Origin of the sequence: Stenotrophomonas sp. As-7, assembly GCF_030291015.1 — a bacterium.
Taxonomy (GTDB): Bacteria; Pseudomonadota; Gammaproteobacteria; order Xanthomonadales; family Xanthomonadaceae; genus Stenotrophomonas; species Stenotrophomonas lactitubi.
On record NZ_CP127405.1, the window covers coordinates 420,001 to 476,852 of the forward strand.

The window sequence follows — 56,852 nt, forward strand, 5'->3', positions numbered from 1 at the left end:
CCTCCAAGGCTAAATACTACTGACCGACCGATAGTGAACCAGTACCGTGAGGGAAAGGCGAAAAGAACCCCGGAGAGGGGAGTGAAATAGATCCTGAAACCGTGTGCGTACAAGCAGTAGGAGCCTCGCAAGGGGTGACTGCGTACCTTTTGTATAATGGGTCAGCGACTTACTGTTCGTGGCAAGCTTAACCGTATAGGGGAGGCGAAGGGAAACCGAGTCTGATAAGGGCGCATAGTCGCGGGCAGTAGACCCGAAACCGGGTGATCTAGTCATGGCCAGGGTGAAGGTGCCGTAACAGGTACTGGAGGCCCGAACCCACGTCTGTTGCAAAAGACGGGGATGAGCTGTGATTAGGAGTGAAAAGCTAATCGAACCCGGAGATAGCTGGTTCTCCTCGAAAGCTATTTAGGTAGCGCCTCATATGTATCCTCTCGGGGGTAGAGCACTGTTATGGCTAGGGGGTCATCGCGACTTACCAAACCATTGCAAACTCCGAATACCGAGACGGACTGTATGGGAGACACACGGCGGGTGCTAACGTCCGTCGTGAAAAGGGAAACAACCCAGACCCACAGCTAAGGTCCCAAATTTTGTGCTAAGTGGAAAACCATGTGGAAAGGCACAGACAGCCAGGAGGTTGGCTTAGAAGCAGCCACCCTTTAAAGAAAGCGTAATAGCTCACTGGTCGAGTCGGTCTGCGGGGAAGATTTAACGGGGCTAAGCACAGAACCGAAGCTTGGGGTGTGCATATTTATATGTACGCGGTAGAGGAGCGTTCCGTAAGCCGTTGAAGGTGGATTGAGAAGTCTGCTGGAGGTATCGGAAGTGCGAATGCTGACATGAGTAACGATAATGCGGGTGAAAAACCCGCACGCCGAAAGCCCAAGGTTTCCTTGCGCAACGTTAATCGGCGCAGGGTGAGTCGGCCCCTAAGGCGAGGACGAAAGTCGTAGTCGATGGGAAGCAGGTTAATATTCCTGCACCTCGCGTAAGTGCGATGGAGGGACGGAGAAGGTTAGGCATACCGGGCGTTGGTTGTCCCGGGGAAAGGCGGTAGGTTTGGATCTTTGGCAAATCCGGGATCCTTCAAGACCGAGCACCGAGACGAGCCTTTATGGCGAAGTTGCTGATACCACGCTTCCAGGAAAAGCTCCTAAGCTTCAGCTTACGCAGACCGTACCGTAAACCGACACAGGTGGGTAGGATGAGAATTCTCAGGCGCTTGAGAGAACTCGGGTGAAGGAACTAGGCAACATGGCACCGTAACTTCGGGAGAAGGTGCACCCTTTTTGGTGGCTCGTGCGAGCTATAGCTGAAGAGGGTCGCAGTAACCAGGCCGCTGCGACTGTTTATCAAAAACACAGCACTCTGCAAACACGAAAGTGGACGTATAGGGTGTGACGCCTGCCCGGTGCTGGAAGGTTAATTGATGGGGTCAGCCGCAAGGCGAAGCTCTTGATCGAAGCCCCAGTAAACGGCGGCCGTAACTATAACGGTCCTAAGGTAGCGAAATTCCTTGTCGGGTAAGTTCCGACCTGCACGAATGGCGTAACGACAGCGGCGCTGTCTCCACCCGAGACTCAGTGAAATTGAAATCGCTGTGAAGATGCAGCGTTCCCGTGGCAAGACGGAAAGACCCCGTGAACCTTTACTATAGCTTTACACTGAACGTTGAGTTCGTCTGTGTAGGATAGGTGGGAGGCTATGAAACCATGGCGCTAGCTGTGGCGGAGCCATCCTTGAAATACCACCCTGTCGTGCTTGACGTTCTAACCTGGGTCCATTATCTGGATCGGGGACCGTGTATGGTGGGTAGTTTGACTGGGGCGGTCTCCTCCTAAAGAGTAACGGAGGAGCTCGAAGGTACGCTCAGCGCGGTCGGACATCGCGCACTGTGTGCAAAGGCATAAGCGTGCTTGACTGCAAGATCGACGGATCAAGCAGGTAGGAAACTAGGACTTAGTGATCCGGTGGTTCTGTATGGAAGGGCCATCGCTCAACGGATAAAAGGTACTCCGGGGATAACAGGCTGATACCGCCCAAGAGTTCATATCGACGGCGGTGTTTGGCACCTCGATGTCGGCTCATCACATCCTGGGGCTGTAGTCGGTCCCAAGGGTATGGCTGTTCGCCATTTAAAGTGGTACGCGAGCTGGGTTCAGAACGTCGTGAGACAGTTCGGTCCCTATCTGCCATGGGCGTTGGAGATTTGAGAGGGGCTGCTCCTAGTACGAGAGGACCGGAGTGGACGAACCTCTGGTGTTCCGGTTGTCACGCCAGTGGCATTGCCGGGTAGCTATGTTCGGAAGCGATAACCGCTGAAAGCATCTAAGCGGGAAGCGCGCCTCAAGATGAGATCTCCCGGGGCACAAGCCCCCTGAAGGAACCATGTAGACTACGTGGTTGATAGGTCAGGTGTGTAAGTACAGCAATGTATTGAGCTAACTGATACTAATGATCCGAGAGGCTTGACCATATAACCTCAAGTTGCCTTGGCCGACATGACATGTCGATAGATCCAAGTGCACGCTACGTCACAAGACCAAACGAGAGGCAGGCGCTCAGGCGCGTCTCTTTGCAACGCTGGCATCACCATGCCCGCCCCCTGCAAAGACACGGCGTCCAAGCGACACTCCAACCGCCTCCCTGGTGAAATTAGCGCTATGGAACCACCCGATCCCATCCCGAACTCGGAAGTGAAACGTAGCTGCGCCGATGGTAGTGTGGCCTAAGCCATGCGAGAGTAGGTCATCGCCAGGGTTTATACCCCGAAAACCCCGCTGCTCATGCAGCGGGGTTTTCCTTTATTAAGTGAAGGCTCTGCTTTTTCGAGTTCCTTCCGCCCCAAGGGCAAGTACGCGAGCTGGCGCTGCAAGCGCTGCTGCAACCGTCTCCCTGGTGAAATTAGCGCTATGGAACCACCCGATCCCATCCCGAACTCGGAAGTGAAACGTAGCTGCGCCGATGGTAGTGTGGCCTAAGCCATGCGAGAGTAGGTCATCGCCAGGGTTTACATCCAAAACCCCGCTGCTCACGCAGCGGGGTTTTTCTTTGTGCGCGAGAAACCAAGGGTGGTGCCGGCCGCTGGCCGGCAGATGCGTGGATGCGCCCGCCTCGTACGGCGCTGCCAACCAAGGTTGGCAACTACCAACGGCGGGGCTGGATGCGCCCTCCACACACGCACAAAAGCAGCGGGGTTTTTCTTCAGGCGCAGGAAATACCCGGTAGTGCCGGTCGCTAGCCGGCAGATGCTCGGATGCGCACGCCGCCTACGGTGCTGCCAACCAAGGTTGGCAACTACCAACGGCGGGCTGGATGTGCCCTCCACACACGCACAAAAAAAGCGGCGCCCTTGCGGGCACCGCTTCGATTGCTTCACTGCCCGGCCGGATGTTACTTCGTCGTGGCCGGTGCCTTGGCCTTCATCATCGTGTCGCGTGCAGCCTTGAACGGATTGCCTTCGTACCAGTTCGGCCAACGATCGCCGCCGGCCAGTTCCTTGCCGACGCCGTACATCAGCTGCAGGTCCTCGACCGTGCCATCCAGCTTCCAGGTCGCCGCGTCATACTCGTCCTTCGGGCCGTGGTAGCGGTTGGAACCGTAGTCGGCGGCCGCCTTGCGGCCCGCCTCGACGCCACCGTCGCGAAGGTCCTCACCGCCGTCGGCATACAGCGCCGGCACACCCGCCTTGGCGAAGTTGAAGTGATCCGAACGGAAGTAGAAGCCGCTCTGCACCGAGGTCTCGCCGTGCAGGGTGCGATCCTGGGCCGCAGCCAGCGGCTTGAGGATGTCTTCCAGCTCGGAACTGCCGAAGCCGGTCACCGTCACGTCCTTGGCACGACCGGCCACCGACATCGCATCGATGTTGATGACACCGGCGATCTTGTCCAGCGGGAAGGTCGGGTGGGCGACGTAGTACTTCGAACCCAGCAGGCCGGATTCTTCCAGGGTCACCGCCAGGAACACAACCGAGCGTTCCGGCTTCGGCTCCTGGTGGGCCATGGCTTCGGCCACCTCAAGGATGCCGGCCACGCCGGTCGCGTTGTCGACGGCACCGTTGTAGATGTTGTCGCCCTGTTCGCCCTCGTGCTTGCCGAGGTGGTCCCAGTGCGCCATGTACAGCACGGCCTCATCGGCGCGCTTGCTGCCAGGCAGCACACCCACCACGTTGCGCGACTGCTTCTGCGCGACCTTGCTCTTCAGGTCCACCGACGCGGTTGCCTTCAGCGGGACCGGCTTGAAGCCGCGCTTGCTCGCGTCCTTGTAAGCCTGGTCCAGATCCAGCCCGGCGCCGGCGAACAGCGCCCTGGCGGCGTCGGCGCTCAACCAGCCCTGCACCGGCAGGCGCGGTTCGGCGTCGTCCTTGGCCGGCAGGTCGTACTGCGGGCCAGCCCATGAGTTTTTCACCACGTCCCAGCCGTAGGAAGCGCCCGCGGTGTCATGCACGATCAGTGCGGCGGCGGCACCCTTGCGCGCGGCTTCCTCAAACTTGTAGGTCCAGCGGCCGTAGTAGGTCATGCGCTTGCCGTCGAACAGCTTTTCATCATCGACATGGAAGCCCGGGTCGTTGACGAACATCACCACCGTCTTGCCCTTCCAGTCCTGGCCGGCGTAATCGTTCCACTTCTGCTCCGGTGCATCCACGCCGTAGCCGACGAAGACGAGGTCACTGGCATCGACCTTCACTTCTGTCTGGCCGGTACGGGTGCCCACCACCATGTCGGTGCCGAACTTCAGTTCGGTGGTTTTGCCGCCCTGGTTGAGCGTGAGCACGGTCGATTCATCAGCCGTGGTCTCGGTCATCGGCACGTCCTGGAACCAGCTGTCGCCGTTGCCGGGCTGCAGGCCGATGCGCTGCATCTGGTCGCGGATGTAGTTGACCGTCAGTTCTTCACCCTTGCTGCCGGGCGAGCGGCCTTCGAACTCGTCTGAGGCCAGGGTCTTCACCATCTCGGCAAAGTCGGCGGCGTTGATCGCGGCTGAGAACGTGTGCGGGGCCGGCTTGGCGGTGCTGTCGGCGCTGGGCGCCGGCGCCGGGGTATCTTCGCCTTTGCAGGCGCTGAGCGCGGCCGCAGCGGCCAGGCACAGGAGGAGTTTGCGGGGCATCATCGGTTCCTGGAAACACAAGGGACGGCCGCGCAGCAGGCGCGACCGGTATCGGCAGTATCGCCCAAGCCGCAGGCTCAGTCGGCCGGGGCGGTATCGGTATCGAAGGGGATCGGGTCGGCGCCGGTGACCGCGCCGATGCGTGCACTGCGGTGGACATACAGCACCACTTCGCGCTCGAACAGCAGGCTGCCGCTGACCACCGCATTGGGGCCGATGATGACCCGCGGCTTGCGACTGGCCGTCAGCGAGACACTGAAGTTCGGCTTGCGCACATGCACGCCGCCGCCGACCTGCGAGCCGATGCCGATGGTGATGTCGCCGTTGACGGTCTCCACGTCCTTGCGCACGCGGCTGCCGACCAGGCCGATGCCACCGTTGACGGTTTCCACGCCGCCCTCGATCTGGCTGCCCTGATCGCTGAAGATGCTGCCGTTGACCGTGCTGACATCGCCATGGGCCGTCACTTCGCGGCCCATGCGGATCCCGCCGTTGACGGTCTCGATGCTGCCGGTGCGGGCCCGATCGGCGACCTTGACGCCGCCGTTGACGGTGTCGATGCTGCCGGTTTCCACGCCTTCGCCGACACGGATGCCACCATTGACGGTGTCCAGCTTGCCGTAGCGCTGGCCCGGATCGGCGCTGATGCTGCCGTTGACCTTGCTGACGTCCGCCTGGGCCCAGGCCGGGCCACTGGCCAGCGCAATGCCCAACAGCAGCGGAATGGAGAGAGCTTTCATGGGAACCTCGTTGTTGTGCGGCTGGCAGGCCGCGTGCGGAGATGTCACCATTCCCTGCACGTCTCCGCATCTGCCTGAAGTCACTGGAAAGCCCTTGCGCAACAACGTCTTCCCCTCACGCCGGCATCACATCGCCACCCTGCGCGGTGGACGTTGCCTGTTGCTGGGAATGGCGCTTGCCCTGGCGCTGCCATTGCCGGGCGCAGCGCAGACCGCTTCGACCCGCGAGGCCGAGCGCAAACTGCAGAAGCTGCGCAGCGAGCTGAAGGGCGTGGCGCAGGAGCGCCGGCAGATCGAGGGCCAGCGCGGACAGGCGTCGCAGCAGCTGCGCGAGGCCGATGAAAAAGTCGCGCGCAGTGGTCGCACCTTGGCCCAGACCGAGGCGGCGCTGCGTGAGCAGACCCAGGCGCTGGCCCAGGCCGAACAGCGGCGCAATGCATTGCAGTCCAATCTGGCCAAACAGAATCGCGAACTGGCGGGCCTGTTGCGCGCCGCCTACCAGTTGGGCAACCACGCGCCGTTGAAGCTGCTGCTTTCGCAGGACACGGTGGCCGACGCCAACCGTGCGTTGGCCTATCACCGCTACCTGCAGCGCGAACGTGCGCAGCGCATCACCACACTGACGGCCGACTTGAAGGAGCTGGAGACACTGCAGACGCAGATCGCCCAGCGTCAACAGCAGCTGCAGGGCGTTCATCGCGACCAGAAGCAGCAGGTCGCCACGCTCGCGTCGGACCGTCGCGAACGCGCGCAGACCGTGGCTTCGCTGGAAGAACGCTTCAAGGACAAGCGCGAGAAGGAACAGGCACTGGGCCAGGATGCCAAGGCGCTGGAAACCCTGTTGGCCAACCTGCGTGCTGCCGCGGCCCGTGCCGAGGCCGAGCGCCGTGCCGCCGCCCGCAAGGCTGCCGCCGAAAAAGCCGCCGCCGAGCGCGCGGCCCGACAGGCGGCCGCAGCTGGCCGCCCGCCGCCGCCACCGACCAAGGTTCCCCCGGCGGTTGCCTCGGCGCCAGCGCCGAAGGTCGGGGGCCTGGGTTGGCCACTGTCGGGCAATCTGCTGGCCCGCTATGGCGGCAAGCTGCCGGACGGCCGCACCAGCAGCGGCGTGTTGATCGGCGCACCTGCCGGAAGCACCGTCACCGCTGTGGCCGACGGCACCGTGGTGTTCTCCGATTGGATGACCGGCTACGGCATGATCCTGATCGTCGACCATGGCAACGGCTACATGAGCCTGTACGCCCACAACGACACCCTGCTGAAGGATGCCGGCGCGCGGGTCAGCCGTGGCGACGCGGTGGCCAAGGTCGGCAACTCCGGTGGCCAGGGCGTGACGGCGCTGTACTTCGAGCTGCGCCGTGGTGGGCAACCGGTCAATCCGGACAGCTGGCTGCAGCGGCGCTGAATTCCGGCTGGCCGCACGAGGCCGGATTCAACGGGAATTTAGCCACGCTTCGCGCATAATCGGTGCATGTGCCTTGGGCACGATGCCATCGTCGACAGGAGTGATCCATGCGCGCAGCCCGTACCGCCACCCTCTTGCTGGCTCTGTTGCCGGCCCTGTCCTGGGCCCAGCAGACCGCCCCCATCCCGTTGAAGGAAACTCCCGGGAAGGCGGCGAGCAGCGAGGAGGCGGTGACCTCGAAGGTGCCGCTGGACGATATCCGCCGCTTCGTCGCCGTCTACAACGCGGTCCGCGCCGCCTATGTCGATCCGGTCGATGACAACAAGCTGATGCAGTCGGCCGTGCGCGGCCTGCTGCTCGACCTCGATCCGCACAGCACCTACTTCAACAAGGAAGATGCGGAGGCGTTCGACGAGCAGGCCAACGGCGCCTACGAAGGCATCGGCGTGGAGCTGCAGCAGCAGCCGGACAACGCCAGCATGAAGGTGATCTCGCCGATCGACGACACCCCGGCGGCCAAGGCCGGCATCCTCGCCGGTGACCTGATCATCGCCATCGATGGCAAGCCGATCAGCGCGATCGATGCCAGCGAACCGCTGCGTGGTCCGGCCGGCAGCAAGGTGGTGCTGACCATCGTCCGCGACGGCAAGCCCAAGCCGTTCGACGTCAGCCTGACCCGGCAGACCATCCGCGTGACCAGCGTGCGCAGCCGCCTGCTGGAGCCGGGCTATGGCTACATCCGCCTGAGCACGTTCCAGGCTGACACCGGCTCTGATTTCCAGAAGCACCTGCAGCAGCTGCAGAAGCAGTCCGGCGGCAACCTCAAGGGGCTGGTGCTGGATCTGCGCAGCAATCCGGGTGGTCTGCTGACCGCTGCCGTGCAGGTGGCCGATGACCTGCTCGACAAGGGCAACATCGTCAGCACCCGCGGCCGCATCAGCATCAGCGATGCACGCTTCGACGCCACTCCGGGCGACCTGCTGAAGGGGGCGCCGGTGGTGGTGCTGGTGGATGCCGGTTCGGCCAGTGCATCGGAAGTGCTGGCCGGTGCGTTGCGCGACAACAAGCGTGCACGCGTGATCGGCAGCCGCACCTTCGGCAAGGGCTCGGTGCAGACCGTGCTGCCGCTGGACAACGGCGATTCGGTGAAGCTGACCACGGCACGCTATTACACGCCCAGCGGCAAATCGATCCAGGCCACCGGCATCGTGCCGGAAGTGGAACTGAAGGCCGCACCACGTCCGGAAGACGAGGCATTGCCGGCCAGCCTGAGTGATTACAGTGAAGCGACCCTGCCGGGCCACCTGCGTGGTGACGAGGAAGGCACCGAGGGCTACCACGCAGGCGCCGTGCTGCCGGGCGATGGCCCGATCAACGATGCGCTGGCCGAGCTGAAGAACCCGGGTTCGGTGGCGGCGCGCTTGAAGGCAGAAGCCGCGAAGGCTGAAGCGGACAAGGCAGCGAAGGCCGCCGCCAAGCCGTCGCCGAAGGCGGAGCCCAAGGCGGAAGCAAAGCCCGAAGCGAAGCCCGAAGCGAAGCCCGAAGCGAAGCCCGAAGCGAAGCCCGAAGCGAAGCCTGCAGAGATCCCGGCCAAGCCTTGATTCTGTAGCGTCGAGCCATGCTCGACTGATGTCCGAACACCGCCCGGGCATGCCCCGGGCGTTTCGCAGAACGCGGCAAGCGGACGCTAGAACCCGTGCCGCTTGCGCAGGCGCCGTGCGATCGCCGCACGCACGTACATGCCGTACACCACGCCGAACACGAAGCCGCCGATGTGCGCCCACCAGGCGACCATGCCGAAGGTCGGGCCGATGTAGGCGAACACCACCTGCAGCGCCGCCCATACGCCGATCAGCAGATAGGCCGGCGCGCGCACGAACTCCAGGAACAGCCCCAGCGGAATCACCACGCCCAGGCGCGCACCGGGGAACAGCGCCAGATAGGCGCCGATCAATGCCGACACCGCACCACTGGCGCCGATGATGATCTGGTCCGGGCTGCCCATGGTGTAGATGGCGACCAGGTTCGAGATCGCACCGCCCACCAGGAACAGCAGCAGCAGCCGCCACGGGCCCAGCACCCGCTCGGCCGGCAGGCCGAAGATCAGCAGGAATACCAGGTTGCCCAGCAGGTGCGACCAGTCGGCGTGCAGGAACAGGGCGGTGAACAGGCGCAGCACGCTGCCGTCCTGCAGGGTCGCCCACCAGTCCAGCGGGTGGGTCAGGCCGGTGGACAGGGCGCCCCAGTCCAGCCACAGGCTTCCGCGGGCATCGTCCGGGCGCGAGATCGACCACAGGAATGCCAACCACAGTGCCGCAAACAGCACGGGTGTAGCCCAACGCAGGGTCGCCTTCTTGCGCGAGGGGAGGGAGACAAACATGGCACTAGCCTAGCGTGCGGGCACTTTTGGCGGGGAGGGAGCCTGTTCAGCTTTTGCGACGAAGAAAGCCCCGGCGCTGTTATTGTTTCATTAACGGCTCTGGGTAATACTCGCATACGGCGTCGTATGTCGGGAGGGGAATCCGGCGCGCTTCGAAGGGCCATCCGGCCTGACGGGCGCAGGCGCACTCAGAGCACCATCACCGCTTACCGGAGAGAGAACTACGATGCAAACTGCTTCCACCATTGCCCGCCTGACCCTGCTGGCCGTCGGCGTTGCCGGTGCGCTGGCCGCCGCCGATGCCAACGCCGCCGCCTTCCAGCTGAAGGAAAACAGCGCCAAGGGCCTGGGCCGCGCCTTCGCTGGTTCCACCTCGACCGAAGGCGACGCCTCGGTCATCGCCACCAACCCGGCCTCCATGCGCCTGCTCGACGGCACCGTGGTGCAGGGCGATGTCAGCGCCATCAGCTTCGGCGCCAAGTTCCGCGGCGAAGGCCGCTACGGTAACGGCGCGCCGATTTCCGGCGGCAACGGCGGCGACGCCGGCATGATCGCTCCGGTTCCGGCAGCTTACTTCCACGTCCCGTTCGGCGAAAACAACAACATGCATTTCGGCGTGTCGCTGACCGTGCCGTTCGGCTTCAAGACCGAATACGACCGTGACTGGGTCGGCCGCTACAACGGCGTCAAGACCGAGCTGCAGGCCGTCGACCTGGGTGCTGCGTTCTCCTATGACGTCAACCCGTACCTGTCGTTCGGTGCGTCGGTGTTCGCCGAGCGCCTGAATGTCGACCTGACCAGCGCCGTCGATACCGGCACCGCCATCAATGCAACTGCCCAGCGCACCGCTGCTGCGCGCGTGCTGGCTGCCGGTGGCACCCAGGCCCAGGCCGCTGCCGCTTCGCAGGCCGCTGCCCGCCAGGCCGCACAGCTCGGCTTCTCGCCGGGTACCGCCGATGGCTACCTGCGCATCAAGGGCGATGAGGTGTCGATCGGCTACACCCTCGGCATGACCGTCACCCCGGTGGAAGGCACCAACATCGCCTTCAGCTACCGCTCGGAAGTCGAGCACAAGATCAACGACGGCAAGGCCGACTTCACCATCCCGCAGAATGCTGCCGCCTTCCTGGCCACCGCTGCCCCGGGCACCTTCATCGACAGCAACGGCCGTGCCACCATCACCCTGCCGGCCAGCGCCACCGTCGGCTTCACCCATCGCGTGAACGACCAGTGGCAGATCATGGCCGAAGTCACGCGCACTGCGTGGAGCAAGTTCGACCAGGTCGTCGTCGATTACGACTCCAACCAGCCGGACAGCGTGCTGCCGTTCCACTACCGCGACACCACCTTCGCATCGATCGGTACCGATTTCCGCGTCAACGACAAGCTGACCCTGCGTGGCGGCCTGGCGTACGACCAGACCCCGACCACCGACGCCCACCGCGACGTGCGCGTGCCGGACACCACCCGCAAGTGGCTGTCGCTGGGTATGACCTACGCCGCTTCGGACAAGATGGAGTACAGCGTGGGCTACACCCACCTGTTCACCAAGGATCCGAACGTCAACTCGACCTCGGCCACCGCCAACACCGTGACCGGCAAGTACAAGGTCACCGGCGACGTGCTGGCTGCGTCGATGCAGTACAAGTTCTGATTCCGGCGATTGCCTGAAGCAGTACGAAGGAGGCCCCGCGCAAGCGGGGCCTTTTTTTGCGCGGATGACGCATCCGGCTCGTGCCTGTTTCGGGAGTGCCTGCTACCTTGCCGGCTTTACGCAGTACAGGCGAATGCGAAATGGTCGATCGTCGCTACCAGAAGCGGATGATCCGATACTGGGCTCGGGAAGAGGCCAAGGCGAACGCAATTCTGGATCGCGTGCTGGAGTCGGAATGGTTCGACTACTGGCACACGCATCTTGACTGGATGGGGCGCGGCAATCGCCATGTCAGTGACCGAATCGCCGTTGCCGCAGGGCTACTCCGGCTGCTCGAGCGGGCTGTGACGAGCGGGCGGGAGGATGTGCAGTCTTGGGTGACGCTGGCGCCAGATACCGGTCAGAGTGCGCTGTTCCTGCATTCGCCGAATCCTCGGGGAACACCGTGGCCGTACCCGTTCGATGGGGTGACCTGGGACATCGCTCCGCCTGACTGGCTTGCGCCGTTGCTCTCTACCGGCCTGCAGCCAGGGCGCTGGGGAAGCGGAGAGAGCCAGCGGTTGCTGGTGCGCGTGCGCGCTTGATTTCCATCCACGCATGGCGTGGATCCACCGGGCCGACGACGCAGGGCGCGGATCTACGCGACAATGCCGCGATGAACCTGTCCGACCCGAACTTCCAGCTGGAGCTGGCCGCCAACGTCGCCGTTGCCGGCTCGATCCTGCTGGCCGGTCGCAACAACGTGCATACGTGGTGGCTGGGCATCGTTGGCTGCGCGCTGTTCGCCGCGGTGTTCGAGCGCTCGCACCTGTACGCGGACATGGTGCTGCAGTTCTTCTTCGTGGTCATCAGCGTGTTCGGCTGGTGGCAGTGGCTGCGCGGTGACCATGGTGCGCCGCTGCCCATCACCCGCTTGCCAGCACGCGCGTGGAGCTGGCTGCTGCCGTTGGCGGTACTGGCGACCTTCGGTTACGGCTGGATGCTGACCCGCCTGACCAATGCCTATGCGCCGTACATCGATTCGGCGGTGCTGGTGCTGAGCGTGATCGCGCAGATCCTGATGATGCGGCGCAAGCTGGAATCATGGTGGGTATGGCTGCTGGTCAACACCGTCGCGGTGCCGCTGTACTACAGCCGTGGATTGCACCTGACCTCGATCCTGTACATCGGCTTCTGGATCAACGCACTGGTGGCGCTGCGTCACTGGCGGCACCTGATGCGGGATGAGGCCAGGGCGGCCGATGTTGTTGCCTGAGTACGCTGCGCGGGGCCTGGTGGTCGGCAAGTTCTGCCCGCTGCACCTTGGCCACGAGCGCCTGATCGAATTCGCCTCTACCCGCTGCGCGCAGCTGCTGGTGATCGGCTGGTCGCAACCGGGCTTTGCCGGCTACAGCGCAGAGCGCCGCGAACGCTGGCTGCGCCTGCGCTTTCCGCAGGCCACCATCGTGGTACTCGATGATGCGCGTCTGGCGGCGATGTGCGAGCAGCAAGGGGTACCGGTACGCGAGCTGCCGCAGGACAGCGACGACGAGCAGGTGCAGCGCGCGTTTACCGCATGGCTGTGCATGACGCTGTTCGGTGGACCGGTGCAGGCGGTGTTTACCGGTGAGGACTATGGCGACGGCTTCGCGCAGGCGCTGGCTGCGCACTTCGGCGCACCGGTACGCCATGAGCGCCTGGAACGCACCCTGGATATCGGGCAGGCCTGCGGGACCCAGTTGCGCGCCGATCCGCATGTGCACCGGCATAGCCTGTCAGCTGATGTGTATGCGGCCTACGTGCAGCGCGTGGCCTTCATTGGTGGCGAGTCCAGCGGAAAGACCACACTCGCGCAGGTGCTGGCCGAACGCCTGGGCACGGCATGGGTGCCGGAGTTCGGGCGTACGTTGTGGGAACAGCAGGGCGGTGAGCTGCGGGCGCAGGATCTGCTGCGCATCGCTGCGACCCAGCCGCAGCACGAGGACCAGGCCGCGCCGCACGCGCATCGTTGGTTGTTCTGCGATACCACGCCGTTGGTGACGCTGGGCTACAGCGGCTGGATGTTCGGCACAGCGCCAGAACCGCTGCAGCGGGCCGCAGCGCGTGCGTACGACCTGCTGTTCCTGTGCGCGCCGGATATCCCGTTCGAGCAGGATGGGACGCGGGTAGGGGAGGATTTCCGTCTACGACAGCACGCGTGGTACCTGCAGCAGTTGCAGGCGGGTGGGGTCGAGTACGTGTTGCTGGAAGGTGATCTGGAGACGCGGATTGCGCGCGTCCGAGTGGAGCTGGCAAAGCGTGCGGACAACCGGTTCAGCGTGGCGGCGTGATCGTCGCCGGGCATGGCCCGGCGCTACCGGCAATGTACAAAAAAACCCCGCTTTCGCGGGGTTTTTCGTTTACCGCATGACGCCTGGAATCAGTCGCCCAGGGTCAGCAGCGAGGCGTTGCCGCCGGCGGCGGTGGTGTTCACCGTCACCGTCTTCTCGGTGGCAAAGCGCAGCAGGTAGTGCGGGCCGCCGGCCTTCGGGCCGGTGCCGGACAGGCCCTGGCCGCCGAACGGCTGCACGCCGACCACCGCACCGATCTGGTTGCGGTTGACGTAGACGTTGCCGACGTGGACGCCGTTGCTGATGCGGTCGACGGTCTCGTCGATGCGCGAATGCACGCCCAGGGTGAGGCCGTAGCCGGTGGCGTTGATCTGATCGATCACGGCATCGAGCTGGTCGCCCTTCCAGCGGATCACGTGCAGCACCGGCCCGAAGATTTCCTTCTGCAGCTGGCCCAGGTCCTTCAGCTCATACGCGCGCGGTGCGAAGAAGGTGCCGTTGGCGGCTTCGGCGGACAGTTCGGCCGCCGCGATCAGGCGTGCTTCGCGGTCCATGCGCACGGCGTGGTCCTGCAGGATCTGCAGTGCGTCGGCATCGATCACCGGGCCGACGTCGGTGGACAGCAGGCCCGGATTGCCGACCTTCAGTTCCTTCATCGCGCCGGCCAGCATGGTCATGACCTTGTCGGCGATGTCGTCCTGCACGAACAGCACGCGTGCGGCCGAGCAGCGCTGGCCCGCAGAGGTGAAGGCCGAACCGATTGCGTCCTTGACCAGCTGTTCCGGCAGCGCCGAGGAGTCGGCGATGAAGGCGTTCTGTCCACCGGTCTCGGCGATCAGCACGCCGATGGCGGCGTCACGTGCAGCCATCGCGCGGTTGATCGCGCGGGCGGTGTCGGTGGAGCCGGTGAAGGCCACGCCGGCCACGCGCGGGTCGGCGGTCAGCGCAGCACCGACGGTGGCGCCGTCGCCCGGCAGGTACTGCACCACGTCGGCCGGCACGCCGGCATCGTGCAGCAGCTTCACCGCGTAATAGCCGATCAGGTTGGTCTGCTCGGCCGGCTTGGCGATCACGCTGTTGCCGGCGGCCAGTGCCGCAGCCACCTGGCCCAGGAAGATCGCCAGCGGGAAGTTCCACGGGCTGATGCAGACGAAGACGCCGCGGCCATGCAGCTGCAGTTCGTTGGATTCACCGGTCGGGCTCGGCAGCTTCTCGGCGTGGCTGAACTGCTCGCGCGCCTGCTTGGCGTAGTAGCGCAGGAAGTCCACCGCCTCGCGCACTTCGGCGATGCCGTCGGGCAGGCTCTTGCCGGCTTCCTTCACGCACAGCGCCATGAATTCGGGCATGCGCGCTTCCAGCTGGTCGGCGGCGTGCTCGAGGAGGGCGGCGCGGCTGGCGGCCGGGGTGCGGTTCCAGCCCGGCTGCGCGGCCACGGCATTGGCCAGCGCCTTCTGCACGGTGGCGGCATCGGCGGCCTGCCACTGGCCGACCACTTCACGGGTGTCGGCCGGGTTGGTCACCGGCAGCGATGCGCCGGTCGGGTTCGCGCCCGGCACCAGCGGTGCGGCCTGCCAGGGCTTCACTGCAGCGTTGAGCTGCTCGGCCAGGGCGCGCAGTTCGTTGTCGTTGGCGAGATTGGCGCCCATGGAGTTCTTCCTGTCGTGGTTCTGGCTGCGCAGCAGGTCAACCGGCAGCGGGATCTTGGGATGCGGAATCGATTCGAACGAGGACACCATCTCGACCGGATCACGGACCAGGTCGGCGATCGGCACGCGCTCGTCGGTGATGCGGTTGACGAAGCTGGAGTTGGCGCCGTTTTCCAGCAGGCGGCGTACCAGGTACGGCAGCAGGTCTTCATGCGAGCCAACCGGGGCGTACACGCGGCAGGGCAGGCCAAGGCGGTCGGCCGGCACTACTTCGGCGTACAGGTCGTCGCCCATGCCGTGCAGCTTCTGGTGCTCGTAGACGCCGCCGTTGGCGATGCTGCGCACTGCGGCGATGGTGTGCGCATTGTGCGTGGCGAACATCGGGTAGATCGCGTCGGCATGGGTGAACAGGCGCTTGGCACACGCCAGGTAGGACACGTCGGTGTTCTGCTTGCGGGTGAACACCGGGTAGCCGGCATAGCCTTCGATCTGCGCGCGCTTGATCTCGGCGTCCCAGTAGGCGCCCTTGACCAGGCGTACCTGCAGGCGACGGCCGGCGCGGCGCGCCATGTCGGCCAGGTGGTCGATCGTGTACGGCGTACGCTTCTGGTAAGCCTGCACGACCACGCCGAAGCCATCCCAGCCGGCCAGCGAGGCATCGCCGAACACCTGCTCGATGATGTCCAGCGACAGTTCCAGGCGATCGGACTCTTCAGCGTCGACGGTGCAGCCGATGCCGTAACTCTTGGCAAGCTGCGCCAGTTCCAGTACGCCGGGCACGAGGTCCTTCAACACGCGCGCGCGCTTGGCGTGCTCGTAGCGCGGGTACAACGCCGACAGCTTGATCGAGATGCCCGGTGCGTTGTTGACGTCGCCATCGGCACGGCCACCACGCGCCTTGTGGTCACCACCGATGGCGTGGATCGCACGACGGTAGTCTTCCAGGTAGCGCAGGGCGTCCTTCATGGTCAGCGCGCCTTCGCCGAGCATGTCGAACGAGTAGCGGTAGCTGGCGCTGTCGCCCTTGTGCGAGCGTGCCAGCGCTTCGCTGATGGTGCGGCCCATGACGAACTGGTGGCCCATGATCTTCATCGCCTGGCGCACGGCCAGGCGGACCACCGGCTCACCGACGCGGCCGACCAGGCGCTTGAACGCGCTGGGCGCATCGGCGCGGGTGGCGTCGTTCATCTGCACCAGCTTGCCGGTCAGCATCAGGCCCCAGGTGGAGGCGTTGACCAGCACCGAGTCGCTGCCGCCCAGGTGCTTTTCCCAGTCGGCATCGGCCAGCTTGTCGCGGATCAGCTTGTCGGCGGTCTCCTGGTCTGGAATGCGCAGCAGCGCTTCGGCCACGCACATCAGCAGCACGCCTTCCTCGCTGCCCAGGTCGTACTGGCGCATGAAGGCTTCGATCGCACCCTGGTCCTTGGCGCGCACACGCACGCGGGCGACCAGGTCGGCGGCCAGCGCCTGCACCTTGGCCTGCTCGTCGGCCGGCAGGCGTGCCTGCTCCAGCAGTTCGCGCACATGGCTGGCCTCGTCCTTCAGCCAGGCATCGGTGATGGCCTGGCGGAACGGGTTGGGGGACGCCGGCAGTTCCGGCGACAGCAGCGCCGAGGGACGCGGAGCGTCGCTGGCGGCAATGGGAGAGGAAGGTGCGTTCATGCCGGTCCGGCCAGTGGAAAACTTGGCGATTTTAATCATTTTTTCGACTTCAGGAAGGCCCGCGCAGCCACCTTCATGAATGCTGATAGCCCCTAGCGGTGGTGGATTCAGCGTGTTCAGCAAAGTCGGGTCGTTTTGTGCCGAATTCGTCATTCGTGCTGTTGGGGTCATGCTGTGTTGCAGCATCGGAAAAAGTGTGAATGCACCCTTGCTACCGGCGAGAGGGCAGGGCTACCATCAAGACGTTTCCCGCGGCAGGAACGCGGTTGCGACATGATCGAGGTGCTTACAGCTCCGGATGGGTCAGGTACGCAGCTGCGACTGCGTCCCCCACGGGCGCTCGATGCCCGGCAGTTCGTCCTGTTGTTTGCTGTGTTGTCGGGAGTGATGTGGCTGGTGTCCGCCTTCGGGTGGGTGGCCGGCAACGCATTCGCCCCCCTGTTCGCGCTGCTGTACAGCCTGTTGCTGGCAGCTGCGTTGCGCGCGTTGTGGCGCAGCGGTGAACGGCAGGAGGAGATCCGGGTAGTGCCGGCGTACGTGGAGGTCATCCCCGTGCCCGGTGGATTGCCGGTGTTCCGGGCTCATCCGCATTGGGTGCGCCTGCTCACCGACGACCAGAGGGTCCGGCTGGCATCCAGCGGCCGGCAGGTGGAGGTGGGGAGTTTTCTCGCGCCGGCCGAACGTCAAACGCTTGTTGAAACGCTTGAAGATTTGCTCGCCGCCAGCGATGGCGGCAACCGACGACGCTAAGGGTCTAGGCAATGAAGCAAAGCAGAGGGTGGGGCACGAAGTGCGTTGCAATGGCCGCCGCGATGGGGGCCCTGCTGTCGATGCCGGGGACGGCGCTGGCCCAGGCGGCCGATCCAAAGCCGTGGCAGTTGAACATGGGCAAGGGGGTGACCCAGACCTCGCGCCTGGCCTGGGAATCGAACAACCTCTCGTTGATCGTCTGTACGGTGATCGGCGTGATCGTGTTCGGCGCCATGGCCTACGCGATGTTCAAGTTCCGCAAGTCCAAGGGCGCGGTCGCCGCCACCTTCAGCCACAACACCAAGGCCGAGGTCATCTGGACGGTGATCCCGGTGATCATCCTGGTGGTGATGGCGTGGCCGGCCACGGCCAACCTGATCAAGATGTACGACACCCGCGATGCCGAGATGACGGTCAAGGTCACCGGCTACCAGTGGATGTGGAAGTACGAGTACCTGGGCGAGAACGTGACCTTCACCAGCCGCCTGGACCGTGAGTCCGACCGCATGCGGCAGAGTGGCAAGGTACCGACCCGCGAGAGCCATCCGCACTACCTGCTGGATGTCGACAACCGGCTGGTACTGCCGGTGGACACCAAGGTGCGTTTCGTCATCACTTCCGACGATGTGATCCACGCCTGGTGGGTGCCGGCGCTGGGCTGGAAGCAGGACGCGATTCCCGGCTTCATCAACGAAGCCTGGACCAGCATCGAGCAGCCAGGTGTCTACCGCGGCCAGTGCGCGGAGCTGTGCGGCAAGGACCATGGCTTCATGCCGATCGTGGTCGAGGCGGTGTCCAAGGAAGAGTTCAAGCAGTGGCTGGCGCAGCGCAAACCAGCGCCTGCACCCGCGACGCCTGCCGCGCCCGCCGAACCCACCTCGCCTGCCAGTGAATCGCCGGCGCAGCCGGCAGCACCGGCCGCCGCCGAGGCCGGCAACGCGCCTGCCGCGGCGGCCAGCGGAGCCTGATGTAACTGTCCGCGGCCGTGTCGCGGCCGCGGCGACAACCGATCCTGAGAGGTGTTTTGCAATGGCGCACTCGGCAGTTGGGCACGACGATCACCATCACCCGCAGAGCTTCTTCGAGCGTTGGTTCTTCTCGACCAACCACAAGGACATCGGCACGCTGTACCTGGGTTTCAGCTTCATCATGTTCGTCATTGGCGCGTTCATGAGCGTGCTGATCCGGCTGGAACTGGCCCAGCCCGGCATCCAGTACATCCGTCCGGAAATCTTCAACCAGCTGACCACCGTGCACGCGCTGGTGATGATCTTCGGCGGCGTGATGCCGGCCTTTGTCGGCCTGGCCAACTGGATGATCCCGCTGCAGATCGGCGCGCCGGACATGGCGCTGCCGCGCATGAACAACTGGTCGTTCTGGCTGTTGCCGGTGGCCTTCAGCCTGCTGCTGCTGACCTTCCTGCTGCCCGGTGGTGCGCCGGCCGGTGGCTGGACGCTGTATCCGCCGCTGTCGCTGCAGGGCGGCTACAACGTCGCGTTCACCGTGTTCGCCATCCACGTGGCCGGCATCAGTTCGATCATGGGTGCGATCAACATCATCGCCACGGTGCTGAACATGCGCGCGCCCGGTATCGACCTGCTGAAGATGCCGATCTTCTGCTGGGCCTGGCTGATCACTGCGTTCCTGCTGATCGCGGTGATGCCGGTGCTGGCGGGTGCGGTGACGATGCTGCTGACCGACAAGTTCTTCGGCACCAGCTTCTTCAATGCGGCCGGTGGTGGCGACCCGGTGATGTTCCAGCACATCTTCTGGTTCTTCGGCCATCCCGAGGTCTACATCATGATCCTGCCCGCCTTCGGCGTGGTCAGCGAGATCATCCCGACCTTCAGCCGCAAGCCGTTGTTCGGCTACCAGGCGATGGTCTACGCCACCGCGGCGATCGCGTTCCTGTCATTCATCGTCTGGGCCCACCACATGTTCACCGTGGGCATGCCGCTGGGTGGTGAGATCTACTTCATGTTCGCCACCATGCTGATCTCGATCCCGACCGGGGTGAAGGTGTTCAACTGGGTCAGCACGATGTGGCGCGGTTCGCTCACCTTCGAAGCCCCCATGCTGTGGTCGGTGGCATTCGTCATCCTGTTCACCATCGGCGGGTTCTCCGGCCTGATGCTGGCGATCGTGGCCGCCGACTTCCAGTATCACGACACCTACTTCGTGGTCGCCCACTTCCACTACGTGCTGGTGACCGGCGCGGTGTTCGCGCTGATCGCGGCGGTGTACTACTGGTGGCCGAAGTGGACCGGGCGCATGTACAGCGAGAAGTGGGCCAAGGTGCACTTCTGGTGGTCGATCGTGTTCGTCAACCTGCTGTTCTTCCCGCAGCATTTCCTGGGCCTGGCCGGCATGCCGCGGCGTATCCCCGATTACTCGGTGGCGTTTGCCGACTGGAACCTGATCAGCTCGATCGGAGCGTTCGGCATGTTCGCCACGCCGTTCATGATGGCCGCGATCCTGCTGTCCTCGCTGCGCAATGGCGAGAAGGCCGAGGCGCGCTCCTGGGAAGGCGCGCGTGGCCTGGAGTGGACGCTGCCGTCGCCGGCACCGGCGCACACCTTCACCACGCCGCCGACCATCCGCCCGGGTGACCTGGCCCACGACGATATCGGTCATTGAGGTGGTGCATGCATAACGAGAGTCCGCTCCCGATCGGTAGAGTCGAGCCAAGCTCGACTAACGAAAAGCAGCCGAGCATGGCTCGGCTCTACAACCGCGAAGGCGAAGCCCAGAGCGCCGGCATCGAGCAGCAGCGCCAGCGCGCCAAGCGCACCGCGCTGTGGGTGGGCGCGATCGCCGTGCTGGTCTACGTCGGCTTCATCCTCAGCGGCGTGATCGGTCGATGAGCGAAACGCCGGCCACCGCTCCGTCACGCAGCGCCGGCCTGCCGCGCCTGATCGGCGTTGCGGTGGTGGTGTTCCTGCTGACGTTCTCACTGGTGCCGCTGTATCGCATCGCCTGCGAGAAGGTGTTCGGCGTGCGCCTGGAACGTGGCCCGGGCAGCGAAGCCAGTACCGGTGCCGCCAGTGGCAAGCGCACCGTGAGGGTGGAATTCGATGGTGGCGTCAATTCGCGGCTGCCATGGTCGTTCCATCCCGAGCAGCTGACCATGGATGTGGTGCCTGGCGAGCTCAACGAGGCGCTGTACTTCGCCCGCAACGACAGCCAGCAGGCCGTGGTCGGCAGCGCGGTGCCTTCGGTGGCACCGGCACGCGCGTCGGGTTTCTTCAGCAAGACCGAATGCTTCTGCTTCACTGCGCAGACCCTGCAGGCCGGCGAGAAGCGCGACATGCCGGTGCGCTTCATCGTCGATCCGGACCTGCCGCCGGAAATCCGGACGATCACCTTGTCCTACACCTTCTACCGCAACGATGCGTTGTCCGATCGGCTGGCTCCGGCCGCCACGTCGGAAGGCGCCCACGCTGCTCCCTGACCCGGATACCGACCATGGCCCAGACACCTACCGACGCCAACGTGTACTTCGTCCCGGCCCAGAGCAAATGGCCGTTCGTCGGTTCCATCGCGATGATGGTGACCATGGTCGGCGTGGCCAGCTGGCTCAATGACGCCAGCTGGGGCCGCTGGACCTTCTACATCGGTGTGGCGATGCTGGTGCTGACCCTGTTCTGGTGGTTCAGCGACGTGGTGCGCGAGTCGCAGGCCGGCAACTACAACCGGCAGGTGGACGGTTCGTTCCGGATGGGGATGGTCTGGTTCATCTTCTCCGAAGTGATGTTCTTCGGTGCCTTCTTCGGTGCGCTGTTCTACACCCGCCACCTCGGCCTGTCGTGGTTGAGCGGTGAAGGGCGCGGGGTGATGACCAACGAACTGCTGTGGCAGGGCTACTCGGCCGGCTGGCCGACCAACGGCCCGGCAGCAATCGGTGGCGCGTTCCAGACGATCCCGGCCTGGGGCCTGCCGCTGATCAATACGCTGATCCTGCTGACCTCGGGCGTGACCCTGACCATCGCCCATCATGCGCTGAAGGCGGGCAACCGCCGCCAGCTGCTGATCTGGCTGGGCCTGACGGTATTGCTCGGCCTCGGCTTCCTGACCCTGCAGGCGGAGGAGTACATCCACGCCTACAAGGAACTGAACCTGACGCTTGGCTCGGGCATCTACGGTTCGACCTTCTTCATGCTGACCGGCTTCCACGGCGCACACGTACTGCTGGGCACGATCATGCTGATCGTGATGTGGCTGCGGTCGGCAAAGGGACACTTCACCCGCGACAACCATTTCGCTTTCGAAGCGGCTGCGTGGTACTGGCACTTCGTCGACGTGGTGTGGCTGATGCTGTTCCTGTTCGTCTACGTGCTTTGACCGCGCAGGCGTCGGCAGCCCTAGCCGCCGGCGCTGCCTGGTCTGACGTGGGGTCAGCTGCCGATGCCGTGCGGTTTGATCCAGCCCATGTAGATGCACACGATCACCAGTACGATCAACGCCACCGACACTCCGATGCGGCGGGTCAGTGCATTGACCGTGCGCTTGGTCTGGCCGCGGTCCACCAGCAGGTAATACAGGCCGGCGCCCAGATTCCAGACGATGACGATCAGAAACGCGATTACCAGCAGGGTCTTCAGCGAATCACTCATGCGCGGCTCGAGGGCAGGGTGGATGTGCCTATCTGACCGCGTTTGCGCGGACTTGTCATGATGCGCCAGCACACGCGCCTGATTGGATGGCTGATGGCGCTGCTGGCAATGGCCGGATTCACCGCGCTTGGCCTGTGGCAGCTGCAGCGGATGCATACCAAACAGGCGTTGCTGGATGCGCAGGCGCCGGCCGTGGCGCAGGCGATGCCGTTGGCACAGGCGCTGGCGGCGCAGGGCGCGCTGCATGGCGTGGCCGATCACGGTCGCTTCCTGCCGGGCGTGGTGCTGCTCGACAACCAGACCCGCCACGGCCGCGCCGGAGTGAAGATCTATCGTCCGTTCCGCAGCGACGCGGGCAGCGTGTTGCTGGTGGACCTGGGCTGGCGCGCGCTGCCGCCCGACCGCACGTTGCCGGAGGTGGCGGCACCGCCGTCGCCGGTGGACGTGCGTGGCCTGTTGGCACCGCCCCCTTCGGCCGGCTTGGCGCTGGGGCCGGCGTTCACCACCACCGATGTTGCAGGGCGCTGGTTGGCCAGTCGCCTTCCTGCCGATGGCCTGGCCGCCGCGCTGGGCCTGCCGTCGTTGCCCGAGCGCGTGCTGCGGCTGGATCCGGCGTTGCCGTTCGGTGATGAGCGCGATCTCGACCTGCTGCCGAACACGCTGCCGCCACAGCGCCACCTGGGTTATGCCGTGCAGTGGTTCGGGCTGGCGCTGAGCGTGCTGGTGGTGGCGCTGGTGCTGGAATGGCGCAGGCGGCGGCCCGGTGCCCGGTAGTGGCGGCCGCTGGCCGGCATCCCTTTCCCAACCATGAGAAAATGCCCCGCATGAACACTGCTACCTCCCCGCAGGCGCGCGGCAATGGCCGCCGGACCCTGGTGCTGCTGTTCGCCGTTTTCTTCGGGGCGATGGCGCTGGCCGCCATCCTGCGTTTCTCGGGTTGGCAGCCGACTGCGCATCGCAACAGTGGTCAATTGCTGAAGCCGCCGGTGGATCTGCGCCAGCAACCGCCGACGCTGGCCAATGGCGCGGCCTACCCCTGGAACCCTGACGCGCGCACGTGGCGCCTGCTGGTGGCACCGGCCGGTGCCTGCGACGCGCAGTGCGTCACTTTGTCGCAGGGACTGGGCAAGGTGTGGCAGCTGTTCGGCCATAACGCCGATAATGTCGAGATCCTGTGGCTGGGAACGCCACCGGCGTCGATCGCCTCGCTGCCTGCGCTGCGGCCGCTGGCCCCGTCGCCAGCCCTGCGCGCGGCGCTGCCCGGTGTCGATGATCCGGCGGGTCTGCCGGTCTACGTGATCGATCCGAACGGCTTCGTGATCATGCGTCATGCCCCCGGGAGCGATCTCGGAGGCCTGCGCAAGGACATGGCCACGTTGCTGAAACTGAAGTGAGTCCCGTTTGATGAGCCTTTCCGCGCGTCCGGCGCTGCACCGCAATTTCCACCGCCTGGCGTGGTTCGCCATGATCATGACCGCGAGCACGATCATGTTCGGCGCCTTCGTGCGCCTGTCCGATGCCGGCCTGAGCTGCCCGGACTGGCCGACCTGCTATGGGCAGGCGACCTGGCCGCAGCACGTGGAAGAGACCATCGGGCATCCGGCGGCGGAGATCCGTCCGCTGGAAACGCACAAAGCCTGGCGTGAGCAGGTGCACCGCTTCCTGGCCGGTGCGCTCGGCATCGAGATCCTGACCCTGGCCCTGTTGGCCACGCGCAAGCGGCGATTCGGCAGCACGGCCGTGGTCACCGCCTGCGTGCTGGTGGCTGCGGGCATACCGCTGTACATGATGGGCTGGCATGGAACCGCCAGCGCGCTGGCACTGATCGGCGAGGCCATCCTGCTGATCGCGGCACTGCGCTGGAGCAACATCGACCTGGCGCGCGCTGCGCTGCTGACGCTGGCGGTGGTGATCTTCCAGGCCCTGCTGGGCATGTGGACGGTGACCCTGCTGCTCAAGCCGATCGTGGTGATGGGCCATCTGCTGGGCGGCATGCTGATGTTCGGCCTGCTGGTGTGGATGGCGTGGCGTGCCACGCACATGCCGATCACCCTGGCCGAGGCGCCGAAGCTGAAGTGGCTGCTGCGCATCGGTGTGGCGGTGCTGGTCACCCAGATCGCGCTCGGCGGCTGGGTCAGTGCCAACTACGCGGCACTGGCGTGCGGCGGCGGCAGCGCCTCGCTGGACAACTTCCCGCGTTGCGCCAACCAGTGGTGGCCGCAGCACAACTTCGCCGAGGGCTTCACCCTGTGGCGTGGCATTGGCGTGGACTACGAAGGCGGCGTGCTCGACGGTGCCTCGCGCATCGCCATCCAGATGGCCCACCGCCTGTTCGCGATTGTCGTTGCCGTTTACCTGCTGTGGCTGGGCCTGCGCCTGTTCCGGCTGCCGAGCATGCGTGGCTGGGCCTCGGCCTTGGTCGCGCTGCTGGTGCTGCAGGTCACCCTCGGCATCCTCAATGTGAAGCTTGCACTGCCGCTGGAAGTGGCAGTGGCGCACAACGGCGTTGCCGTTGCCCTGTTGTTTGTATTGGTCAGCCTGCTGGCCCGCCTGCGTGCCCCGGACTGATTCCATGTTTTCCAACTATCGCCAGTACTGGGACCTGACCAAACCCAAGGTCGTCGCCCTCATCGTCTTCACCGCTTTGGTCGGCATGGTCCTGGCCATTCCGGGTGTGCCCAGCTGGGAGCAGGTGCGTGCCGGCCTGCTCGGCTTCCTTGGCATCTGGCTTGCCGCCTCTGCAGCTGCAGCCATCAACCAGCTGCTGGATGCGCACATCGATGCGCAGATGGCGCGTACCTCGTGGCGACCGCTGGTGGTGGGCAAGGTCAAGCCATGGCAGGTGCTGGTATTCGCCGGCGTGCTGATCGTGCTGTCGATGGCGATCCTGGTGCTGTGGGTGAACTGGATCACCGCGGTGCTGACCTTCGCTTCGCTGATCGGCTATGCGGTGATCTACACCGTCTACCTGAAGCGTGCGACCTCGCAGAACATCGTCATTGGTGGTCTGGCCGGCGCGATGCCGCCGATGCTGGGGTGGGCGGCGGTGACCGGCATGCAGGGCTCGTCGGACTGGGCGTACTCGTCGCTGCTGGTGTTGATCATCTTCATCTGGACGCCGCCGCACTTCTGGGCGCTGGCGATCTTCCGTCGCGAGGACTACGCCAAGGCGGAAATCCCGATGCTGCCGGTTACCCATGGCGTGGTGCACACGCGCAAACAGATCATGGCGTACTCGGTGGTGCTGGCACTGGTCTGCCTGCTGCCGTACCTGGTCGGCATGAGCGGGGCGTTCTACCTGGGCGGTGCGATCGTGCTCAACGCCGTGTTCCTCTGGTACGCCTGGCGCATGCTGAACCCGCCGGACGAGCTGTTCTCGATGAAGATGTTCAGCTACTCCATCGTCTACCTGATGGCGCTGTTCGCCTTCCTGTTGGTGGACCACTGGATCCTGCCCTGGTTGTGATGGGCTGAGGCATCCACGCATGGCGTGGATCTACCCGGGCATCAGCCGAGCATGGGCTCGGCTCTACAGTAGATCCGCGCTATGCGTGGATGATTTCCCGCAGCAGCCCGCACGTTCAGTAGATCCACGCCGTGCGTGGATGTTTTTCCCGCAGCAGCCCGCGCGTTCAGTGGATCCACGCCATGCGTGGATGATTTCGCGGTTGGGTCAGGGCGCGCGCTTGGCGTAGCGCTGGGCGATCACGCCGCAGACGATCAGCTGGATCTGGTGGTAGATCATCACCGGCAGCACGATCGCGCCGAGGCTGCCGCCAGCGAACAGCACCTTGGCGATCGGTACGCCCGTGGCCAGGCTCTTCTTCGAGCCGCAGAACACGATGGCGATCTCGTCTTCGCGGTTGAAGCGCAGGCGGCGGGCGATGAAGGTGATCAGCGGCATGGCGATGCCGAGCAGTACCGCGGCCACGACAGCCACCGCGAACAGCGAGAGCAGCGGTGTCTTGCTCCACAGCCCTTCAGTGACTGCTTCGCCGAACGCCGAGTACACCACCAGCAGGATGGTGGCCTGGTCGGTGTAGCGCAGCAGCGCGCGCTGCTTTTCCACCCAGCCGGCGATCCATGGCCGCAGCAGGTGGCCGGCCACGAACGGCACCAGCAACTGAAGCATGATGCCGCCGATGGCATGCAGCGGGTCATGCACGCCGCCGGAGGTACCGGCCAGTGCGGTCAGCAGCAGGGGCGTCAGGAACACACCGAGGATGCTCGACAGCGAGGCACTGCACACCGCCGCTGGCACGTTGCCGCGCGCCATCGAGGTGAACGCGATGGACGACTGCACGGTGGACGGCAGGGTGCACAGGAACAGCACGCCCAGGTACAGCTCGGGCGTCAGCAGCCAGCCCGACAACGGCTTGAACAGCAGCCCCAGCAGCGGGAACAGGATGAAGGTGCAGGCGAGGATCGTCAGGTGCAGGCGCCAGTGCAGCATGCCGCCGATGATCGACTCGCGCGGCAGGCGCGCGCCGTGCAGGAAGAACAGCGCGGCGATGGCGACGGTGGTGACATCGTCGAGCACCAGGGCGGCGGCGCCTTTCATCGGCAGCAGCGAGGCCAGGCCGACGGTGCACAGCAGGGCGAGGGTGAAGTTGTCCGGTCGCAGGCGCGACCACCAGCGGGTCATGGTGGATAGGCTCCTTGGTGCGGGGAATCAGTGGGTTGGAGAAGGGATGGCCAGGCGCTCGCGGGTGGCCGCTTCCAGCGACTTCAGGCCGGCACGCTGGCCCAGTTGCAGGGCCTGTTCCGGGCTGGCGTGTTCGTAGCGCGCGTTGAGCAGGCCGAGCACGGCACCGGCGCGGTTGCCGGAAGCGCAGTGCAGCAGCACCGGCCCCTGGCTCTGCTGCAGGGCCTGGTGCACGGCGCGCACGTTGGCGGCATCCAGGCCCTCGGCACCGGCCACCGGAATGCGTACATAGCGCAGGCCCAGCGCTTCGGCCTCGCGTGTTTCATCGAAGCCGCGATCTTCATCAGGTTGGCGCAGGTCGATCACCGTGCGCACGCCCTGTGCCGCCAGTTCGCGCAGTTGCGCGGCCGTGGGCTGGCCGCCGGCGTAGAGGCCGGGGCGGACTTCAGCAAGGGCGGGGTCCGCAGCCCAGGCCGGCAGAACCGGGCAGAGCGACAACAACAGCAGGCAGGTCAGGCGCAGCAGCATGGTCTCTCCGGGGCTGTGTTCTGCCGCTACAGGCGCAGATTGGCGCGGGCCTTGAGCAGCTCGCGCATCTCGTACTTGTCAGTATCGTCCAGACCCTGTTGTCGCTGCTTGGCGTTAAGGTCGTCGATCCGCTGGAACAGCAGCTGCTTCTCCAGCTGCCCGACCGCGTCATGCAGTTCCACCGTCCACATCGCTTCATCGCCCGCCAGCGTCTGCGCGGCCAGGGTGTGCAGCGAGGCCTGTTCTTCGCGGCCGTCGAAATGCTCCAGCAGGGCGCCGGTACTGATGTCCGGGCGTTGTTCGACCAGCCCCAGCAGTTCGAGCAGCAGCTCCACGCCCGGCAGGCGCAGGCCCTGGAAGTGGTGCTTGCCGCCCAGGGTCAGGGCCAGCGACGGCTGCTGCAGCAGCACGGCGATCGCGCCGCGCACCAGGCTGCGCTTTGCCACTGGCTGGATCGTGCGCGGCGCGGCGCGTTGAGGCATCTGCGGGCGGCCCGCCTGCGCGTTGCCGCCCAGGCCGGTCAGCTGTCCCAGCTGCTGTTTCATCAGGTCGCCGAACGCGCCGTCGGGAATCTGCGCGAGCATCGGCTTGGCGCGCTCGGCCAGCCGTGCCTTGCCGTCCAGCGTGCCCAGGTTGATTTCGCGGGTCAGCTCGTCGAAGAAGAACTGCGACAGCGGTGTGGCCTGTTTCAGGCGCTCATCGAACGCCTCGGCGCCTTCCTTGCGCACGATGCTGTCCGGGTCTTCGCCATCGGGCAGGAACAGGAAGAAGGCCTGGCGGCCGTCCTTCATGCGCGGCAGCACCGATTCCAGCGCTTTCCAGCCGGCGCGGCGGCCGGCGGCGTCGCCGTCGAAGCAGAAGAACACGTCCGGCGCGTTGCGGAACAGCAGCTCGGCGTGGTCCGGCGTGGTTGCCGTGCCCAGCGTCGCCACCGCCTGGGTGACGCCGAACTGGAACAGCGAGACCACGTCCATGTAGCCCTCGACCACGATCAGGCGCTCGATCTTCTGGTTGGCCTGGCGCACCTGCCACAGGCCGTACAGTTCGCGGCCCTTGTGGAACAGCGCGGTCTCGGGCGAGTTGAGGTATTTGGGGCCGTCGTCCTTCTCGAACACGCGCCCGCCGAAGGCGATCACCCGGCCACGGCGGTCGAAGATCGGGAACATCACCCGGTCGCGGAATTTGTCGTAGACGTGGCCGCGGTCGTTCTTGGAGAACAGGCCGGCGCGGTCGAGCAGCTTCATCCGCCGCTCGTCCTTGCCCAGCGCATCGCGCAGGCCGCTGTAACCATCCGGCGCATAGCCGATCTGGAAGCGCGAGCGGTTCTCTTCGTCCACGCCGCGGCCGTCGAGGTAGCTGCGCGCTTTCTCGCTGCCTTCCAGGTTCTTCTGGAAGAACTTGGTTGCCGCGTCCAGCGCGGAGTACAGCTCGCGGCTGTCATCCTGCTGCTGGGCACTGCGCGGGTTCTCGCTGCGCGGCACTTCCATGCCGGCGCGCTTGGCCAGTTCGTCCACCGCGTCGAGGAACTCGAGGCGGTCGTAGTTCATCAGGAAGCTGATCGCGGTGCCGTGCGCGCCGCAGCCGAAGCAGTGGTAGAACTGCTTGGTCGGCGAGACCGTGAACGAGGCCGAGCGTTCGTCATGGAACGGGCAGCGTGCCGCGTACTCCTTGCCCTGGCGCTTCAGCGGCACGCGGCTGCCCACCACCTCGACAATGTCGGAGCGGGCCAGCAGGTCGTCGATGAAAGCGTCGGGGATACGGGCCATGGGCAACAGGACGGGGCGCGGCCGCCAGGGCGCGCTGCGGGGGCGGCAAGTCCCCTAGTTTACTCGCTGGCGGTGGCTGGGCCGGTTTCCTGTGGGGCCACATCGGCGCTGGCCAAGCGTGCACGTGCGTACTGGCGTTCGTCGATCACCGCGGTCATCAACGCACCGACGAAGAACACGGCAGTGGCGTAGTAGATCCAGACCAGCGAAATCACCAGTGCGCCCATCGAGCCGTAGGCGCTGCCGGGGGCAACGGTGCTGATGTAGACGCCGATGCCATAGCGGCCGAGGGTGAACAGCAACGAGGTGATGGCGCCGCCGATGAACGCCTGGCGCCAGGCCACGCGCCGGTCCGGCAGGTAGTGATAGAGGAAGGCGAAGGCCAGCGTGTACAGCAGCAGTGATGTCAGGTAGCCGATCGCGGGCAGCACCGAGGGCAGCTGCGCGAACACCACCTGCAGTGCGGTGGTGGCAGTCATCGACAGGATCAGCAGGAAGCCCAGTGCCAGCACCACGCCGAAGGAGAACACGCGCTTGCGCAGCCAGGCCTTGATCCCGTCCAGGCGCTGCCCGCTGGTATGGAAGATCCGGTTCAGCGCGTTCTGCAGCTGCGCGAACACGGCGGTGGCGCCGACGAACAACAGCAACGTGCTCCAGACCCCGGCCAGCGAACCGACGCTGGGCTGGCTGTTGGCGTTGTGCAGCACGGTGTCGGCGACGCTGGCCACGCTGCTGCCGGCCACCGAGCCGATCTGTCCGATCAGTGCCTGCTGCGCCGGTGGATACAACGAGGCGGTCAGCCACAGCAGCAGCACCAGCAGCGGAGCCATCGACAGCAGGGCATAGAAGGAGACCGAAGCGGCCTGGGTCAGCACGTCGATTTCGACGAAGCGCTTGGCCACCGCCATCGGGAAGCTGTCCTGCAGGCGATCAGCGTAGTGGCGAAGCCGTGCGGGGATGCCGTGGGGACGCGTGTCGGTGGGGGCGTTGGATTGCTCGACCATGGGGATGTTGTAGCAGCCGGGGGTCGAAGGGGCGGTGAAACGGGTGCATCAATGGGGTCAGAGCCCTTCCGCGATGCGGAAGGGATCCGACCCTGGATGCTGGCTTACGCCAGCTGCTGCTTGACCAGCTTGGACACCAGGCCCATGTCGGCCTGGCCGGCGAGCTTGGGCTTCAGTGCGCCCATCAGCTTGCCCATGTCGGCTGCGCTGCTGGCGCCGGTCTCGGCGATGGCCGCCTGGATCGCCGCGACGATCTCGGCTTCGCCCATCTTGGCCGGCAGGTAGGCTTCGATCACCACGATCTCGGCGCGCTCGATTTCCGCCAGGTCTTCGCGGTTGGCCGCTTCAAACTGGCTGACCGAGTCCTTGCGCTGCTTGACCATCTTGTCGAGCACGGCGATCACAGCGGTGTCGTCGAGCTCGATGCGCTCGTCGACTTCCTTCTGCTTGATGGCCGCGTTGATCAGGCGGATGACGCCCAGCTTGTGCTTTTCGCCGCCCTTCATGGCGGCCTTCATGTCTTCGGTGAGCTGCTGCTTCATGCTCATGGCGAACCTCGTGGTGGTGGTGGGGCAGGGCGGACGCCCAGGCCCGGAAACGCAAAAAGCCGGCGACGCTCGCGCGTGCCGGCTTCGACTCCATCGCGGCAGGGAATGCCCACCGCAATGAAGATGCGTCCGATCAGTACAGGCGCTGACGCTTGGTAACGTCGCGCGAGGAACGGCGCAGCTGACGCTTCACAGCAGCGGCGGCCTTGCGCTTACGCTCCTGGGTCGGCTTTTCGTAGAACTCGCGCTTGCGGGTTTCGGCCAGCACACCGGCCTTTTCGCAAGTGCGCTTGAAGCGGCGAAGAGCAAACTCAAAGGGTTCGTTCTCGCGGACTTTGACGCTGGGCATGGAATCTCCGGGACACAGTAGAACCGGGTCACGCCCGGCGAGCCGCACATTATAGTGGCGAATAAACAAACTGCAAGCCACAAATCCTGAATAGGGGCAAGTTGTTGGATTGCAGTGAGACCTGCAAGTTCCCCCGAGGGGCTGGCAGGGGCGTCATAATAGCAGGCATGCGAGTCCTTGGCATCGAATCTTCCTGTGATGAGACCGGCGTGGCGGTGTATGACACCGATCTGTCCGGCAGCGCGGCCCTGCGCGCCCATGCGGTCTACAGCCAGATCGCCCTGCACGCCGAGTACGGCGGTGTGGTGCCCGAGCTGGCCAGCCGTGACCACGTGCGCAAGCTGCTGCCGCTGGTGCGGCAGACGCTGGCCGAAGCCGGCCTCGGCGTGAACGACATCGACGGGGTGGCCTATACCGCCGGCCCCGGCCTGGTCGGGGCGCTGCTGGTGGGCGCCGGCGTGGCCCGGTCGCTGGCCTGGGCACTGGAGGTGCCCGCCGTGGGCGTGCACCACATGGAAGGCCATCTGCTGGCGCCGCTGATGGAAGACGACCCGCCGCAGGCCCCGTTCGTGGCCCTGCTGGTGTCCGGCGGCCATACCCAGCTGGTGGCCGTCGATGCGATCGGCCAGTACCGCCTGCTGGGCGAAACCCTGGACGACGCGGCCGGTGAAGCCTTCGACAAGACCGCCAAGATGATGGGCCTGCCGTACCCCGGCGGGCCGCAGCTGGCCAAGCTGGCCGAGCAGGGCACGCCGGGCGTCTACCGCTTCACGCGGCCGATGACCGATCGCCCGGGCCTGGATTTCAGCTTCTCCGGCCTGAAGACCCAGGTCCTGATGGCCTGGCGCGACAGTGACCAGAGCGAGCAGACCCGCGCCGACATCGCCCGTGGCTTTGAAGACGCCGTGGTCGAGACCCTGTCCATCAAGTGCGAGCGCGCGCTGGAAGCGGCTGGCACCAATGTGATCGTGGTGGCCGGCGGCGTCGGCGCCAACAAGCGCCTGCGCGCACGCCTGCAGCAGATGGCCGAGCGCCTCGGCGGCCGCGCCTGCTTCCCGCGGCCGGCGCTGTGCACCGACAATGGCGCGATGATTGCCTTCGCTGGCGCATTGCGTCTGCAGGCCGGCCAGCACAGTCCGCCGAAGGTGGAAGTGACCCCGCGCTGGGACATGGCAACCCTGCCGGCCGTCTGAGCCGGACCTGTTCCTGTCGTGCCGGCCGCTGGCCGGCAACGTCATCGACGTTTGCCAAGCAGCGGCGAGGCCGCCAGCACCGTCGTCGCTCGTTCATGGCGCTGCAGCCAGCCAAGGGTGTGCGGGCAACGGGCGTGGATCAGCCGCCCGATCGCGGCCAGGTCGGCACCGATGTCACGTTCAAGGATGGGTTCGTGGTGGGCGATGCGGTTGCGCAGGTTGCGGATGCGTCCGATGTCTACGTGCATGGCTTTTCTGATGACACTGGGATGAGCCGAAGGCGCATGGCGCAGTACGCCGTTGAGTGCCGGAATCCACAGCGTGGAGTCGAAGCGACAGGTGAACAGCTGTTGCCAGAACACCATTGGCAGGTTGGCGACGATCTCGGATGTACTGGTCGCGCGACACGCTGCCTGTTCCAGCGCCGTCCTGGCAAATGCGGATGATGATGCCGGGAGCCTGCGTCGGAAGGCATCATTCCACGGCCATCGCGGACCATGCTGCCGCGCCAGTACCGATGCCGCTGCATTGCGGATGACCACTTCGCAGAGGTGGACCGGCATCATCAACGCACCGCACATCCGCATGTTCCAGAGGTACAGGGATTCGGCAGTGACGTCAGGGTTGCAGGTCGATGCGATTCTCTCGTAGGTCGACAGACGCTCCGCTGACAGCGCGCGTCTCAATGCATCGTATGCAGCCATCGTGATGTGCGCTGGTGTGGGGAAGACCGATGTTGGCCAAGGATGCAGTCGGCCACCATCAGGGAACGCCTTTGTGTACGTGGCCGATTTCCCGCGTTCAAGCTGAGGACAAGATGTTGGTCTGCGTTGTCGCACATGGCCTTGACCCGCAGTTTGGTTCCTGCCTAATCTGATCACCTGCGCCACCGGGACTTGCGGCTTGAGAAAGCTCCCCCCGGGGACAAACGGTAGTACCAAAGGGCCCCGCTAGCAGGGCCCTTTGTCTTTTCCAGCCCCTGTGAATGCCCGGCGGCCCATCGCCCGTTCCGGGCAGGCTCACCGCCGTCCCGTTACCATGACCGCCTGTTTTCCGGCTGGTAACCGCAATGGACAAGGTTTTCATCGAAGGGCTGACGATCGACGCCCTGATCGGGATCTACGACTGGGAGCGGCGGATCCGCCAGGACCTCGTGTTCGATCTGGAGATGGGCTTCGACAACCGTCGTCCGGCGGCCAGCGATGACATTGCCCACACCCTGAACTACAAGGCGGTCAGCAAGCGCCTGGAGCAGTTCGTGCGCGAATCGGAATTCGGCCTGGTCGAAACCCTGGCCGAGCGCTGCGCGCAGATCGTGCTGGACGAGTTCGACGTGAAGTGGCTGCGCCTGAAGCTGAGCAAGCCCGGGGCGGTGCGCGGCGCGCGCGCGGTCGGCGTGATCATCGAACGCTCGCGGGACTGACCTGAGGGGGCCGGCCGCTGGCTGGCACCCCCCGGTAGTGCCGGCCGCTGGCCGGCAACCTCAAGAACACTGATACAGACAGGAGACAACCGATGGTGGACGCAGTGGTGGCGGTACAGTGGCTGGAACAGCTGCAGAACACACTGGAACCCTATCCTGGCGCCTACCTGGCGTTGATGATCTCGGCCCTGCTGATCGCAGCTGGCCTGGCCAACTGGGTGACCAAGCACATCCTGGTGCGCGGCCTGCGACGCCTGCTGCAGCGCCTGCCGGGCGCCGAGTCCGGGCGTGGCAGCCACCTGATGCGGGTCATCGCGCGCCTGTCCAACGTGGTGCCCAGCCAGGTGATCGCCTCGGGCATCACCCTCATTCCCGACCTGCCGCCAGGCCTGGTCAACGTCATCATCAAGCTGTGCATCGTGTGGGCGGTACTGACCGTATCGATGGCGTTCTCGCATGCGCTGGATGCGGCCAACAGCCTGTACGAGCGCAAGCCCGATGCACGCAACAAGCCGATCAAGGGCTACCTGCAGGTGGTCAAGATCGTGGTGTTCGTGGCCGCGGGCCTGTCCATCGTCGCCACCCTGCTGGGGGTGAAGCTGGGCCCACTGGTCACCGGCCTGGGCGCGGCCACCGCGGTGCTGATGCTGATCTTCCAGGACACCATCCTGTCACTGGTGGCCAGCGTGCAGATCAGTGGCGATGGCCGCGTGCGCATCGGCGACTGGATCGAGATGCCCAGCCAGAACGCCGACGGCGATGTCATCGATATCGCCCTGCATACCGTCACCGTGCAGAACTTCGACAAGACCATCACCACCATCCCGACCAAGAAGCTGGTGACCGAGTCGTTCAAGAACTGGCGCGGCATGCAGGAAGCGGGTGGGCGCCGGATCAAGCGCGCGCTGTATCTGGACCAGCACAGCGTGCGCTTCATGGAAGAGGACGACCTGGCCTTCCTTGGCCAGTTCGCCCTGCTGGGCGACTACCTGCGCGGCAAGCAGCAGGAGCTGGGCCAGTGGAACGGGCGCCTGCGCGAGCAGGGCGTGGCCGAGGTCAACAGCCGCCGGGTGACCAACCTGGGCACGTTCCGGGCGTACGTGGAGCGCTATCTGGCCAGCCACCCGGGCATCCACACCGACATGACCCTGCTGGTGCGCCAGCTGCAGCCGACCACCGAAGGCCTGCCGCTGGAGCTGTACTGCTTCACCCGCAGCACCGCTTGGGGCGAGTACGAAGCGGTGCAGTCGGACATCTTCGACCACCTGCTGGCGATCCTGCCGGCCTTTGGCCTGCGGGTGTTCCAGGCGTCCAGCGACGCCATGTTGATGGCCGGGCAGCGCCAGTTGGCCGGCTCGGAGTAAGCTGCGATGCCCCCGGCCGGACCGTACGGATCCGGCTGGTGGCTGAAACTGAATGACGAAACCTCTCGCCAAATCGTCCGGGATCGCTAGAATGCCGGGCTTGTAAACGTTTTCATCAAGGACTGCCGGTGGCCTCCGATCGCATCGAATCCCTCATTGCCCAGATGACCGTCGAGGAAAAAGTCGGCCAGCTGGGTGTCTTCGCGGACATGGTCCGCCCGTTCGCCCCGGACGTGAACCCGGAAGCCAACGTGCGCAATGCCGACCAGGTGTTGCAGCAGGTGCGCGAGGGCAAGGTCGGCTCGCTGTTCAACGGTGTCGGCGCCGAGCTCGGCCGCCGCATCCAGCAGGTCGCCACCGAGGAGAGCCGCCTGGGCATCCCGGTGATCCTGGCTGCCGACGTGATCCACGGCATGCGCACCGTGTTCCCGATTCCGCTGGGCGAGGCCGCGAGCTTCGAGCCGGACCTGGCCGAGCGCACGGCGCGCGCCACTGCGGTTGAAGCCACCGCTGCCGGCCTGCACTGGACCTACGCACCGGCAGTGGACATCGCCCGTGACCAGCGCTGGGGCCGCGGTGCCGAAGGTGCTGGTGAGGACGTCGTACTGGGCTGTGCGTTTGCCGCCGCCCGCGTGCGTGGCTTCCAGGGCAGCGACCTGCGCGCCGCCGATTCGCTGCTGGCCACGCCCAAGCACTTCGCCGCCTACGGCGCGGTGATGGCCGGCATGGAATACAACATGGTGGACATCTCGCCGCAGACCCTGCGCGACGTGCACCTGCCGCCGTTCAAGGCCGCCTTCGACGCTGGCGCGATCACCGTGATGTCCTCGTTCAACGACATCAACGGCGTGCCGGCCAGCGCCAACGCCGAGCTGCTGACCGACATCCTGCGCGGTGAATGGAAGTTCCCGGGCGTGGTGATCTCCGACTACACCGCCGACATGGAACTGGTCGCGCATGGCTATGCCGCCGACGACCGCGATGCCACTGCCAAGGCGTTCACCGCCGGCCTCGACCTGAGCATGCAGAGCGGCTTCTACGCCGAGCACCTGCCGGGCCTGGTCGAGAGCGGCGAGGTGCCGATGAGCGTGCTGGATGAGGGCGTGCGCCGCATCCTGTGGCTGAAGGAAACCATCGGCCTGTTCGAGGACCCGTACCGTTCGCTGGACCCGGCGCGCGAAGCCGATACCTCGCACATTGCCGCCCACGACGAACTGTCGCGTGATGCCGCGCGTCGTTCGATCGTGCTGCTGAACAACCGTGACAACGTGCTGCCGCTGCAGAAGAACGGCCAGAAGATCGCGCTGATCGGCCCGTTCGTGCAGGACCGCGACAACATCGAAGGCTGCTGGACGCTGTTCGGCGACAAGCAGCGTTACGTGGATCTGGAAACCGGCGTGCGCGCGGCCATCGGCGATGACGCGCTGCTGGAAGTGGTGCCGGGTTGCGAGCTGGAAGTGGCCATTGCCGGTGGCACTGAAGCGGCCGTGGCCGCTGCGCTGCGTGCCGACGTGGTGGTGCTGGCGCTGGGCGAGCCGCAGCGTTACAGCGGTGAGGCACAGTCGCGCGTGGAGATCACCCTGCCACCGGCGCAGCAGGCGCTGGCCGAAGCGGTGGCGATGACCGGCAAGCCGCTGGTGGTGCTGCTGCGCAATGGTCGCGCGCTGGCACTGCAGGGCGCGGTGCGCAATGCGCATGCCGTGGCCATCACCTGGTACCTGGGCACGCAGACCGGCCATGCCGTGGCCGATGTGCTGTTCGGCGATTACAGCCCGTCCGGCCGCCTGCCGGTCAGCTTCCCGCAGGTGTCCGGCCAGCAGCCGTACTTCTACAACCACCCACGCACCGGCCGCCCGGAACTGCCGACGATGTCGGAGTTCAAGGCACGCTGGCGCGAGATCCCGAACGAGCCGCTGTATCCGTTCGGCCACGGCATCGGTTACACCACCTTCGCCTACGGCGTGCCGCAGCTGAGCAGCGCGCGCGTCGGCTGGGACGACACCCTGACCCTGACCACCACGCTGACCAACACCGGCAACGTGGCCGGCGAGGAAGTGGTGCAGCTGTACATCCATGACCGCGTGGCCAGCCGCGTGCGGCCGGTGCGTGAGCTGAAGGACTTCCGCAAGGTGGCCCTGCAGCCGGGCGAATCGACCGAGGTGGTGTTCACCCTGACCCGCGAGCAGCTGGCATTCACCGGCCGCGACAGCGTGCTGCGTGCCGAGCCGGGCCTGTTCGACGTGTGGGTGTGTGCCTCGTCGATGGCCGGTGAGGCGGTGCAGTTCGAGCTGCTGAAGGCCTGATCGGTAGAGCATCCACGCATGGCGTGGATCTACTGGCAATGAGTAGCGCCGGGCCATGCCCGGCCTCCTCACCCATGGCGAACACGCCGGGCGCGGCCCGGCGCTACCATCGGACTCCCTGTATCGATGGAGACCGCACATGCGCACGATGGCCTACCTTGTTCCTGTCCTGTTGCTGGCAGCGTGCTCGCAGCCGGCATCGCCGCCCGAGCCCGCTGCCGATGCGCCGCCGCCGATGACCGGTGCGACGCCGGCCGAGGCGGCCGCCAGCACCACGCCCGATGCCGTTGCGGCGCCGCGGGCTGCGGCGGAACATGCGAAGGATGCGGCGGCGACGCCTGCGGATGTTTCCAGCCCGGTCGAGCCCGCAGCAGACGACGCCCGCGCGCGCATCGAGACGCTGCTTGGCGATGCGGCGCAGTATGAAAAAGTATTCAATGCCTTCAAGACCGCCGTAGTCGCTGGTGACCGTCCTGCCGTGGTTGAAGAAGTGCGCTTCCCACTGAACATCAGTGGTGGCAAGAAGATCACCGGGCCCGGTGAATTCCAGCGCAACTACGAAAAGATCATCACCCCGGCGGTGGTCAAGGCCGTATCTGCGCAGGAGTTCGGCACGGTGTTCGTCAACCAGCAGGGCGTGATGATCGGCGATGGTCAGGTGTGGTTGAACGGGCAGTGCCTGGACAAGGCCTGCACGCGCACGGAAGTGAAGGTCATCACCATCCAGTGAAAGCAGACGGCCCCACATGCGGGGCCGTTGCAGTTCGGTAGTGCCGGCCGCTGGCCGGCAACCCGGCCAATCAGGCCTTCGGCGTGAGCTTCAGCAGCCGTGCCTTGCTGCCGTCTTCCAGCAGCCACAGCGCGCCATCCGGGCCCTGTTCAACTTCGCGGATGCGCTCGCCCATGTTGAAGCGTTCGGCTTCGCGTGCGTTGTCGCCGTCGAAGGCAACGCGCACCAGGGATGTGGACGACAGGCCACCGATGAAGGCGCTGTCCTTCCACTGCGGGAACAGGTTGCCGCTGTAGAACATCAGGCCGGCCGGGGAAATCACCGGGTTCCAGGTCACCTGCGGTGCGGCGAATTCCGGGCGGGTGTCGTGGTCGGGAATCGGACGGCCGTCGTAGTGGTCGCCGTTGGACACGATCGGGTAGCCGTAGTTGGCACCGCGCACGATCAGGTTCAGCTCGTCGCCGCCGGCCGGGCCCATTTCCTGCGCCCACAGCTTGCCGTTGGCATCGAAGGCGATGCCCAGCACATTGCGGTGCCCCAGCGACCATACCTGTGCGGCCACGCCACCCTGCGAGGCGAACGGATTGTCGGACGGCAGGCTGCCGTCGTCGTTGAGACGGATGATCTTGCCCAGGTTGCCGCTCATGTCCTGCGCCGGATCGAACTTCTGCCGTTCGCTGGAACTGATCCACAGCTTGCCGTCCGGGCCGAAGGCCAGGCGGTGGCCGTAGTGGCCTTCGCCACTGACCTTCGGCGTCTGCCGCCAGATCACCTTCAGGTCTTTCAGCTGGCCGCCGCCGTTGGCGTCGAGGGCAAGGGTGGCACGGGCCACGGCCGCGCCGCGCGTATCCAGCGTGCCTTCCTCGGCGTAGCTGACGTAGACCAGGTGGTTGCGGGCGAAATCCGGATGCAGGATCACATCACCGAAACCGCCCTGGCCGCCGTAGGCGACCTTGGGGACACCGGTGATCTCATGCTTCTGGCCACTGGCCAGGTCGAGGTGCTGCAGCTTGCCGCGCTTTTCGGTCACCAGCAGGCTGCCGTCGGGCAGGAAGGTCATCGCCCACGGCTGGTCGAAACGGCTGACCTCGGTGGCGGTGAAGGGGCGTTGGTCGTTGGCGGTGGCGGCTGCCGGTGCCTTCTGACCTGTCGCATCAGGGCCGGCCGCATTGCAGGCGGTGGTGGCGAGGATCGGCAGCAGGCCGAGTGCGAGCAGCAGGGGTGTGCGGGTCATGGGTATCTCCAGCGGAAGGGGATGCGGATGGCCAGGCTTTCCCTTGTATACCACCGGGCAGGTGATGGTCGTGGCCCGAAGGTCCTGCTACCCCCTGTGCGGCATGGCGCGGATCGTCTAGGGTGTTCTCGCCCGGGCAAAGCATGCCCGCCTGTCTGCCAAGGAACTGCAATGAACGCACCGATCATCCATCGACCCTCGCCCGCCTTCATCGCCGCCTCGTGGGTGGCCCTGCTGCTGGGGGCGGTGGCCTACCTGGTAGGCTTGTTCAATGCCGAAATGCCGCTGAACGAAAAGGGCTATTACCTGACCCTGCTGCTGTTCGGCCTGTTCGCGGCGGTATCGCTGCAGAAGAGTGTGCGCGACCGCGTCGAGAGCATTCCGGTGAGCGGCCTGTACTACGCACTGTGCTGGTTCGCGCTGCTGTCGGCGCTGTTGCTGCTGCTGGTCGGTCTGTGGAACGCCATCCTGGTGCTGAGCGAGAAGGGCTTCTATGGCATGGCCTTCGCGCTGTCGTTGTTTGGCGCGGTGGCGGTGCAGAAGAACACCCGCGACCTGATTGCCGCGAATGCGGCCGAGCCCAAACGCGCTTCGTCGATTCCGCCGTTGCCGGAACAGGACTGACGGGCGGAGGTAGAGCCGAGCCCATGCTCGGCTGCTGTGTATCGTATCGGTAGCCGAGCATGGCTCGGCTCTACAGCTGAGGCGTCAGCCGAGCATGGGCTCGGCTCTACAGGGCATGGTTATCCGCGGCTGTTCCGCTGCGGGTCCAGATTCACTGCTTCTTCCCAGCCGCGCCGTACGGCACTGCGGGCCTGCGCCCATTCCAGCCGGCTCTTGCCGCGCTCTTTCGCCCATCGCGATTCCAGCTCGCCTTCGATCTCTTCGTATGCGCGGATCATGTCCTGCGCGCGCGCGGTGTGGCCGATCTGGTACGCCGGCTCGTAATCGTCGAAGAACAGCTGGTTGTCGTAATACGGCTCGCTGGTATAGCGATCACGCCAGTAGTCCGAAACCGCCTGGCGTGGGGTTCCGTCTTCCGGCACGCGGCCGGGGATCTGGTAATCAGTGCTCATGGGCAGGAGGCTCCGTGGTGGACGAAGCCTGATCCTGCCTGTCGCCCGGTTAACGCATCGGGCCGGCAGCGTGATCGGCAGGTCAATCGGCGCTGGCGTCCTTGCGCGGCAGCTTGTAGATGACCGCGCCAACAGCGAAGGCGACCAGCGCCGCGGCGATGTTCTGCCAGCTGGCACTGGCGAACAGGGCCACGCACAGCAGCAGGGCCAGCACCGGAATCAACGGGCCACCGGGCAGCTTCAACGCGCCGGGGCGGTCCGCATAGCGCTTGGCCAATACCAGCACCGCAGCTGCAGTACCGATGTAAGCGAACAGGCGCGTGGTCATCGACAACAGCGCCAGCTGCACGAACGACCCGGACAGCGCCAGGCCGAGGGCGATCAGGCCCTGGCAGAAGATCGCTGCGGCCGGGGTACGGAAGCGTGGGTGCACCTGCGCCAGCACCTTCGGGCCGTAGCCATCGCGGGCCAGGGCGAACAGGAAACGCGGGCCCATCATCATCGTGTTGCTGTTGGTGCCGAGGATGGAGATGGTCGCGCCCACGGTGAGGATCAGCGCCAGCGCCTCACCACCGAAGCTGGAAGCGGCATCGGCCAGCGGCGTGGCCGAGCTGGCCAGGCCCGGCAGCGTGCCTTGCGCCACGATCTGCACTGCCGCGTAGATCACGGTGACGGTGACGATCATGGTGATCAGCGCAAACGGGATGTCGCGGCGTGGGTTGCGGTATTCGCCGGCCGCGGCCGGGATGTTCTCGAACCCGGCATAGGCATACAGCAGCAACAGCGCTGCCTCGCCCATGCGCTGCAGGTCGTGCGGGTCCGGGCGCTGGCCGGAGAAGGCGAGCTGCGGGTCGATGTAGAACGCGCCGATGGCCACGAACAACAGCAGCGGCAGCATCTTGCCGATCACCAGCACGATGCCGGTACGGGCGGCCGACCGCACGCCGATGATGTTCACCCCGGTCAGGAAACCGAGCGAGACCACGATGATCGCGATGCGGCCCATGCCGGCGCCTGCCCATGGCCAGAACCGCGCCACGGCGTCGGCCAGCGCATTGCTGAGCGCTGCAGCGGAGCTGATGCGGGTCAGCCAGATCATCCAGCCGATCTCGAAGCCGGCAAAGCGGCCGAAGGCTTCGCGCGCGTACAGGTAGCTGCCACCGGGTTCATCGAAATAGCTGGCTGCCTGCGCGTAGCACAGCACCAGCAGGGCGACGACGATACCGGCGGCCACCACGCCCCACAGGCTGAAGGGGCCGAGCAGGGCGACCGTAGCCGCAGGCAGCAGGTAGATGCCACTGCCGACCACGTCGTTGATCGACAGGCCAACAATCTGCCAGCGGCTGACGGCGCGTTGCAGTTGGGGTTCGTCGGCGGCGCTCAACGTGCGGCTCCTTCAAGCGCGGGCAGTTTCCACTGTGCCTGCAGGCGCTGGTATTCGGCGCGTGGCAGCAGCACGAAACGCGGCGTGTCCTGCGGGCGCAGCCAGTCCAGCAATGCCTGCATGCGCGCCTGTGGCATCGCGGTACAGCCAGCGGTGGCCTCGCCGGGCTGGCGCCACAGATGGGCAAAGATGCAGCTGCCCTTGCCGGGCTGGTTATCCGGGTTGTGCGCGATCACGAAGCCTTCCTGGTAACGCACGTCGCCCTTGTTGTGCAGGTCCAGCCGCATCGGTTCGGTGGAGCCGGTGATGGCGGCACTGCCAACCTTCTTTGCATCGACGATGCGGTTGTAGAACGGCGATGCCGGTACGTCCATGCAGTAGCTGGTGCTGCTCATCGGCTGGTAGGTCATCGCCGTTCCGGGCCGGGTGACGGCATAACCGAACGCGCTGCCCAGCGCGAACACACCGGCCGGACTGCGGCCGTCGCCTTCCTGTTTCTGCGGACCATCGGCCTGGGCAGTATGCAGGCCCAGGCCCCAGGCACTACCGGTGCGGCCCAGCGCCACCGGGAAGGCCTGGCCGTGCTTGCGCCATTGCTTGCCGTCGCGCACGAAGGCCTGCAGCTGCCCCTGCGTGCTGTCCCAGTTTTCGCTGGTGACGACGATCAGTTGGCGAGCCTCATCCAACGGGGCGGCATGGACAGTGACGGCCGCCACGAGCAGCAGCGCGGCGGATGCAAGGCGGGCCAGCAACAGGTTCATCGGGCGCTCCGGTCAGGAATCCAGCAGGTGATCGATCCGTTCCAGGTTCACCGCCAGCTGCTGCTGGCGATCCGGATTGGCGTGGCAGAGCAGCACGAACAGAAAATCGAGCAGGGCATGCATGGCGCTACGGTACAGCAGCTGCGCCACCTGCGGCGCGCGGTCGTGCGCGCACACCACCAGCGCCGCATCGGCATGTGCACGCAGCGGGTTGGCGGTGTGGCGGGTGATCGACACCACCTTGCCGCCCATGTCCTGGAACTGGCGCGACAGCTGCGACAGCTGTGGCAGGTTGCCGAACTCGGAGAACATCAACAGCACATCACCCGGACGCGCTGCCGACAGGTTGGCCAGCATCAGGATCGGATCGGTATGGGGCACTACCAGCAGGCCAAGCAGCGACAGCCGCATGGCGAATTCACGTGCGTACAGGCCGTCGTCACCGAGGCCGTGGACGAACAGCTTCGGCGCGCCGTCGAGCAGCTGCACGATGCGCTCGATTTCCTCGCGCGGGTTGGCCTGGCGGGTTTCTTCCTCGGCCTGCGCCTTGCTGCGGTGCAGGGCGTCACCCAGGCGCAGGTAGTCATCGCTGATGTCCGGAGCGGCCGGCGCCTGCTGCGGATCGGCACCGGCACGGGCGACGTCCTCGCCGATGGAGTACTTCAGGTCCGGGTAGCCCTTGAAGCCGAGCTTCTGGCTGAACTTGACCACGCTGGACTGGCTGATGCCCAGGGCACTGGCCAGCTGCTGCGAAGAGTAATCGCGCAGCAGGTGGGCGTTGTCGAGGATGAAGTCGGCGATGCGGCGTTCGATGGCCGACATCTGCCCGCGCTCGGTGCGGATTTTCAGCAGGGGCGGCATGCGGGGTGTCCGGGCATGTGTGGGCGCGTTGCGGTTGGTCGCGTAGAGCGTGTCATGGAGTGGGTCGGGCGGGTGGGGTTTGCAGGGGACGCCGTGAATCCGTCCATGGAGGCTTGTCCGCGCTTGCTCGTTTGCGCTGTCCTGCGCAAACGGCAAGACCGGGGTTGGGCGTCCTGCCCAACCCGCCCGAGGCATGCCTCGGGCCCATGGCGGGGCCCCCCCTGCAAACCCCACCCGCCCGACCCCGGACAGATCGCGCGCGTGCCAGCCGCGAAAGGGATACGGGGTGGGGCAAAAGCAAGAGCAGAATCAAATGCATCCACGCATGGCGTGGATCTACTGGGTGCAGCTGTTGAGTCCGCCTTCAAGCGAGCCGAGCACCGCAGGTCCGGCGAGGGCGAAGAGGCGCGGGTGTCTGAGCGCAGCGAGTTCCCGCGCCGTCCCTCGACGGGCCGAGGAGCGCAGGGAACCGGTGCACAGCACCGGCTCGCGGCCGGCGGAGCGTTTCTTTTGGTTACTTTTCTTTTCGCGAAAAGAAAAGTAACGCCCGACCCAAAGTCAGTTGTACGCCAAGCCAGCCGCAAGGCAGAAATCAACCCAGCATCTCCAGCCCCCGCACTTCGGTGATACCCAGCCCCGGCACGTCGCTGATGCTGATTTCCGATTCGTTGAAGCGCACGCCGCCGCTGACCGGATCGAACTGCCCCAGCGACGGGCCATCCAGATCGACCTTGGTGATCACATCGCTCTTGGCTACCGCCAGATGCACTGCCGCGGCGACGCTGATGCTCGACTCGATCATGCAGCCGATCATGCACGGCACGCCGTAGATGCCGGCGATGTCGGCAATGCGGATCGCGTTGGACAGGCCACCGGTCTTCATCAGCTTGATGTTGATGATGTCGGCGGCGCGTTGCTGGATCAGGTCCATTACCTGGCTCGGGCTGAACACGCTTTCGTCGGCCATTACCGGGGTGTTGACCCGGTCGGTCACGTACTTCAGGCCACTGATGTCGGCGGCCTTGACCGGTTGCTCCAGCAGCTCCAGCACCACGCCGGCCTCTTCCAGCGTGCGCATCGCATGCACGGCCTGCTTGGCGGTCCAGCCCTGGTTGGCGTCCAGGCGCAGCAGGGCTCGGCCCTCCACGGCGGCATGGATCGCCTTGACCCGCTCGATGTCCACGCCGATGTCCTTGCCGACCTTGATCTTCAGCGACTCGAAGCCGCGTTCGATCGCCGACAGTGAATCGGCCACCATCTTGTCGATGTAGTCCACGCTGATGGTGATGTCGGTGGTGATCACCGGGTCGCCGCCACCCAGCATCTGGTACAGCGGCGCGCCATGCAGCTGCGCCCACAGATCGTAGAGCGCGATCTCCACCGCTGCCTTGGCGCTGGTGTTGCGTTCCATCGCGGTCTGCACCAGCGTGCACAGGCGGTTGAGGTTGACCACCTCCTGGCCGATCAGGCGCGGGGCGATGAAGTGGCGGATCGCTTCGATGATCGAGCCGTGCGTGTCACCGGTGATGACCGCGGTGGCCGGCGCCTCGCCGTAGCCGGTGTGGCCAGTGTCGGTGCGGATCAGCACCACCACGTCTTCCACGGTCTCCACGGTACGCAACGCGGTCTTGAACGGTGTTTTCAGTGGCACGCGCAGCATGCCCAGTTCGATGGCAGTGATCTTCATTCAGGGATTCTTGGCACGCAGGCGTTGGATGTTGGTGATGCGGTCGATGTAGCGGACGCTGTCGCTGGCCATCATCGGCTCCAGCGGCGTGACCGATACGCCATTGAGATGGGCCTGCACACGCTTGCCGTCGGCGCCGAACCAGCTGCCGCCCGCAGTATCGTGGATCACCCAGGTGCGACCGTCGACGTGGCCGATGGCCATCATCACGTGGCCGGGGATGTAGACCAGATCGCCCACCTGCAGATCGGTGACGGCGCGGTCGCGCACGGCCTTGCTGTCCTTGCTGGTGAACGGCAGGCGGTCCAGCGCCGGGCTGATCGCCTGTGCGCTGGTATTGCGCGGCAACAGTACGCCGAAGCTGCGGTAGATCTCTGATACGAACCCACTGCAGTCGCGGGTGTCGTAGTCGTGGCCCCAGCCGTAGCGCTCGCCGAGGAACTTGAACGATTGCTGCAGCAGCAGGCGCGGGGTCAGCGGCAGGTAGTCGGCGGCGGTGTCCTGCGAGCGCGGCAGCAGTGCCGGCACCAGGCGCAGGCGGCCGTCGGCCTCGCGCACCGGCAGCTGCACCACCCACGAAGCGTGTGCCTGTTGCCCGTTCACCGGTTCGGCGGCGGGCCAGTCGGCCAGCACCGGCAGGCGCACGCCCATGTCCAGCTGCAGGCGCGATACACGCGGTTCTTCCGGTGTGTAGGCGGTGTGCGCGGTGGCACCGGTGACGATGCGGTACGGGCCCTTCGCGCCGTAGCCGAGCACCGTGGCCTTGTCACCACTGGCCACGGCATCGGCTTCGATCCAGGCGCTGTAGCGCTCGCTGTGCACGAACAGCCAGCGGTCATCGGCACTGCGGTGGACCACGGCGACCTTGTCACCGGGGAACAGCGCCGATTCCTGGAAACGGTCGATATCGGTGTCGCCGACGGTGCTGAAAACACGCTGACGGGTGGGGAAGGTGCGCAGCGCGGCGCGCTTCACCACCAGCCCGTACGACGGTGCGACCTGCGCAGGAACCGCGTCGAGGTCGAGGTTGGCTTCGATTGCGGTGCGCAGGCCGGGGGCGATGGCCTGGCCCTTCTCGTCATACAGCGCCCGCTTGGGCCAGCTTGAAAGCGCGCCGATGCTGTCGCGCACCTGCGTGGCGCTGAGCTGTGCCGGCAGCGCGGCGATGTCCTGGATGTGGCTGTCCTCGGCACGCATTCGCGCGTTCTGCGCCTGGATCTGCGCGCGGTCGAGGATCGGTGCGTCGGCGTTGTCCAGCCGTGCCGCCCAGTAGTCCGGGGTGAGGTAGGCCTCATGCAGGCCGATCACGTAGGGCAGCGGTGCGCCGGGGTCGGGTGCAGGCGTGGCCGCTTGGGTAAAGACCGGTACGGCCAGCAGGCCCAGGGCCAGCGCCAGGGTCAACCTGCGCGGCCAGTGCCGACGCGGTTCGCGGGAAGCCAGGATCATGCGCTGCACACCCTCCTCGAAAGCCTGTTGGAATATTTATTCCTTTCGGCCGCGAAAGCAAGAATAAATTATTGACCGGTCCCCCGGCCCGTGTTACACAGCCGTTACCACCCGCGCTTGGGAAGTGTCGCTGTGGATCCTGCCGTTCGCAAACCGTCTCTGCCTGTCGCTGCCGGACTATGCGCCGCGCTGCTGCTGTGGGCGCCGGCCACGCAGGCGGCAGAGGGACGCGGCAGCGAGCAGCGTGCGCGCCAAACGCAGGTGATCGACCTGGTCGACAGCGGTCGCTTCAGCGATGCCAATGCGCTGCTGGCGACCGGAAGCGATGCTGCCGAAAGTGCATTCCAGCGCGAGCGCATGCGCCGCATCCGTCTGGATTTTTCCCTCGACGAAGCCGCAGCCAAGGCCGCCGTGCGTCGCTGGATTCCCGAGCTGACCGACGACGAGTTCGCGCGCTGGGATCAGCAGGGCCTGATCGAGCACGTCGATATCGACGGCACGCGCTGGTACTTCAAGCGTGCGCCCTCCAACCTGTTCCTGCTCAGTGACGAGGCGCGTGCGCGTCGTCGGGCAGATGCACCGATGCCACCGCCCGGCCCGAATGAAGTGCTCAATGCGCATCACGCGCGCGCAGTCGCTGTCTCCGAACAGAGCGGCACGACATCTGTGCTGCCGCAGCGCATCGAATTCACGCAGTCGCTCACGGTGAAAGCGGATGCCGTGCCGGCAGGCGAAACCGTACGTGCATGGATTCCGTACCCGCGCGAGATTCCCGGCCAGCAGGAGCGCGTGCAGTGGATTGCCAGTTCGCCGGGCAAGGCGCGCATCGCCCCGGCCAGCACCCAGCAGCGCACCGCCTATCTGGAAGCCAAGGCCGTGGCTGGCCAGCCGACGCACTTTGAAATCCGCTATGCGGTGACGATCTTCGCGCGCCACACGGCAATCGACGCGACCAAGGTGCAGGCCACGCCGGATGATCCCGCGTTGAAGCCCTATCTGGCCGAGCAGCTGCCGCACGTGCGTTTCACGCCCGCCCTGAAGCTGTTTTCCGACCAGGTGCTGCAGGGCGAGACACGCCCGTATGAAGTGGTACGCAGGCTGTTCGCCGCGGTTGATCGCATTCCGTGGGCCGGTGCACGCGAGTATTCGACGATCAGCAACATCAGTGACTACGCGCTGCGTGCCGGTCACGCCGATTGCGGGCAGCAGACCCTGCTGCTGATCGCCCTGCTGCGCATGAACGGCATTCCCGCGCGCTGGCAGTCGGGCATGGTGTTTTCCGACGATGGCAGCGGCTACAACAACCTGCACGACTGGGGCCAGGTCTACCTGGCGCCGTATGGCTGGCTGCCGATGGATGTGACCACCGGTGCGCTGGCCAGCGACGCGCCCGCGCTGCGTGACTTCTACCTGGGTGGCCTTGATGGCTACCGCATCGCTTTCAACGACGATTTCGGCCAGGCCTTCGTGCCGGCCAAACAGCACTACCGCTCGGAAACGGTCGACTCGCAGCGTGGCGAGGCCGAGTGGTCAGGCGGCAACCTGTACTTCGACCAATGGAGCTATGACTTCCAGTGGCGGGTACTGCCAGCCGGGCAACGCTAGCGCGACACACCACCCCACCACCATTCAATTCTTGCAGGAGAGAGCAGGGGATGAAGGCTTACAACATCAAGCGGGCGGCCTTGTGCGTCGCCCTCGGTACGTGTCTGGCAACGCTGGCACCCAGCGCATTCGCACAGGACGGCGCGGTCGTCGGTCGCCTGACCAGCGATGCGGGGCAGGTGCCTGCCGGCGCCACGGTCACGGTCCGCAATCCCGCCACCGGTTTCGTGCGCTCGGTGCAGGCCGACAGCAAGGGCAGCTATCGCATCCCGTTGTTGCCGGTCGGCACCTATGACATGGAGGTAAACCTGCCAGGCGGTGCTGCCAGCCGCGTCGGCCAGGTCACGGTCAGCCTGGGCAGCGCAACCACGGTGAACGTGCCGCTGGGAGCTGTCAGCACGCTGGGCACCGTGGAAGTGCGCGCGCCGCAGGTGGTGTCGATGGTGGACGTGAAGTCCACCGAGTCGGCCACCAACATCACCCGCGAGGAACTGTCTCGATTGCCGGTGGACCGTGACATCACCGCAGTGGCGCTGCTGGCGCCGGGTGCGGTGAAAGGCAAGGGCTCGCTGGGCGGGCAGGGCATCTCCTTCGGTGGCTCGTCAGTGGCCGAAAACACGGTCTACATCAACGGCCTGAACGTCACCGATTTCTATAACCGGGTTGGCTTCTCGTCGGTGCCGTTCGCGTTCTACCAGGAATTCCAGGTCAAGACCGGCGGCTACTCGGTGGAGTTCGGGCGCAGCACCGGTGGTGTCATCAATGCGGTCACCCGCTCGGGCAGCAACGACTTCAAGGCCGGTGCTGAACTGGTGTTCGAGCCGCGTGCCTGGCAGTCGCAGGCGCGCGACCGCTATGACGGCGAAGGCAGCCGCTACATCTCGGCGCGTCGCGACGACTATTCGCGCAGCGCACTGAACGTGTTCGCTTCCGGTGCGCTGGTACAGGACAAGCTGTTCTTCTTCGGCATGTACGAGGCACGCGACTATCGTCCGACCTCGACCAATGACGCCGGCACGTTCCTCAGCCAGGGCAAGGCAGACGAGCCCTTCTGGGGCGGCAAGCTGGATTGGCAGATCACCGACAACCAGATGTTGTCGCTGTTCGGCTTCTCCGACAAGAACAAGACCCTCACCGACGTCTATCGTTACGACTACGACAGCGGCGACATCCTTGGCGAGCGCAGCAACCAGATCGTCAACACGGTGGGCGGAAAGAACTGGTCCGGTACGTACAGCTGGCAGGTCAACAACGACCTGACCATGAAGCTGATGTACGGCGAGAACAAGCGCAACCGCGTGCAGAGTTCGCTGATGGACGAGAACTGCAACCGCGTGTTCGACAACCGTACCGCGGCGCAGGGCGTGCCACCGAACCTGCAGGGTGACCGCAGCTGTACAAGCAGCTCGCAGCTGGAAGCGGCGCTGGATACACGCAAGGCTGCACGCGCCGACTTCGAGTGGTCGCTCGGCAACCACCTGCTGCGCTTCGGCCTGGACCGCGAAGAAAACACCTCTGACTACGAACGTGCCTATCCCGGTCCCGGTGGGCTGCGTTATGACATCTATTACCGGAATCCGGGCAGCCCGCTCAATGGCGGTACCGTACCTGCCAGCGGCCTGGTCGCACGCACCCGCCGCTATGAAGTGGCCGGCTCGTTCGAAACCATCAACTCGGCGTACTACCTGGAAGACAACTGGCAGGTCACCCCGAACTTCCTGCTGAACATCGGCGCGCGCGTGGAGAGCTTCGACAACAAGGGCGGCGACGGCGACAGCTACATCAAGATCGACAACATGATCGCCCCGCGCCTGGGCTTTTCGTGGGACGTGCGTGGTGATGGCACCACCAAGGTGTTCGGCAACCTGGGCCGCTATTACCTGCCGGTGGCCAATGTCATCAACATCAAACAGGCCGGCGGCTTCCTCGATGAGCGCACCTGGTACGAATTCCTGGGCTACACCGGGGCCGCCAACAACATCCCGAACCTGGGTGGGCAGATCGGCCCGGTCGACAATTCGCAGGGCGACGGCAGCGTGCCGGACCTGCGCGCCGAGGTGAACCGGGACATGGACCCGGTCTATCAGGATGAGGCCATCCTCGGCTTCCAGCACATGCTGAGTGAATCGTGGTCGGTCGCCGCCAGCGTCACCTACCGGCGCCTGCACAACGCCATTGATGACATGAACATCACCGCCACGGGGCAGTGCGGGGCGATCGACGGCGTGTGGATCATGGGCAACCCCGGGCGCACCAACACGGTGTGGGGCGATACCAACTGCGATGGCCGCAACGACGGCTGGATCGACATCGATACCTCCAAGGAGGGTTGGGCGCTGTATGACGACGATGGCAACTATGTGGGCCAGCGCGGCTGGGTGAAGCCCAAGCGCGACTACAAGGCGCTGGAACTGCAGGTCGACCGTGCGTGGGACGGCAAGTGGGGCTTCAATGCCTCGTATACGCTGGCCTACGGCCGCGGCAATGCCGAAGGTCCGGTCAACTCCGATACCGACTTCGCCGACGCCGGCCGCACCGAGAACTTCGACAATCCGTGGGTGAACTATCGCGGCTATGGCTACCTGGCCAACGACCGCCGCCACCAGTTCAAGTTCCGCGGCAGCTACGCGCTGACCGAGAACCTGAGCGTGGCGGCCACGCTGGGCGTGCAGTCGGGAAGCCCGATCACCCGCTTCGGCGCCGGCAATCCCTTCGACGACACCGATTTCCACAGCTACTACGTGTGCGTGTCCAACTGCCAGTCGACGGTGCCGTCCGAGCGCGTGTTCGTGCATTCGCCGCGCGGCGGTGACGGCCGTACCCCGTGGACCTACGACCTGGACGTGAGCGTTTCCTACAAGGTGCCCATTCCCACCGACCTGCGCCTGAAGCTTGCGGTGTACAACGTGCTCAACCAGCAGCGTGTGGTCACCGTGGACCAGGACTACGAGCCGCAGGACAGCATCGGCACGCCGAACACGATGTATGGCTATGGCACCGGGTTCCAGTCGCCGCGCTACGCACAGCTGACGGTGACCTGGAATTATTGAGGACGCATCTGCGCGCCGCCCTGCCGGGGGGCGCGGATTTGTGATCGCCGGATGTGATCCGGCACCGCCTGACGGAGACTGACTTGCATCGTCTGTTGCTACTGCTCGCGGCACTGGCCAGCCCCGCTGCCCATGCGGTGGACAGCGCACGCCTGGATGCCGACATCGCCTTCGTGGACCAGCATGAGCACCTGCCGGGGGTGGCGATGGCGGTGGTCGAGGATGGCCAGGTGGTCTATCGCCACACCGAAGGGGTGCGCGGTGACGGCGGCCGCATCGACGAGGACACGCTGTTCAAGATCGCTTCCAACAGCAAGGCGATGACCGCCGCACTGCTGGCCACGTTGGTGGAGCAGGGCAAGCTGCGCTGGGATGATCCGGTGCAGCGCCATCTACCGGCATTCCGCATGCATGATCCGTGGGTGGGCGAACACCTGCAGGTACGCGATCTGCTGATCCACAACAGCGGCCTCGGCCTGGGTGCCGGCGACCTGATGCTGTGGCCCGAACCCAACACCTTCACCCGCGCCGATGTCATCGCCGGTCTGGCACACCTGAAGCCGGTCACCAGCTTCCGCAGCGGCTACGCCTACGACAACCTGATGTACGTCGTTGCCGGCGAGGTGGCCGCGGCCGCCGGTGGCAAGCCGTATGACCAGCTGATGCGCGAGCGCGTGTTTGAACCGCTGGGCATGACCCGTTGCCAGGTGGGCGCATGGTCGGTGGAGCAGGTCGGCAATGTCGCCCAACCGCATGTGCGGCGCGACGGCCGCAATGTGGTGGTCGGTGCGGATGGAACGCTCAGCCCCGACCTGACGTCGATGGCGGCTGGTGGCATCCGTTGTTCGCTGCGCGACATGACGCGCTGGATGCAGGTGCTGCTGGACCCGTCGCTGGCGCCGACGTGGTTGGGTGCCGAGCAACGCCGCATGCTGTGGACACTGCACATGCCGATGCCGTTGGGCGAACGCCAACGCGACTGGGACAACGCCCGTTTCTACGGTTATGGGCTGGGCTGGCGGGTGTCGGACATGGACGGGCACTGGAAGGTCGCGCACACCGGGACACTGTCGGGCATGTATTCCTCGCTGGCGCTGCTGCCGGATCGCAAGGTCGGTGTGGTGATTCTGATCAACGGCGAGGCCGAAGACGCGCGTACCGCGCTGATGCAGTCGGCGCTGAAACAGTTCACCGCGCCGGAAGGCGCGCAACATGTGGGGTACTACCTGGCTGAGCTGGCCGCCGAACGGGCCGTGCGCGCCGCCACGGGGAGTCGTGCGCCCTCCACCCGGGCTGCGCAACCGGCTGCTGCCACCGATCTGGCGCAATGGCAGGGACGCTACCTCGATCCCTGGCTGGGCCCCGCCTCTCTGTGTCCCACCGCCAACGGCCTGCGCTTGAGCGTGGACAAGTCGCCCACGCTGCAGGCAACAGTGAAGCGGCTGGAAGGGCGCTGGCTGTTGCAGTGGGATACGCTGGAGCCCTCGGCGCAGGCGTGGCTGAATCCCGGCGTAGACACGCCGACGCTGGAGCTGCGCGCCATCGATCCGGAGATCGACTTCAGCTATGACTTCCAGGACCTGCATTTCACTCGTACTGGCGATTGCCCTGGCACCGGCGGCCCACGCCGCTGAGCCACCACGCATCTCGCCCGCCACCGACGCCACTGCGGCGGGGCTGGTGGAGATCCGCACGCTGTCACCGCGCATCGAGATGGACATCCGCTATGCCGGTGGCAACAACTTCACCGCTGCGCCCGTGCCCGGTTATGAGGCTCCTGCATGCTATCTGCTGGCGCCGGTGGCAAAGGCGTTGGCCGATGTGGAGGCCGACCTGCGCGCGCAGGGTTTCGCGCTGCGCCTCTACGACTGCTATCGCCCGGTGCGCGCGGTGCAGGCGTTCATGGCCTGGGTGAACGATCCGCAGGAACAGTCGCGCAAGGCGCTGCAGTATCCGGATCTGGACAAGCCGCAGCTGCTGAGCGATGGCTACATCGCCGAGCGTTCCGGCCACAGCCGTGGTGCCACCGTCGATCTTGGCCTGCTGGATTGCCGCAGCGGACGCTGTACGCCGATGGACATGGGCACCGACTTCGATTTCTTCGGCCCACGCGCGCATACGCAGGCGCCGGGTTTGAGTGATGCACAGAACGCCAACCGCCAGCAGCTGGTGCAGGCGATGGCACGACGTGGTTTCACCAACTATGCGCAGGAGTGGTGGCACTACACGCTGCAGCCCGAGCCGGATGCCGGTACCGCCTACGACGTGCCAGTGCGGTAGGGGGTGTCGGCAGGGCTGCGCCCTGCACCTGCCGAGGCCACTGCGCGAGCAACAGCAGAAGCAACAGCAACAGCAGAAGCTGGCATTCCGTGGGATGGCGGGGTGGGTCCGGTTGCGGGGGACGCCGTAAATACGTCCCTGTAGGCTTGGCCGCGGCATCCATGCCGCGGACACCCCCGCAACCGGACCCACCCCGCCTTCGACAGATTTCCGCGATCTGCCGGAATGGCATGGCCTGCGCTCGGTGGGTGTCGACCTTGGTCGACACGTAGATCCACGCCATGCGTGGATGCTCTTCGATCAATTGTCGAGATATTCGATTTCGATGGAGATTCATCCACGCATGGCGTGGATCTACCCGATCGCGGGAATCTGTCAGAGGTGGGGCGGTGTCGGAGTGCGGGGTGTCCGCCGCATGGATGCGGCTGCCAAGCCCCCAGGGATGGGTTTACGGCGTCCCCGCACTCCGACACCGCCCCACCACCCCACGGAATGCCTGCTGTTGCCGTTGCTTCGGCATCTGCAGGTGCAGGGCGCAGCCCTGCCGATACCCCTTACACTGGCCGCCTTCTCCTGCGTCCCCGCCCGATGAACCTTCCCCTGCATTTCGGCCTGCTCGGTACGCTTGAAGCGGGCCTCATCGCCCTGCTGGTCGGCCTGTTGGTGTACTTCCTGTGGCACCACCTGTGCCGGTTGCTGCACTGGACCGTGGGCCATGCGATCGGCTGGTCGTGCGTCATCGCGGTGATCATCTCCGCCGGCATCGACGCCTGGAAGCTGTTCTACATGGGCATCGTGCGGCTGGAGTCGCCGCTGTATGCGCGCCTGTTCCTGTCCACCATCCACGATCCGAACGAACTGGGCAGCCGCGTGGTGCTGGAAATCGCCGGCGCGCTCTCCGGTGTTGCATTGGGCTGGGTGTTGTTCAGTTCGCGGTCATCGGAAAAAACCGTCGACTGACGCAGGTTTTTCGTTCGCTGCCGGTTAAATCCGGTAGCGCTGAATGCTCGTCTTACTCCCTGCTCACTTCGCACTAACCACCGCGCTAACGCATGCGTCTGCGTGGGTGGTTAACCATGCGTGTTCGCGGCGATCGCCGCGCAAAATCGATTCAGAAACGCGGTGGCAGGGTAGGTGCCGTGCGGAGACAACGACCGCGCACTACCACCCTTCAGGAGACACCCCAGATGACTATTCGCAACCGCAAGCCCCTGATCGCCCTGATCGTCGCCGCCGGCAGCGTGTTGGCCATCCCGGCGATGGCGCAGTCGGCCAAGCAGCAGGCCGCGCATGCACAGAACGAAGCGGCGCAGGCCCAGCAGGCGGCGGCACAGGCAGGCCAGGCGGCCGACCAGGCGACCGATGCGGCCGCAGCAGCGTCGGCGCAGGCCAACGGCGGTGGCCAGACCTGGGCCAGCATCGATACCGATGGCAACGGCACCATCAGCAAGAGCGAAGCGCAGGTGAATGCGGGCCTTGCCCAGGTGTTCGACCAGGCCGATGCCAACAAGGATGGCCAGCTGAGTGCCGACGAGTACAAGGCCTACGTGGCCGCCCAGCAGGCCGGTGCCGGCGCGGGTGGCACGGCCGCAGGCCAGGGCCGCTGATCCACGGTTGAATTCGGGACAACCGGTGCATGGGCAACCCGGGTGGCTTCGGCCACCCGGGTTTTTTTCGTCATCTCTGCGCCTGTATCCTAGGGCGATGAACACCTCCACGCCTGCGCCCTCGCGCGCCATCGGCCTGGTCGGTTTTGACGGTGACGACACGCTGTGGAAGAGCGAGGACTACTACCGCAAGGCCGAGCAGGATTACCTGGACCTGCTGTCGCGCTACATCGACGTCCATGACACCCAGACCGCCCGCCACCTGCTGGAAGTGCAGCAGCGCCACCTCGGCGTGTTCGGCTACGGGGTGAAGAGCATGACGCTGTCGATGATCGAAGCGGCCATCGAGATCACCTCGCAGCGCATCGAGGCCAAGGACATCCAGCGCATCCTCGACATCGGCCACGACACCCTGCGCCATCCGGTCGAACTGATCGACGGCGTACGCGAGTCGGTGGCGGCCATCGCCGCGCAGTACCCGGTGGTGCTGATCACCAAGGGCGATCTGTTCCATCAGGAAGCCAAGATCAAGGTGGCGGCGCTGTCCGATCTGTTCCCACGCATCGAGATCGTTTCCGAGAAGGACCCGGAAACCTATGCCCGCGTGCTGGCCGAATTCGACCTGCCGATGCAGCAGTTCGTGATGGTCGGCAATTCGCTGCGCTCGGATATCGAACCGGTGATCACCCTCGGTGGCTGGGGCATCCATACCCCCTACGCGGTGACCTGGGCACACGAGACCCAGCACGGCGTGGCCGACGACGAACCGCGCATGGTCAGCGCCGATACCGCCTGGGACTGGCCCGCCGCGCTGGCGACGATCGAGGCCAAGGCCGCTGCCGCGGCCTGACACGGCGCGGCGGCTGCGGCAGAATCGGGTCATGAAACTGCCACTGCGCGCGCTGCTGTTGTCCCTGCTGCTGGCGCCGGCCATCGTGCTGGCCCAGCAGACCGCCGAACGTTCGGCGACCTACGAGGTGGATACTGGCGACACCTGGGTCGACACCCAGCTGGCCGACATCAACCATTACGCCGAGCGCTACCCCGATGCCTTCCTCGACGAGGTATCGCGCTACGCCGGTGTACCGCGCGGCTACATCGCCGCGTTGGCCACCACCCACCAGTGGCAGGCCGGCGACATCTACTTCGCCTGTTTCTGGGCCAAGGCCAGTGGCCAGACCTGCCGCGACAGCGTGCGCGCCTTCAGCCAGGACCCCGAGGGCGGCTGGGCCGAGGTGGTGAAGCGGATGCCGGCCAAGCCGCAGAACCTGCATTACCGCGCCGTGCGCCACGCCATCGTCGCCAGTTACGAGCACTGGGACAGGCCGATCACCTTGGATGCCACGCTGAAGCGCCAGTTGAAACGGTAGCGCCGGGCCACGCCCGGCGAGCGCGCAGCGCGGCCCTGGGGTCCGCCGGGCATGGCCCGGCGCTACCGATGTTCTTCATGTTGCTCTGCGTATCGCCGCGGCCGCGCACTCCGGCGACAATACGGGTTCTCGCCGTTCCCCGTTCCCGTAACCGAGTGACTGATGAGCGCCTCTTTCGTTTCGCCTGATGTGATCCGCCGCCTGTTCGCCCAGGCCATGTCCCGCATGTACCGCACCGAAGTGCCGCTGTACGGCACGCTGGTGGAACTGGTGGAGCGGATCAACTCGCAGGTCCTGGCGCAGGACCCGGCGCTGGCCGCGCAGCTGCTGCGCAACGACGAGCGCGCCCGCCTGGATGAAGAACGCCATGGCG

General features: G+C 65.5%; 50 protein-coding genes and 3 rRNA genes (2 of these 53 only partly in view). 34 read left to right on the forward strand and 19 right to left on the reverse strand.

Features of this window, described 5'->3' with window-relative positions; translation table 11 throughout:
* The 3 genes from QP457_RS01920 to rrf (QP457_RS01930) form a co-directional block, all read left to right on the forward strand.
* Positions 1–2,479, forward strand: a 23S ribosomal RNA gene (locus tag QP457_RS01920) (it extends 402 nt beyond the left edge of the window).
* A 169-nt stretch (positions 2,480–2,648) separates the two neighbouring features.
* Positions 2,649–2,763 (forward strand): 5S ribosomal RNA (rrf, locus tag QP457_RS01925).
* A 134-nt stretch (positions 2,764–2,897) separates the two neighbouring features.
* Positions 2,898–3,012, forward strand: a 5S ribosomal RNA gene (gene rrf / locus QP457_RS01930).
* Between the two features lie 384 nt (positions 3,013–3,396).
* Here rrf (QP457_RS01930) and QP457_RS01935 read toward each other — a convergent pair.
* Complete coding sequence (locus QP457_RS01935) at positions 3,397–5,109, reverse strand: M28 family metallopeptidase (protein ID WP_205406160.1); 1,713 nt, start codon at positions 5,107–5,109, stop codon at positions 3,397–3,399.
* Positions 5,110–5,186: 77 nt separating this feature from the next.
* Positions 5,187–5,849, reverse strand: coding sequence for a hypothetical protein (locus tag QP457_RS01940; protein WP_180167634.1), 663 nt, complete (start codon positions 5,847–5,849; stop codon positions 5,187–5,189).
* A gap of 169 nt (positions 5,850–6,018) precedes the next feature.
* On the opposite strand from QP457_RS01940, the gene QP457_RS01945 reads away from it, so the two are divergent.
* Both QP457_RS01945 and QP457_RS01950 read left to right on the forward strand, forming a co-directional pair.
* Positions 6,019–7,251, forward strand: coding sequence for a peptidoglycan DD-metalloendopeptidase family protein (locus tag QP457_RS01945; protein WP_257216365.1), 1,233 nt, complete (start codon positions 6,019–6,021; stop codon positions 7,249–7,251).
* A gap of 107 nt (positions 7,252–7,358) precedes the next feature.
* Positions 7,359–8,852 (forward strand): S41 family peptidase, encoded by a 1,494-nt coding sequence (locus QP457_RS01950; protein ID WP_205406161.1) that lies wholly within the window; start codon positions 7,359–7,361, stop codon positions 8,850–8,852.
* 86 nt (positions 8,853–8,938) lie between these two features.
* On the opposite strand, the gene QP457_RS01955 is transcribed toward QP457_RS01950, so the two are convergent.
* A complete protein-coding gene (locus tag QP457_RS01955) occupies positions 8,939–9,631 on the reverse strand; it encodes a rhomboid family intramembrane serine protease (RefSeq protein ID WP_025878304.1) in 693 nt (230 codons plus the stop codon).
* Positions 9,632–9,857: 226 nt separating this feature from the next.
* Here QP457_RS01955 and QP457_RS01960 point away from each other — a divergent pair, with 226 nt between their 5' ends.
* The 4 genes from QP457_RS01960 to QP457_RS01975 all read left to right on the forward strand — a co-directional run bounded on the left by QP457_RS01960 (position 9,858) and on the right by QP457_RS01975 (position 13,594).
* Positions 9,858–11,285, forward strand: a complete 1,428-nt coding sequence (locus tag QP457_RS01960) for an outer membrane protein transport protein (RefSeq protein ID WP_180167637.1) — start codon at positions 9,858–9,860, stop codon at positions 11,283–11,285.
* A 140-nt stretch (positions 11,286–11,425) separates the two neighbouring features.
* The gene (locus QP457_RS01965; RefSeq protein WP_205406162.1) at positions 11,426–11,869 is read left to right on the forward strand and encodes a hypothetical protein; all 444 of its coding nucleotides are present in this window, start codon (positions 11,426–11,428) and stop codon (positions 11,867–11,869) included.
* Positions 11,870–11,940: 71 nt separating this feature from the next.
* Complete coding sequence (gene pnuC / locus QP457_RS01970; RefSeq protein WP_205406163.1) at positions 11,941–12,540, forward strand: nicotinamide riboside transporter PnuC; 600 nt, start codon at positions 11,941–11,943, stop codon at positions 12,538–12,540.
* Positions 12,527–13,594 carry an AAA family ATPase gene (locus QP457_RS01975; protein WP_205406164.1) on the forward strand — a complete coding sequence of 356 codons (1,068 nt, stop codon included), beginning with the start codon at positions 12,527–12,529 and terminating at the stop codon, positions 13,592–13,594. The genes pnuC and QP457_RS01975 overlap by 14 nt, the downstream gene beginning before the upstream one ends.
* Before the next feature lie 89 nt (positions 13,595–13,683).
* On the opposite strand, the gene putA is transcribed toward QP457_RS01975, so the two are convergent.
* Entirely contained in the window at positions 13,684–16,902 is a 3,219-nt protein-coding gene (putA, locus tag QP457_RS01980; protein WP_205406165.1) for a bifunctional proline dehydrogenase/L-glutamate gamma-semialdehyde dehydrogenase PutA, read from the reverse strand.
* 273 nt (positions 16,903–17,175) lie between these two features.
* Here putA and QP457_RS01985 point away from each other — a divergent pair, with 273 nt between their 5' ends.
* The 6 genes from QP457_RS01985 (at position 17,176) to QP457_RS02010 (ending at position 21,993) form a co-directional block, all read left to right on the forward strand.
* Complete coding sequence (locus QP457_RS01985) at positions 17,176–17,652, forward strand: DUF2244 domain-containing protein (protein WP_100554535.1); 477 nt, start codon at positions 17,176–17,178, stop codon at positions 17,650–17,652.
* An 11-nt stretch (positions 17,653–17,663) separates the two neighbouring features.
* Positions 17,664–18,620, forward strand: a complete 957-nt coding sequence (coxB, locus tag QP457_RS01990; protein ID WP_205406166.1) for a cytochrome c oxidase subunit II — start codon at positions 17,664–17,666, stop codon at positions 18,618–18,620.
* Positions 18,621–18,681: 61 nt separating this feature from the next.
* Positions 18,682–20,289 (forward strand): cytochrome c oxidase subunit I, encoded by a 1,608-nt coding sequence (gene ctaD / locus QP457_RS01995; RefSeq protein WP_025878294.1) that lies wholly within the window; start codon positions 18,682–18,684, stop codon positions 20,287–20,289.
* Positions 20,290–20,297: 8 nt separating this feature from the next.
* A complete protein-coding gene (locus QP457_RS02000) occupies positions 20,298–20,516 on the forward strand; it encodes a hypothetical protein (protein WP_205406167.1) in 219 nt (72 codons plus the stop codon).
* The gene (locus tag QP457_RS02005; protein WP_100461555.1) at positions 20,513–21,103 is read left to right on the forward strand and encodes a cytochrome c oxidase assembly protein; all 591 of its coding nucleotides are present in this window, start codon (positions 20,513–20,515) and stop codon (positions 21,101–21,103) included. Before QP457_RS02000 ends, QP457_RS02005 begins: the two co-directional genes overlap by 4 nt.
* Before the next feature lie 14 nt (positions 21,104–21,117).
* The gene (locus QP457_RS02010) at positions 21,118–21,993 is read left to right on the forward strand and encodes a cytochrome c oxidase subunit 3 (protein ID WP_049468562.1); all 876 of its coding nucleotides are present in this window, start codon (positions 21,118–21,120) and stop codon (positions 21,991–21,993) included.
* Between the two features lie 53 nt (positions 21,994–22,046).
* Here QP457_RS02010 and QP457_RS02015 read toward each other — a convergent pair whose 3' ends face one another.
* Complete coding sequence (locus QP457_RS02015) at positions 22,047–22,265, reverse strand: twin transmembrane helix small protein (protein WP_089238223.1); 219 nt, start codon at positions 22,263–22,265, stop codon at positions 22,047–22,049.
* 57 nt (positions 22,266–22,322) lie between these two features.
* Between QP457_RS02015 and QP457_RS02020 the strand changes: the two genes are divergently transcribed.
* From QP457_RS02020 to cyoE, 4 genes are read left to right on the forward strand one after another with little or no spacing between them, the layout of a single operon-like run.
* Complete coding sequence (locus QP457_RS02020; protein WP_205406168.1) at positions 22,323–23,039, forward strand: SURF1 family protein; 717 nt, start codon at positions 22,323–22,325, stop codon at positions 23,037–23,039.
* A gap of 50 nt (positions 23,040–23,089) precedes the next feature.
* Positions 23,090–23,659: a hypothetical protein gene (locus QP457_RS02025; protein ID WP_089238227.1), complete on the forward strand. Its 570-nt coding sequence runs from the start codon at positions 23,090–23,092 to the stop codon at positions 23,657–23,659.
* A gap of 10 nt (positions 23,660–23,669) precedes the next feature.
* Positions 23,670–24,833: a COX15/CtaA family protein gene (locus tag QP457_RS02030; protein WP_205406169.1), complete on the forward strand. Its 1,164-nt coding sequence runs from the start codon at positions 23,670–23,672 to the stop codon at positions 24,831–24,833.
* A gap of 4 nt (positions 24,834–24,837) precedes the next feature.
* Positions 24,838–25,731 (forward strand): heme o synthase, encoded by an 894-nt coding sequence (gene cyoE / locus QP457_RS02035; RefSeq protein WP_099821342.1) that lies wholly within the window; start codon positions 24,838–24,840, stop codon positions 25,729–25,731.
* A 207-nt stretch (positions 25,732–25,938) separates the two neighbouring features.
* Here the strand turns inward: cyoE and QP457_RS02040 are convergent, their stop codons facing one another.
* The 6 genes from QP457_RS02040 to rpsU form a co-directional block, all read right to left on the reverse strand.
* Entirely contained in the window at positions 25,939–26,910 is a 972-nt protein-coding gene (locus QP457_RS02040) for a bile acid:sodium symporter family protein (protein WP_099782541.1), read from the reverse strand.
* A 27-nt stretch (positions 26,911–26,937) separates the two neighbouring features.
* On the reverse strand, positions 26,938–27,438 hold the full coding sequence (locus QP457_RS02045; RefSeq protein WP_180167643.1) for a protein tyrosine phosphatase family protein: 501 nt from the start codon (positions 27,436–27,438) through the stop codon (positions 26,938–26,940).
* Positions 27,439–27,464: 26 nt separating this feature from the next.
* A complete protein-coding gene (gene dnaG, locus QP457_RS02050; protein ID WP_205406170.1) occupies positions 27,465–29,204 on the reverse strand; it encodes a DNA primase in 1,740 nt (579 codons plus the stop codon).
* 59 nt (positions 29,205–29,263) lie between these two features.
* Positions 29,264–30,112 (reverse strand): YihY/virulence factor BrkB family protein, encoded by an 849-nt coding sequence (locus QP457_RS02055; protein ID WP_240196691.1) that lies wholly within the window; start codon positions 30,110–30,112, stop codon positions 29,264–29,266.
* 200 nt (positions 30,113–30,312) lie between these two features.
* Positions 30,313–30,756 (reverse strand): GatB/YqeY domain-containing protein, encoded by a 444-nt coding sequence (locus QP457_RS02060; RefSeq protein ID WP_099821346.1) that lies wholly within the window; start codon positions 30,754–30,756, stop codon positions 30,313–30,315.
* Positions 30,757–30,889: 133 nt separating this feature from the next.
* Entirely contained in the window at positions 30,890–31,105 is a 216-nt protein-coding gene (gene rpsU, locus QP457_RS02065) for a 30S ribosomal protein S21 (protein WP_002808376.1), read from the reverse strand.
* Between the two features lie 167 nt (positions 31,106–31,272).
* Here rpsU and tsaD point away from each other — a divergent pair, with 167 nt between their 5' ends.
* Positions 31,273–32,298: a tRNA (adenosine(37)-N6)-threonylcarbamoyltransferase complex transferase subunit TsaD gene (gene tsaD, locus QP457_RS02070; protein WP_099821347.1), complete on the forward strand. Its 1,026-nt coding sequence runs from the start codon at positions 31,273–31,275 to the stop codon at positions 32,296–32,298.
* Positions 32,299–32,339: 41 nt separating this feature from the next.
* On the opposite strand, the gene QP457_RS02075 is transcribed toward tsaD, so the two are convergent.
* Positions 32,340–33,002 carry a hypothetical protein gene (locus QP457_RS02075; protein ID WP_205406171.1) on the reverse strand — a complete coding sequence of 221 codons (663 nt, stop codon included), beginning with the start codon at positions 33,000–33,002 and terminating at the stop codon, positions 32,340–32,342.
* Positions 33,003–33,367: 365 nt separating this feature from the next.
* Between QP457_RS02075 and folB the strand changes: the two genes are divergently transcribed.
* From folB to QP457_RS02095, 4 genes are all read left to right on the forward strand, one after another.
* Complete coding sequence (gene folB, locus QP457_RS02080) at positions 33,368–33,721, forward strand: dihydroneopterin aldolase (RefSeq protein ID WP_025878255.1); 354 nt, start codon at positions 33,368–33,370, stop codon at positions 33,719–33,721.
* Between the two features lie 92 nt (positions 33,722–33,813).
* The gene (locus QP457_RS02085) at positions 33,814–35,085 is read left to right on the forward strand and encodes a mechanosensitive ion channel domain-containing protein (RefSeq protein ID WP_205406172.1); all 1,272 of its coding nucleotides are present in this window, start codon (positions 33,814–33,816) and stop codon (positions 35,083–35,085) included.
* A 128-nt stretch (positions 35,086–35,213) separates the two neighbouring features.
* The gene (locus tag QP457_RS02090) at positions 35,214–37,388 is read left to right on the forward strand and encodes a glycoside hydrolase family 3 N-terminal domain-containing protein (RefSeq protein WP_205406173.1); all 2,175 of its coding nucleotides are present in this window, start codon (positions 35,214–35,216) and stop codon (positions 37,386–37,388) included.
* Positions 37,389–37,527: 139 nt separating this feature from the next.
* The gene (locus tag QP457_RS02095; protein ID WP_205406174.1) at positions 37,528–38,118 is read left to right on the forward strand and encodes a hypothetical protein; all 591 of its coding nucleotides are present in this window, start codon (positions 37,528–37,530) and stop codon (positions 38,116–38,118) included.
* A 70-nt stretch (positions 38,119–38,188) separates the two neighbouring features.
* Here the strand turns inward: QP457_RS02095 and QP457_RS02100 are convergent, their stop codons facing one another.
* Positions 38,189–39,352: a PQQ-dependent sugar dehydrogenase gene (locus QP457_RS02100; protein WP_205406175.1), complete on the reverse strand. Its 1,164-nt coding sequence runs from the start codon at positions 39,350–39,352 to the stop codon at positions 38,189–38,191.
* 171 nt (positions 39,353–39,523) lie between these two features.
* On the opposite strand from QP457_RS02100, the gene yiaA reads away from it, so the two are divergent.
* Positions 39,524–39,976 (forward strand): inner membrane protein YiaA, encoded by a 453-nt coding sequence (gene yiaA, locus QP457_RS02105; RefSeq protein WP_205406176.1) that lies wholly within the window; start codon positions 39,524–39,526, stop codon positions 39,974–39,976.
* Positions 39,977–40,095: 119 nt separating this feature from the next.
* Here the strand turns inward: yiaA and QP457_RS02110 are convergent, their stop codons facing one another.
* From QP457_RS02110 to QP457_RS02135, 6 genes are all read right to left on the reverse strand, one after another.
* The gene (locus QP457_RS02110) at positions 40,096–40,428 is read right to left on the reverse strand and encodes a hypothetical protein (RefSeq protein WP_205406177.1); all 333 of its coding nucleotides are present in this window, start codon (positions 40,426–40,428) and stop codon (positions 40,096–40,098) included.
* 82 nt (positions 40,429–40,510) lie between these two features.
* On the reverse strand, positions 40,511–41,812 hold the full coding sequence (locus QP457_RS02115; RefSeq protein ID WP_089238260.1) for an amino acid permease: 1,302 nt from the start codon (positions 41,810–41,812) through the stop codon (positions 40,511–40,513).
* Positions 41,809–42,573: a L,D-transpeptidase family protein gene (locus QP457_RS02120; protein ID WP_205406178.1), complete on the reverse strand. Its 765-nt coding sequence runs from the start codon at positions 42,571–42,573 to the stop codon at positions 41,809–41,811. The genes QP457_RS02115 and QP457_RS02120 overlap by 4 nt, the downstream gene beginning before the upstream one ends.
* Positions 42,574–42,585: 12 nt before the next feature.
* Positions 42,586–43,434, reverse strand: a complete 849-nt coding sequence (locus QP457_RS02125) for a MurR/RpiR family transcriptional regulator (protein ID WP_205406179.1) — start codon at positions 43,432–43,434, stop codon at positions 42,586–42,588.
* A gap of 592 nt (positions 43,435–44,026) precedes the next feature.
* A complete protein-coding gene (locus QP457_RS02130; protein ID WP_089238266.1) occupies positions 44,027–45,121 on the reverse strand; it encodes a dipeptide epimerase in 1,095 nt (364 codons plus the stop codon).
* Positions 45,122–46,567, reverse strand: a complete 1,446-nt coding sequence (locus QP457_RS02135) for an SH3 domain-containing protein (protein WP_205406180.1) — start codon at positions 46,565–46,567, stop codon at positions 45,122–45,124.
* A 132-nt stretch (positions 46,568–46,699) separates the two neighbouring features.
* Between QP457_RS02135 and QP457_RS02140 the strand changes: the two genes are divergently transcribed.
* From QP457_RS02140 to QP457_RS02180, 9 genes are all read left to right on the forward strand, one after another.
* Positions 46,700–48,172 (forward strand): transglutaminase-like domain-containing protein, encoded by a 1,473-nt coding sequence (locus tag QP457_RS02140; RefSeq protein WP_205406181.1) that lies wholly within the window; start codon positions 46,700–46,702, stop codon positions 48,170–48,172.
* Positions 48,173–48,222: 50 nt separating this feature from the next.
* On the forward strand, positions 48,223–51,222 hold the full coding sequence (locus tag QP457_RS02145) for a TonB-dependent receptor (protein WP_205406182.1): 3,000 nt from the start codon (positions 48,223–48,225) through the stop codon (positions 51,220–51,222).
* A gap of 83 nt (positions 51,223–51,305) precedes the next feature.
* Complete coding sequence (locus tag QP457_RS02150) at positions 51,306–52,856, forward strand: serine hydrolase domain-containing protein (protein ID WP_205406183.1); 1,551 nt, start codon at positions 51,306–51,308, stop codon at positions 52,854–52,856.
* On the forward strand, positions 52,789–53,502 hold the full coding sequence (locus QP457_RS02155; RefSeq protein WP_205406184.1) for a M15 family metallopeptidase: 714 nt from the start codon (positions 52,789–52,791) through the stop codon (positions 53,500–53,502). Before QP457_RS02150 ends, QP457_RS02155 begins: the two co-directional genes overlap by 68 nt.
* A gap of 588 nt (positions 53,503–54,090) precedes the next feature.
* The gene (locus QP457_RS02160) at positions 54,091–54,462 is read left to right on the forward strand and encodes a hypothetical protein (RefSeq protein ID WP_025878234.1); all 372 of its coding nucleotides are present in this window, start codon (positions 54,091–54,093) and stop codon (positions 54,460–54,462) included.
* Positions 54,463–54,689: 227 nt separating this feature from the next.
* Positions 54,690–55,109 (forward strand): EF-hand domain-containing protein, encoded by a 420-nt coding sequence (locus tag QP457_RS02165; protein WP_100554560.1) that lies wholly within the window; start codon positions 54,690–54,692, stop codon positions 55,107–55,109.
* A gap of 97 nt (positions 55,110–55,206) precedes the next feature.
* On the forward strand, positions 55,207–55,959 hold the full coding sequence (locus QP457_RS02170; RefSeq protein ID WP_205405457.1) for an HAD family hydrolase: 753 nt from the start codon (positions 55,207–55,209) through the stop codon (positions 55,957–55,959).
* 31 nt (positions 55,960–55,990) lie between these two features.
* On the forward strand, positions 55,991–56,479 hold the full coding sequence (locus QP457_RS02175; RefSeq protein ID WP_099821364.1) for a hypothetical protein: 489 nt from the start codon (positions 55,991–55,993) through the stop codon (positions 56,477–56,479).
* 162 nt (positions 56,480–56,641) lie between these two features.
* Positions 56,642–56,852, forward strand: the 5' portion of a protein-coding gene (locus tag QP457_RS02180) for a VOC family protein (protein ID WP_205405458.1). 1,151 nt of this gene lie beyond the right edge of the window; 211 of the gene's 1,362 nt are visible here — the first part of the coding sequence; the start codon lies at positions 56,642–56,644; its stop codon lies beyond the right edge, outside the window.

What these genes read in the sequence shown, in the direction of transcription:
- QP457_RS01935 (WP_205406160.1), bottom strand. Translation starts at nt 5,109, where the DNA reads ATGCCCCGCAAACTCCTCCTGTGCCTGGCCGCTGCGGCCGCGCTCAGC.
- QP457_RS01940 (WP_180167634.1), bottom strand. Translation starts at nt 5,849, where the DNA reads ATGAAAGCTCTCTCCATTCCGCTGCTGTTGGGCATTGCGCTGGCCAGT.
- QP457_RS01945 (WP_257216365.1), top strand. Translation starts at nt 6,019, where the DNA reads ATGGCGCTTGCCCTGGCGCTGCCATTGCCGGGCGCAGCGCAGACCGCT.
- QP457_RS01950 (WP_205406161.1), top strand. Translation starts at nt 7,359, where the DNA reads ATGCGCGCAGCCCGTACCGCCACCCTCTTGCTGGCTCTGTTGCCGGCC.
- QP457_RS01955 (WP_025878304.1), bottom strand. Translation starts at nt 9,631, where the DNA reads ATGTTTGTCTCCCTCCCCTCGCGCAAGAAGGCGACCCTGCGTTGGGCT.
- QP457_RS01960 (WP_180167637.1), top strand. Translation starts at nt 9,858, where the DNA reads ATGCAAACTGCTTCCACCATTGCCCGCCTGACCCTGCTGGCCGTCGGC.
- QP457_RS01965 (WP_205406162.1), top strand. Translation starts at nt 11,426, where the DNA reads ATGGTCGATCGTCGCTACCAGAAGCGGATGATCCGATACTGGGCTCGG.
- pnuC (WP_205406163.1), top strand. Translation starts at nt 11,941, where the DNA reads ATGAACCTGTCCGACCCGAACTTCCAGCTGGAGCTGGCCGCCAACGTC.
- QP457_RS01975 (WP_205406164.1), top strand. Translation starts at nt 12,527, where the DNA reads ATGTTGTTGCCTGAGTACGCTGCGCGGGGCCTGGTGGTCGGCAAGTTC.
- putA (WP_205406165.1), bottom strand. Translation starts at nt 16,902, where the DNA reads ATGAACGCACCTTCCTCTCCCATTGCCGCCAGCGACGCTCCGCGTCCC.
- QP457_RS01985 (WP_100554535.1), top strand. Translation starts at nt 17,176, where the DNA reads ATGATCGAGGTGCTTACAGCTCCGGATGGGTCAGGTACGCAGCTGCGA.
- coxB (WP_205406166.1), top strand. Translation starts at nt 17,664, where the DNA reads ATGAAGCAAAGCAGAGGGTGGGGCACGAAGTGCGTTGCAATGGCCGCC.
- ctaD (WP_025878294.1), top strand. Translation starts at nt 18,682, where the DNA reads ATGGCGCACTCGGCAGTTGGGCACGACGATCACCATCACCCGCAGAGC.
- QP457_RS02000 (WP_205406167.1), top strand. Translation starts at nt 20,298, where the DNA reads ATGCATAACGAGAGTCCGCTCCCGATCGGTAGAGTCGAGCCAAGCTCG.
- QP457_RS02005 (WP_100461555.1), top strand. Translation starts at nt 20,513, where the DNA reads ATGAGCGAAACGCCGGCCACCGCTCCGTCACGCAGCGCCGGCCTGCCG.
- QP457_RS02010 (WP_049468562.1), top strand. Translation starts at nt 21,118, where the DNA reads ATGGCCCAGACACCTACCGACGCCAACGTGTACTTCGTCCCGGCCCAG.
- QP457_RS02015 (WP_089238223.1), bottom strand. Translation starts at nt 22,265, where the DNA reads ATGAGTGATTCGCTGAAGACCCTGCTGGTAATCGCGTTTCTGATCGTC.
- QP457_RS02020 (WP_205406168.1), top strand. Translation starts at nt 22,323, where the DNA reads ATGATGCGCCAGCACACGCGCCTGATTGGATGGCTGATGGCGCTGCTG.
- QP457_RS02025 (WP_089238227.1), top strand. Translation starts at nt 23,090, where the DNA reads ATGAACACTGCTACCTCCCCGCAGGCGCGCGGCAATGGCCGCCGGACC.
- QP457_RS02030 (WP_205406169.1), top strand. Translation starts at nt 23,670, where the DNA reads ATGAGCCTTTCCGCGCGTCCGGCGCTGCACCGCAATTTCCACCGCCTG.
- cyoE (WP_099821342.1), top strand. Translation starts at nt 24,838, where the DNA reads ATGTTTTCCAACTATCGCCAGTACTGGGACCTGACCAAACCCAAGGTC.
- QP457_RS02040 (WP_099782541.1), bottom strand. Translation starts at nt 26,910, where the DNA reads ATGACCCGCTGGTGGTCGCGCCTGCGACCGGACAACTTCACCCTCGCC.
- QP457_RS02045 (WP_180167643.1), bottom strand. Translation starts at nt 27,438, where the DNA reads ATGCTGCTGCGCCTGACCTGCCTGCTGTTGTTGTCGCTCTGCCCGGTT.
- dnaG (WP_205406170.1), bottom strand. Translation starts at nt 29,204, where the DNA reads ATGGCCCGTATCCCCGACGCTTTCATCGACGACCTGCTGGCCCGCTCC.
- QP457_RS02055 (WP_240196691.1), bottom strand. Translation starts at nt 30,112, where the DNA reads ATGGCGGTGGCCAAGCGCTTCGTCGAAATCGACGTGCTGACCCAGGCC.
- QP457_RS02060 (WP_099821346.1), bottom strand. Translation starts at nt 30,756, where the DNA reads ATGAGCATGAAGCAGCAGCTCACCGAAGACATGAAGGCCGCCATGAAG.
- rpsU (WP_002808376.1), bottom strand. Translation starts at nt 31,105, where the DNA reads ATGCCCAGCGTCAAAGTCCGCGAGAACGAACCCTTTGAGTTTGCTCTT.
- tsaD (WP_099821347.1), top strand. Translation starts at nt 31,273, where the DNA reads ATGCGAGTCCTTGGCATCGAATCTTCCTGTGATGAGACCGGCGTGGCG.
- QP457_RS02075 (WP_205406171.1), bottom strand. Translation starts at nt 33,002, where the DNA reads ATGGCTGCATACGATGCATTGAGACGCGCGCTGTCAGCGGAGCGTCTG.
- folB (WP_025878255.1), top strand. Translation starts at nt 33,368, where the DNA reads ATGGACAAGGTTTTCATCGAAGGGCTGACGATCGACGCCCTGATCGGG.
- QP457_RS02085 (WP_205406172.1), top strand. Translation starts at nt 33,814, where the DNA reads ATGGTGGACGCAGTGGTGGCGGTACAGTGGCTGGAACAGCTGCAGAAC.
- QP457_RS02095 (WP_205406174.1), top strand. Translation starts at nt 37,528, where the DNA reads ATGCGCACGATGGCCTACCTTGTTCCTGTCCTGTTGCTGGCAGCGTGC.
- QP457_RS02100 (WP_205406175.1), bottom strand. Translation starts at nt 39,352, where the DNA reads ATGACCCGCACACCCCTGCTGCTCGCACTCGGCCTGCTGCCGATCCTC.
- yiaA (WP_205406176.1), top strand. Translation starts at nt 39,524, where the DNA reads ATGAACGCACCGATCATCCATCGACCCTCGCCCGCCTTCATCGCCGCC.
- QP457_RS02110 (WP_205406177.1), bottom strand. Translation starts at nt 40,428, where the DNA reads ATGAGCACTGATTACCAGATCCCCGGCCGCGTGCCGGAAGACGGAACC.
- QP457_RS02120 (WP_205406178.1), bottom strand. Translation starts at nt 42,573, where the DNA reads ATGAACCTGTTGCTGGCCCGCCTTGCATCCGCCGCGCTGCTGCTCGTG.
- QP457_RS02125 (WP_205406179.1), bottom strand. Translation starts at nt 43,434, where the DNA reads ATGCCGCCCCTGCTGAAAATCCGCACCGAGCGCGGGCAGATGTCGGCC.
- QP457_RS02130 (WP_089238266.1), bottom strand. Translation starts at nt 45,121, where the DNA reads ATGAAGATCACTGCCATCGAACTGGGCATGCTGCGCGTGCCACTGAAA.
- QP457_RS02135 (WP_205406180.1), bottom strand. Translation starts at nt 46,567, where the DNA reads ATGATCCTGGCTTCCCGCGAACCGCGTCGGCACTGGCCGCGCAGGTTG.
- QP457_RS02145 (WP_205406182.1), top strand. Translation starts at nt 48,223, where the DNA reads ATGAAGGCTTACAACATCAAGCGGGCGGCCTTGTGCGTCGCCCTCGGT.
- QP457_RS02155 (WP_205406184.1), top strand. Translation starts at nt 52,789, where the DNA reads ATGACTTCCAGGACCTGCATTTCACTCGTACTGGCGATTGCCCTGGCA.
- QP457_RS02160 (WP_025878234.1), top strand. Translation starts at nt 54,091, where the DNA reads ATGAACCTTCCCCTGCATTTCGGCCTGCTCGGTACGCTTGAAGCGGGC.
- QP457_RS02165 (WP_100554560.1), top strand. Translation starts at nt 54,690, where the DNA reads ATGACTATTCGCAACCGCAAGCCCCTGATCGCCCTGATCGTCGCCGCC.
- QP457_RS02170 (WP_205405457.1), top strand. Translation starts at nt 55,207, where the DNA reads ATGAACACCTCCACGCCTGCGCCCTCGCGCGCCATCGGCCTGGTCGGT.
- QP457_RS02175 (WP_099821364.1), top strand. Translation starts at nt 55,991, where the DNA reads ATGAAACTGCCACTGCGCGCGCTGCTGTTGTCCCTGCTGCTGGCGCCG.